At 69.7% G+C, this 53,901-nt stretch carries 63 protein-coding genes (2 of these 63 running past the window's edge); 31 read left to right on the top strand and 32 right to left on the bottom strand.

Translation table 11 applies throughout. From position 1 onward, the window contains the following. Window positions 1-1,473: the 3' portion of a calcineurin-like phosphoesterase C-terminal domain-containing protein gene (locus MMSR116_RS12640; protein WP_010682782.1), read on the top strand. Its footprint begins 183 nt before the window's first position; 1,473 of the gene's 1,656 nt are visible here — the last part of the coding sequence; the start codon falls outside the window, past its left edge; the stop codon is at window positions 1,471-1,473. Window positions 1,474-1,507: 34 nt separating this feature from the next. Here the strand turns inward: MMSR116_RS12640 and MMSR116_RS12635 are convergent, their stop codons facing one another. Next, window positions 1,508-2,086: a type 1 glutamine amidotransferase domain-containing protein gene (locus tag MMSR116_RS12635; RefSeq protein ID WP_010682783.1), complete on the bottom strand. Its 579-nt coding sequence runs from the start codon at window positions 2,084-2,086 to the stop codon at window positions 1,508-1,510. Between the two features lie 156 nt (window positions 2,087-2,242). On the opposite strand from MMSR116_RS12635, the gene MMSR116_RS12630 reads away from it, so the two are divergent. Further along, entirely contained in the window at window positions 2,243-2,446 is a 204-nt protein-coding gene (locus tag MMSR116_RS12630) for a hypothetical protein (RefSeq protein WP_010682784.1), read from the top strand. A gap of 10 nt (window positions 2,447-2,456) precedes the next feature. On the opposite strand, the gene MMSR116_RS12625 is transcribed toward MMSR116_RS12630, so the two are convergent. Then, the gene (locus MMSR116_RS12625) at window positions 2,457-2,846 is read right to left on the bottom strand and encodes a hypothetical protein (RefSeq protein WP_039892377.1); all 390 of its coding nucleotides are present in this window, start codon (window positions 2,844-2,846) and stop codon (window positions 2,457-2,459) included. A 315-nt stretch (window positions 2,847-3,161) separates the two neighbouring features. On the opposite strand from MMSR116_RS12625, the gene MMSR116_RS12620 reads away from it, so the two are divergent. Together MMSR116_RS12620 and MMSR116_RS12615 are read left to right on the top strand one after the other, a co-directional pair. Further along, entirely contained in the window at window positions 3,162-3,371 is a 210-nt protein-coding gene (locus MMSR116_RS12620) for a cold-shock protein (protein ID WP_010682786.1), read from the top strand. Between the two features lie 235 nt (window positions 3,372-3,606). Continuing rightward, window positions 3,607-3,843 carry a hypothetical protein gene (locus MMSR116_RS12615; RefSeq protein WP_010682787.1) on the top strand — a complete coding sequence of 79 codons (237 nt, stop codon included), beginning with the start codon at window positions 3,607-3,609 and terminating at the stop codon, window positions 3,841-3,843. A 27-nt stretch (window positions 3,844-3,870) separates the two neighbouring features. Here MMSR116_RS12615 and MMSR116_RS12610 read toward each other — a convergent pair whose 3' ends face one another. After that, window positions 3,871-4,686, bottom strand: coding sequence for an inositol monophosphatase family protein (locus MMSR116_RS12610; RefSeq protein ID WP_010682788.1), 816 nt, complete (start codon window positions 4,684-4,686; stop codon window positions 3,871-3,873). Between the two features lie 409 nt (window positions 4,687-5,095). Here MMSR116_RS12610 and MMSR116_RS12605 point away from each other — a divergent pair, with 409 nt between their 5' ends. Further along, a complete protein-coding gene (locus MMSR116_RS12605; protein ID WP_010682789.1) occupies window positions 5,096-5,551 on the top strand; it encodes a DUF6101 family protein in 456 nt (151 codons plus the stop codon). Window positions 5,552-5,577: 26 nt separating this feature from the next. On the opposite strand, the gene ubiA is transcribed toward MMSR116_RS12605, so the two are convergent. Together ubiA and MMSR116_RS12595 are read right to left on the bottom strand one after the other, a co-directional pair. Then, entirely contained in the window at window positions 5,578-6,525 is a 948-nt protein-coding gene (ubiA, locus tag MMSR116_RS12600) for a 4-hydroxybenzoate octaprenyltransferase (protein ID WP_010682790.1), read from the bottom strand. A gap of 88 nt (window positions 6,526-6,613) precedes the next feature. Beyond that, a complete protein-coding gene (locus tag MMSR116_RS12595; RefSeq protein WP_010682791.1) occupies window positions 6,614-7,084 on the bottom strand; it encodes a hypothetical protein in 471 nt (156 codons plus the stop codon). 219 nt (window positions 7,085-7,303) lie between these two features. On the opposite strand from MMSR116_RS12595, the gene MMSR116_RS12590 reads away from it, so the two are divergent. From MMSR116_RS12590 to MMSR116_RS12570, 5 genes are all read left to right on the top strand, one after another. Then, entirely contained in the window at window positions 7,304-8,056 is a 753-nt protein-coding gene (locus MMSR116_RS12590; protein WP_010682792.1) for a 16S rRNA (uracil(1498)-N(3))-methyltransferase, read from the top strand. 295 nt (window positions 8,057-8,351) lie between these two features. Continuing rightward, window positions 8,352-9,719 carry a glutamate--cysteine ligase gene (locus MMSR116_RS12585; RefSeq protein ID WP_010682793.1) on the top strand — a complete coding sequence of 456 codons (1,368 nt, stop codon included), beginning with the start codon at window positions 8,352-8,354 and terminating at the stop codon, window positions 9,717-9,719. 97 nt (window positions 9,720-9,816) lie between these two features. Then, a complete protein-coding gene (locus MMSR116_RS12580; protein ID WP_010682794.1) occupies window positions 9,817-10,152 on the top strand; it encodes a hypothetical protein in 336 nt (111 codons plus the stop codon). 66 nt (window positions 10,153-10,218) lie between these two features. Further along, window positions 10,219-10,473, top strand: coding sequence for a sulfurtransferase TusA family protein (locus MMSR116_RS12575; RefSeq protein WP_010682795.1), 255 nt, complete (start codon window positions 10,219-10,221; stop codon window positions 10,471-10,473). A 38-nt stretch (window positions 10,474-10,511) separates the two neighbouring features. Further along, window positions 10,512-11,087: an NUDIX domain-containing protein gene (locus tag MMSR116_RS12570; protein WP_010682796.1), complete on the top strand. Its 576-nt coding sequence runs from the start codon at window positions 10,512-10,514 to the stop codon at window positions 11,085-11,087. A 2-nt stretch (window positions 11,088-11,089) separates the two neighbouring features. Here the strand turns inward: MMSR116_RS12570 and MMSR116_RS12565 are convergent, their stop codons facing one another. From MMSR116_RS12565 to MMSR116_RS12545, 5 genes are all read right to left on the bottom strand, one after another. Beyond that, window positions 11,090-11,878 carry a WecB/TagA/CpsF family glycosyltransferase gene (locus tag MMSR116_RS12565; RefSeq protein WP_085988016.1) on the bottom strand — a complete coding sequence of 263 codons (789 nt, stop codon included), beginning with the start codon at window positions 11,876-11,878 and terminating at the stop codon, window positions 11,090-11,092. A gap of 73 nt (window positions 11,879-11,951) precedes the next feature. After that, complete coding sequence (locus MMSR116_RS12560; protein ID WP_010682798.1) at window positions 11,952-13,427, bottom strand: GumC family protein; 1,476 nt, start codon at window positions 13,425-13,427, stop codon at window positions 11,952-11,954. 281 nt (window positions 13,428-13,708) lie between these two features. Continuing rightward, on the bottom strand, window positions 13,709-14,833 hold the full coding sequence (locus MMSR116_RS12555) for a glycosyltransferase (RefSeq protein WP_010682799.1): 1,125 nt from the start codon (window positions 14,831-14,833) through the stop codon (window positions 13,709-13,711). After that, entirely contained in the window at window positions 14,830-16,782 is a 1,953-nt protein-coding gene (locus MMSR116_RS12550; RefSeq protein ID WP_244625648.1) for a glycosyltransferase, read from the bottom strand. Before MMSR116_RS12550 ends, MMSR116_RS12555 begins: the two co-directional genes overlap by 4 nt. Before the next feature lie 199 nt (window positions 16,783-16,981). After that, on the bottom strand, window positions 16,982-17,701 hold the full coding sequence (locus tag MMSR116_RS12545; protein WP_010682801.1) for a cytochrome c biogenesis CcdA family protein: 720 nt from the start codon (window positions 17,699-17,701) through the stop codon (window positions 16,982-16,984). 161 nt (window positions 17,702-17,862) lie between these two features. On the opposite strand from MMSR116_RS12545, the gene MMSR116_RS12540 reads away from it, so the two are divergent. From MMSR116_RS12540 to MMSR116_RS12530, 3 genes are all read left to right on the top strand, one after another. Next, window positions 17,863-18,372 carry a metallophosphoesterase family protein gene (locus MMSR116_RS12540; protein WP_010682802.1) on the top strand — a complete coding sequence of 170 codons (510 nt, stop codon included), beginning with the start codon at window positions 17,863-17,865 and terminating at the stop codon, window positions 18,370-18,372. A gap of 127 nt (window positions 18,373-18,499) precedes the next feature. After that, a complete protein-coding gene (locus MMSR116_RS12535; protein ID WP_010682803.1) occupies window positions 18,500-18,823 on the top strand; it encodes a hypothetical protein in 324 nt (107 codons plus the stop codon). 4 nt (window positions 18,824-18,827) lie between these two features. Beyond that, window positions 18,828-19,049, top strand: a complete 222-nt coding sequence (locus MMSR116_RS12530; RefSeq protein WP_158168874.1) for a hypothetical protein — start codon at window positions 18,828-18,830, stop codon at window positions 19,047-19,049. On the opposite strand, the gene MMSR116_RS12525 is transcribed toward MMSR116_RS12530, so the two are convergent. Continuing rightward, complete coding sequence (locus MMSR116_RS12525; protein ID WP_432419895.1) at window positions 19,050-19,421, bottom strand: hypothetical protein; 372 nt, start codon at window positions 19,419-19,421, stop codon at window positions 19,050-19,052. Between the two features lie 42 nt (window positions 19,422-19,463). Here MMSR116_RS12525 and flaF point away from each other — a divergent pair, with 42 nt between their 5' ends. Beyond that, complete coding sequence (flaF, locus tag MMSR116_RS12520; RefSeq protein ID WP_039892385.1) at window positions 19,464-19,835, top strand: flagellar biosynthesis regulator FlaF; 372 nt, start codon at window positions 19,464-19,466, stop codon at window positions 19,833-19,835. A 13-nt stretch (window positions 19,836-19,848) separates the two neighbouring features. Here flaF and MMSR116_RS12515 read toward each other — a convergent pair whose 3' ends face one another. Then, window positions 19,849-20,259, bottom strand: a complete 411-nt coding sequence (locus MMSR116_RS12515) for a flagellar biosynthesis repressor FlbT (RefSeq protein WP_010682807.1) — start codon at window positions 20,257-20,259, stop codon at window positions 19,849-19,851. Window positions 20,260-20,412: 153 nt separating this feature from the next. Between MMSR116_RS12515 and MMSR116_RS12510 the strand changes: the two genes are divergently transcribed. Further along, on the top strand, window positions 20,413-21,189 hold the full coding sequence (locus MMSR116_RS12510; RefSeq protein ID WP_010682808.1) for an SDR family NAD(P)-dependent oxidoreductase: 777 nt from the start codon (window positions 20,413-20,415) through the stop codon (window positions 21,187-21,189). A 12-nt stretch (window positions 21,190-21,201) separates the two neighbouring features. Here MMSR116_RS12510 and MMSR116_RS12505 read toward each other — a convergent pair whose 3' ends face one another. The 6 genes from MMSR116_RS12505 to MMSR116_RS12480 form a co-directional block, all read right to left on the bottom strand. Then, a complete protein-coding gene (locus MMSR116_RS12505; protein WP_010682809.1) occupies window positions 21,202-21,900 on the bottom strand; it encodes a ribonuclease activity regulator RraA in 699 nt (232 codons plus the stop codon). Window positions 21,901-21,990: 90 nt separating this feature from the next. Next, the gene (locus MMSR116_RS12500) at window positions 21,991-22,221 is read right to left on the bottom strand and encodes a hypothetical protein (protein ID WP_010682810.1); all 231 of its coding nucleotides are present in this window, start codon (window positions 22,219-22,221) and stop codon (window positions 21,991-21,993) included. A gap of 220 nt (window positions 22,222-22,441) precedes the next feature. After that, complete coding sequence (gene moaD, locus MMSR116_RS12495) at window positions 22,442-22,693, bottom strand: molybdopterin converting factor subunit 1 (protein WP_039892646.1); 252 nt, start codon at window positions 22,691-22,693, stop codon at window positions 22,442-22,444. A gap of 55 nt (window positions 22,694-22,748) precedes the next feature. Then, complete coding sequence (gene pgsA, locus MMSR116_RS12490; protein ID WP_191991953.1) at window positions 22,749-23,348, bottom strand: CDP-diacylglycerol--glycerol-3-phosphate 3-phosphatidyltransferase; 600 nt, start codon at window positions 23,346-23,348, stop codon at window positions 22,749-22,751. Window positions 23,349-23,421: 73 nt separating this feature from the next. After that, window positions 23,422-25,488, bottom strand: a complete 2,067-nt coding sequence (gene uvrC, locus MMSR116_RS12485; RefSeq protein WP_010682813.1) for an excinuclease ABC subunit UvrC — start codon at window positions 25,486-25,488, stop codon at window positions 23,422-23,424. Between the two features lie 80 nt (window positions 25,489-25,568). Then, a complete protein-coding gene (locus tag MMSR116_RS12480) occupies window positions 25,569-26,285 on the bottom strand; it encodes a protein phosphatase CheZ (RefSeq protein ID WP_039892649.1) in 717 nt (238 codons plus the stop codon). Window positions 26,286-26,576: 291 nt separating this feature from the next. Between MMSR116_RS12480 and MMSR116_RS12475 the strand changes: the two genes are divergently transcribed. Further along, window positions 26,577-27,368 carry a L,D-transpeptidase gene (locus MMSR116_RS12475; RefSeq protein WP_010682815.1) on the top strand — a complete coding sequence of 264 codons (792 nt, stop codon included), beginning with the start codon at window positions 26,577-26,579 and terminating at the stop codon, window positions 27,366-27,368. 81 nt (window positions 27,369-27,449) lie between these two features. Here the strand turns inward: MMSR116_RS12475 and MMSR116_RS12470 are convergent, their stop codons facing one another. The 3 genes from MMSR116_RS12470 to pgeF form a co-directional block, all read right to left on the bottom strand. Beyond that, window positions 27,450-28,217 (bottom strand): DUF2076 domain-containing protein, encoded by a 768-nt coding sequence (locus tag MMSR116_RS12470; RefSeq protein WP_010682816.1) that lies wholly within the window; start codon window positions 28,215-28,217, stop codon window positions 27,450-27,452. Window positions 28,218-28,414: 197 nt separating this feature from the next. After that, window positions 28,415-29,254, bottom strand: a complete 840-nt coding sequence (locus tag MMSR116_RS12465; protein ID WP_010682817.1) for an outer membrane protein — start codon at window positions 29,252-29,254, stop codon at window positions 28,415-28,417. Window positions 29,255-29,529: 275 nt separating this feature from the next. Continuing rightward, window positions 29,530-30,300 carry a peptidoglycan editing factor PgeF gene (pgeF, locus tag MMSR116_RS12460; RefSeq protein ID WP_039892386.1) on the bottom strand — a complete coding sequence of 257 codons (771 nt, stop codon included), beginning with the start codon at window positions 30,298-30,300 and terminating at the stop codon, window positions 29,530-29,532. A 159-nt stretch (window positions 30,301-30,459) separates the two neighbouring features. Here pgeF and MMSR116_RS12455 point away from each other — a divergent pair, with 159 nt between their 5' ends. Continuing rightward, window positions 30,460-30,651, top strand: a complete 192-nt coding sequence (locus MMSR116_RS12455) for a hypothetical protein (protein ID WP_010682819.1) — start codon at window positions 30,460-30,462, stop codon at window positions 30,649-30,651. A gap of 23 nt (window positions 30,652-30,674) precedes the next feature. Here MMSR116_RS12455 and MMSR116_RS12450 read toward each other — a convergent pair whose 3' ends face one another. From MMSR116_RS12450 to rpsF, 10 genes are all read right to left on the bottom strand, one after another. Continuing rightward, window positions 30,675-31,745 carry a class I SAM-dependent methyltransferase gene (locus MMSR116_RS12450; RefSeq protein ID WP_010682820.1) on the bottom strand — a complete coding sequence of 357 codons (1,071 nt, stop codon included), beginning with the start codon at window positions 31,743-31,745 and terminating at the stop codon, window positions 30,675-30,677. Then, window positions 31,742-32,644, bottom strand: coding sequence for a prolipoprotein diacylglyceryl transferase (gene lgt, locus MMSR116_RS12445; protein ID WP_010682821.1), 903 nt, complete (start codon window positions 32,642-32,644; stop codon window positions 31,742-31,744). Before lgt ends, MMSR116_RS12450 begins: the two co-directional genes overlap by 4 nt. 83 nt (window positions 32,645-32,727) lie before the next feature. After that, window positions 32,728-33,624 carry a VOC family protein gene (locus MMSR116_RS12440; RefSeq protein WP_010682822.1) on the bottom strand — a complete coding sequence of 299 codons (897 nt, stop codon included), beginning with the start codon at window positions 33,622-33,624 and terminating at the stop codon, window positions 32,728-32,730. Next, window positions 33,621-34,523 carry an SMP-30/gluconolactonase/LRE family protein gene (locus MMSR116_RS12435; protein WP_010682823.1) on the bottom strand — a complete coding sequence of 301 codons (903 nt, stop codon included), beginning with the start codon at window positions 34,521-34,523 and terminating at the stop codon, window positions 33,621-33,623. The genes MMSR116_RS12440 and MMSR116_RS12435 overlap by 4 nt, the downstream gene beginning before the upstream one ends. 10 nt (window positions 34,524-34,533) lie before the next feature. Further along, window positions 34,534-34,983 carry a cupin gene (locus MMSR116_RS12430; RefSeq protein WP_010682824.1) on the bottom strand — a complete coding sequence of 150 codons (450 nt, stop codon included), beginning with the start codon at window positions 34,981-34,983 and terminating at the stop codon, window positions 34,534-34,536. 246 nt (window positions 34,984-35,229) lie between these two features. After that, window positions 35,230-36,717: a replicative DNA helicase gene (locus MMSR116_RS12425; protein WP_010682825.1), complete on the bottom strand. Its 1,488-nt coding sequence runs from the start codon at window positions 36,715-36,717 to the stop codon at window positions 35,230-35,232. A gap of 321 nt (window positions 36,718-37,038) precedes the next feature. Next, window positions 37,039-37,611 carry a 50S ribosomal protein L9 gene (gene rplI / locus MMSR116_RS12420; RefSeq protein WP_010682826.1) on the bottom strand — a complete coding sequence of 191 codons (573 nt, stop codon included), beginning with the start codon at window positions 37,609-37,611 and terminating at the stop codon, window positions 37,039-37,041. Window positions 37,612-37,652: 41 nt separating this feature from the next. Continuing rightward, window positions 37,653-38,687, bottom strand: a complete 1,035-nt coding sequence (locus MMSR116_RS12415) for a DUF2232 domain-containing protein (protein ID WP_010682827.1) — start codon at window positions 38,685-38,687, stop codon at window positions 37,653-37,655. 129 nt (window positions 38,688-38,816) lie between these two features. Further along, on the bottom strand, window positions 38,817-39,068 hold the full coding sequence (gene rpsR, locus MMSR116_RS12410; protein ID WP_007561044.1) for a 30S ribosomal protein S18: 252 nt from the start codon (window positions 39,066-39,068) through the stop codon (window positions 38,817-38,819). 3 nt (window positions 39,069-39,071) lie between these two features. Beyond that, entirely contained in the window at window positions 39,072-39,524 is a 453-nt protein-coding gene (gene rpsF / locus MMSR116_RS12405; RefSeq protein ID WP_010682828.1) for a 30S ribosomal protein S6, read from the bottom strand. Window positions 39,525-40,085: 561 nt separating this feature from the next. Here rpsF and MMSR116_RS12400 point away from each other — a divergent pair. From MMSR116_RS12400 to dxr, 13 genes are all read left to right on the top strand, one after another. Continuing rightward, window positions 40,086-40,835 (top strand): pyridoxine 5'-phosphate synthase, encoded by a 750-nt coding sequence (locus tag MMSR116_RS12400; protein WP_010682830.1) that lies wholly within the window; start codon window positions 40,086-40,088, stop codon window positions 40,833-40,835. Continuing rightward, complete coding sequence (gene acpS, locus MMSR116_RS12395; protein ID WP_010682831.1) at window positions 40,832-41,263, top strand: holo-ACP synthase; 432 nt, start codon at window positions 40,832-40,834, stop codon at window positions 41,261-41,263. The genes MMSR116_RS12400 and acpS overlap by 4 nt, the downstream gene beginning before the upstream one ends. A 169-nt stretch (window positions 41,264-41,432) precedes the next feature. Beyond that, window positions 41,433-42,218 carry a signal peptidase I gene (lepB, locus tag MMSR116_RS12390; protein ID WP_010682832.1) on the top strand — a complete coding sequence of 262 codons (786 nt, stop codon included), beginning with the start codon at window positions 41,433-41,435 and terminating at the stop codon, window positions 42,216-42,218. Next, window positions 42,215-42,994 (top strand): ribonuclease III, encoded by a 780-nt coding sequence (gene rnc, locus MMSR116_RS12385; RefSeq protein WP_010682833.1) that lies wholly within the window; start codon window positions 42,215-42,217, stop codon window positions 42,992-42,994. The genes lepB and rnc overlap by 4 nt, the downstream gene beginning before the upstream one ends. Beyond that, complete coding sequence (era, locus tag MMSR116_RS12380; RefSeq protein ID WP_010682834.1) at window positions 42,991-43,986, top strand: GTPase Era; 996 nt, start codon at window positions 42,991-42,993, stop codon at window positions 43,984-43,986. Before rnc ends, era begins: the two co-directional genes overlap by 4 nt. Before the next feature lie 139 nt (window positions 43,987-44,125). After that, window positions 44,126-45,031 carry a class I SAM-dependent methyltransferase gene (locus MMSR116_RS12375; RefSeq protein ID WP_010682835.1) on the top strand — a complete coding sequence of 302 codons (906 nt, stop codon included), beginning with the start codon at window positions 44,126-44,128 and terminating at the stop codon, window positions 45,029-45,031. After that, window positions 45,028-45,768, top strand: a complete 741-nt coding sequence (locus MMSR116_RS12370; RefSeq protein WP_010682836.1) for a pseudouridine synthase — start codon at window positions 45,028-45,030, stop codon at window positions 45,766-45,768. The genes MMSR116_RS12375 and MMSR116_RS12370 overlap by 4 nt, the downstream gene beginning before the upstream one ends. Before the next feature lie 189 nt (window positions 45,769-45,957). After that, window positions 45,958-47,025 (top strand): 30S ribosomal protein S2, encoded by a 1,068-nt coding sequence (locus MMSR116_RS12365; RefSeq protein ID WP_010682837.1) that lies wholly within the window; start codon window positions 45,958-45,960, stop codon window positions 47,023-47,025. Between the two features lie 118 nt (window positions 47,026-47,143). Beyond that, window positions 47,144-48,070 carry a translation elongation factor Ts gene (gene tsf / locus MMSR116_RS12360; RefSeq protein WP_010682838.1) on the top strand — a complete coding sequence of 309 codons (927 nt, stop codon included), beginning with the start codon at window positions 47,144-47,146 and terminating at the stop codon, window positions 48,068-48,070. Between the two features lie 491 nt (window positions 48,071-48,561). After that, window positions 48,562-49,284: a UMP kinase gene (gene pyrH, locus MMSR116_RS12355; protein WP_010682839.1), complete on the top strand. Its 723-nt coding sequence runs from the start codon at window positions 48,562-48,564 to the stop codon at window positions 49,282-49,284. A 115-nt stretch (window positions 49,285-49,399) separates the two neighbouring features. Continuing rightward, window positions 49,400-49,963, top strand: a complete 564-nt coding sequence (gene frr, locus MMSR116_RS12350) for a ribosome recycling factor (RefSeq protein WP_010682840.1) — start codon at window positions 49,400-49,402, stop codon at window positions 49,961-49,963. A gap of 18 nt (window positions 49,964-49,981) precedes the next feature. Beyond that, on the top strand, window positions 49,982-50,863 hold the full coding sequence (locus MMSR116_RS12345) for a phosphatidate cytidylyltransferase (RefSeq protein WP_158168872.1): 882 nt from the start codon (window positions 49,982-49,984) through the stop codon (window positions 50,861-50,863). Next, on the top strand, window positions 50,860-52,038 hold the full coding sequence (dxr, locus tag MMSR116_RS12340; RefSeq protein WP_010682842.1) for a 1-deoxy-D-xylulose-5-phosphate reductoisomerase: 1,179 nt from the start codon (window positions 50,860-50,862) through the stop codon (window positions 52,036-52,038). The genes MMSR116_RS12345 and dxr overlap by 4 nt, the downstream gene beginning before the upstream one ends. 22 nt (window positions 52,039-52,060) lie before the next feature. Here the strand turns inward: dxr and MMSR116_RS12335 are convergent, their stop codons facing one another. Continuing rightward, the gene (locus MMSR116_RS12335) at window positions 52,061-52,699 is read right to left on the bottom strand and encodes a TetR/AcrR family transcriptional regulator (RefSeq protein ID WP_010682843.1); all 639 of its coding nucleotides are present in this window, start codon (window positions 52,697-52,699) and stop codon (window positions 52,061-52,063) included. Window positions 52,700-52,838: 139 nt separating this feature from the next. On the opposite strand from MMSR116_RS12335, the gene MMSR116_RS12330 reads away from it, so the two are divergent. Beyond that, window positions 52,839-53,901: the 5' portion of an HlyD family secretion protein gene (locus MMSR116_RS12330; RefSeq protein WP_010682844.1), read on the top strand. 170 nt of this gene lie beyond the right edge of the window; only the first 1,063 of its 1,233 coding nucleotides appear in the window; its start codon is at window positions 52,839-52,841; its stop codon lies off the right edge, out of view.

Below are 53,901 nucleotides of genomic sequence, written 5' to 3'. Positions count from 1 at the left end.
TCAAACGGGCGCGAGGTCGCGCGCACCGACGACCAGGGTCGCTACCGCCTGCCGCTTCAGGGCGACGGCGCGATCTTCGTGATCAAGCCGCCCGGCTACGCTCTGCCCCGCGACGCCGAGAACGTTCCGCGCCACTCCTACATCCACCAGCCCGGCGGCACGCCGGCCGAACTCGGCCTTCGCTACGGGGGCGTCGCCCCCACCGGAAAGCTGCCGGCCTCGCTCGACTTCACCCTGACGCGGATCGACGAGCCCGCGGATTACGACGTTCTCCTGTTCACCGATCCGCAGCCCGAGAGCCGCTCCGAACTCGATCACGTGCGCGATACGGCGGTCGCCCGCGCGATGGCGATCCCGGCGGCCTTCGGCCTGACCACCGGCGACGTCCTGTTCGACGACCTGTCGCTCTATGGCCGGTCGAACCGCATCGTCGGTCAGATCGGCCTGCCCTGGTACAGCCTGCCGGGCAACCACGACCTCAACATGCAGGCGCCGGATGCCCGCTACAGCCGCGAGACGTGGAAGCGGGTCTTCGGGTCGCCCACCTACGCGTTCCGGCAGGGGCGGGCATGGTTCGTCCTGCTCGACAACGTCGAGTGGCTGGGTCCACCGGTCCCGCTCGGCGCCAACACCTATCGCGGACGTATCGGCGAGCGCGGCCTCGCCTTCCTCGGCAATCTGCTCGCCGAGATCCCGCGAGACGACCTGATCGTACTCGCCATGCACATCCCGCTCTTTACCGACACGACGCCTGACGACCCGCACGGGACGACGACCGATCGGACCGCGCTCCTCGACCTGCTGGCGGGGCGCAAGGTGTTGAGCCTCGCCGGACACACCCACACCACCGAGCATCACTACCCGGTCGAGGGACACCACCACCACGTCCTCACGGCGGTCTCGGGCTCGTGGTGGAGCGGGCCCGACACGCGCACAGGCATCCCCTCGGCCGACAGTCGCGACGGCACGCCCAACGGCTTCCACGTGCTGTCGATCCGGGGCGCCGACTACACCACGCGCTACGTCCCGGCGCAGGGTCAGGCGGACGGGACGATGCGCATCCTGTTCGAGAGCGAGGCGCGGGCCGGCGCGGTCGAGGTGATCCGTCACACCCGGCCGATGCAGGGCCTCCGGCCGCCCATCGCCCAGGACGCGCTGGCCGACACGACGCTGGTGGTCAACGTGTTCGACGGCGGCCCGCGGACGCAGCTCTCGGCCCGGATCGGCGACCGCGCCCCGCAGCCGCTGGCCCGCACCCGCCGCCTCGATCCCTTTGTCACCGAGCTTTTCCAGCGCTATCCGGAGACGAAGAAGAGTTGGGTCCAGGCGATACCCTCGACCCACATCTGGACGGCGCGGCTGCCGGATGACCTCGCGCCGGGCGTCCACCGCGTCACGGTTGAGGGGACCGACGAGTACGGCCGCCCGATCCGCGGCTGCGCCGTGCTGGAGGTGGCGGGCGCACGCGGCTGACGCACGGGCGCCGAGCGCGCCCGCGCCCTGACGGTCAGGCCGCCAGCTGGCGTGCGCCGTGGCCGCCTTCCTGGATTTCCTCGATAACCTTCGCGCAGAAGGCGTCGAGGTCGCCGGGATTGCGGCTGGTGACGATGCCTTGGTCGGTGACGACCTCCTTGTCGTGCCAGCGTCCGCCCGCGTTAATCACGTCGGTGCGGATCGAACTGAACGACGTCAGGTCGCGGCCCTTGGCCGCGCCGGCCTCGATGAGCAGCCAAGGCGCGTGGCAGATCGCGGCCACCACCTTGCCGGAGGTCAGGAAACTTCTGATGACGGCGAGAGCCTCGGGCTCGAGGCGCAGCTTGTCCGGATTGATCTGACCGCCGGGCAGCACCAGCGCGTCGTAGGCCGACGGATCGACCTGCTCCAAGTCGGTGTCCACCCCGACCTCCTTGCCCCAGTCGGTCTTGTCCCAGCCGCGGATCGTGCCCTTGCTCTGGCGTGATTGCGGGGCCGCCACGGTGACCTTGGCCCCCGCCGCGGACAGCTTGGACTGCGGAACGATGAGTTCGCTCTCCTCGAAGCCGTCGGTGGCGAGGATCAGGATCTTGGCTTGGCGGATGTCGGGCATGGCAGGGCTCCGTGTTGCGGTCTGCCCGGCTAACGGGAGGTGGATCGCGCCGTTCCGCCCGACGCGCGTTGGATGTTGCCGCGCCGCGGTTCAGTCCGCGGAACCCCGAAAGGCGCGGTTTGTTGGTCCGTATCCCCACCCATCAGGAGTCGCGTCATGGCCAATCCCGGCCTTCCCGAGCCTACGCCCGGAGACCTGCCGCCCCCGCCCACGCCGCCCGATGAAGAGCCGGACATCGGCCCGACGGGCCCGCGCACACCCTATCCGGTGAACGATCCCGGCATCGGCGAACCGGGCGGTCCGGGCTCCGAGCCCGACATCTTCCCGGGTACGCCGACCGATCCGGGAACGCGGATGTAATCTTTGTCTGTCAGTGCCCGCCGTGCGAGGTGCGGACGTCGCGCGGCGCGTTGAGGATTTCGGAGAGGCTCGTCACCACGTGACGGGCCTCTTCGTCCGTCAGCCGCAACTGGAACGGTGGCAGGGCGCCGGCCTGCAGGGCGACGACGGCCTGTCCCTCATCGTCTGTCCCGATCTCGATCGCCGAGGACGTCACGTCGAGCATCGCGATCTCCTCGTCGCCCATCTCGTCCGGCATATCGGGCTCGTCGGTGTCGTCGATCGCCGTGAGGAGCTGACCCACGGCGCGCACGAGCGCGCGCGCGGCGCGGGCATCCATCACCACCGCCGTCGCCTGATCGTCCTTCTGGAAGGAGAGCTGGATGTTCGCACCGTCCAGCGAGACCGAAATGCCTGCCATGTATCGTCCAGAGCCACGCGCCGTAACTGTTTGAGCGCATTCCGTATATGCATCGTGAAGGCCGAAAATCACAGGGGGCGCCGCGCTCCGGCCGCGCCGCGCCGCGCGCATGCGACGCCAATGATACGCCGCCGACGCCTTGTTGCCGCCGCAGCCTGCGCCTAAATAGGTCCCGGGGGGCTTCCCCACCGAGGCTGACGCTCTTCAGGTTCAGCGCCTCGCGCCCCGCCACACTGGCCAAATCCAGAAAGACCGTGGTGCATCACGCGGCCCTCGTGCCGCGCGGATGGCCTATGGACGAATGAGGTACACTACGTGAATACCGGCACTGTGAAGTGGTTCAACGAGACCAAGGGCTACGGTTTCATCCAGCCCGACGACGGCGGCAAGGACGTGTTCGTTCACATCTCGGCCGTCGAGCGCGCCGGGATGCGCAACCTGATCGAAGGTCAGCGGATCACTTACGAGATCCTCACCGACAAGCGCAGCGGCAAGGACGCTGCCGGCAACCTGCAGGCGGCGTGACCGACCTTCAGGTCTGAAGGGCCCCACGGGACGCCCGCTGTGCCGCCGTGCATGGAGGGCGTCTTTCGAAGCGGAAGACCCGAACGGGGTCCTGAACCGGCCGCTTGAAGCGGTTCCCCCTTCCGACGCTTCCCCGCGGGCGACATCGTCCGGGGTCGGGTGCGCCGGAGGCAATATCCTAGAAACGACGCCGGACGGCACGAACGTCCGGTTCAGAAAAGAAAAGACTTTACCTATGTTGTTCGAATACACGCGGCGCCGCGGCGTCCGCTCTCCCGTCACCGATGCGCCGACCTTCCGGGTCGGCAAGCTCGCACGGGCCAAGACCGCAGATCAGACCGGTGTCGACCTGAGCCACATGATCGACCGGTCCTACAACTACCACTCTCCGCGGGAACTTCACTGGCATCTCGCCGAGCGGCTCGGACTCGCGCCCGCCGCGGTGAAGCTCCGCGACGCGACGGCGGCCTGAACACCGCCGGGTCGCCCTGAAGCCATCTCAGCGGCCCCAGGCCGTCAGAACCGGATCGCGGAGGGCCGTGGACGCGGCGAGCAACTCGCCGTGAACCGGATCAGGACGATTATAGCGGGTCGCCTCGCCGTCGAACCCGCACACGATCCCGCCCGCTTCGCGCAGGACCAAGTCTGCGGCGGCGAGATCCCAATCCCGGGCATGGCCCGAAATCATTCCGATATCCACGCTTCCCTCCGCCACCCGGGCGAGACGGAGGGCGAGGGACGGGATCCGCGTGATCACCTCGAAATCGGGATCTGATCCAGCACCCCGGGTCAGCCGGTCGAGCATCGGCTTGGGACCGGTGATCCGGGCACCCGCGAGGCTCTGCCGGGCATCGACCCGGATCGTCTCGCCGTTCCGGGTCGCGCCGCGCCCGCGCACGGCCTCGTAATCCGCGTCGCCCACCGGCGCGTGGACGAAGCCGATCAGCGGCTGGCCGCCGGCGAGCAGCGCCACCGCGATCGACCAATCGGGATGCCCCGACAGGAAGGCTCGGGTCCCGTCGATCGGATCGACGATCCAGACGAGATCGTGCCCGATCCGCGCCGGATCGTCGGCGGTTTCCTCGGACAGCCAGGCTGCCTGCGGCACGAGGGCGCTGAGACGAACCTTCAGGAAGGCATCGACCGCGACGTCGGCCTCTGTCACCGGCGAGCCGCCGGCCTTCGACCAGATGCGTGCCGAGGTCTGTCCGCCGAGCCTGAAGAACGGCCGCGCGATGTCGGCGGCCTCGCGCATCACGGCGCGCAGCTCCGGCATCAGGGCAGACACGTCCGAGTCGGTGAGAAGGTCCGGCATCGCGCTCCGCGTGGAATCCGTCAGGCCCGCGCGGGCCTCGTTGCGCCGTCCGTCCGTCAGCTCGGACGACCGGGCCCGCTCGGGCTAGGGAGACCGGGCGGTCGCACGGATCGCGGGCGGTCATCCCGTTGTACGGTGCCGCCCGCAGCGCCACAAGGAGTCTGGGTTGATCGATCGATAATGATCGATCTGAGCAAGGAAGTGTTGAGCATTCAAGGAAGCATTGAGCATTCCGCAAATGACAGCGCCGTCCAGATTCGCTTAACGACGGCTCTTAAGCGGCGCGGAGGAGTTCGGGTGCGATTTTGCAAGGCATAACGGACGGCCCGACAGGGGTCGCCACTTGCTCCAGGGACTCGGACAGATGAACACTTCCCCGATCACGGACGAACCTCGCGCAGGACACTTGATGCTTGGTGCAGAAGGCGCGCTCTGCTTCACCGCCTCCCCGCTGCCCGTGGTCGGCCGGGTCCCCGGCGCCCGCCGGGCCGCCGGCGTCGCACTTGCCTACGCGGCCGAGGATGCGGAGATCACCGGGGCCGACCGGTTCAGTCTGATCATGGTCGATGCCGAGGGCGACGAAGTGCAGCGCCTCGGCAGCTTCGACGAGGACGACGTGGTGGCGGTGTGGCGGGACATCGCGGCCCGCGCCGGCCTCGTGCGGATGATCGTCCGGGAGGACGGGGCCCTCGTTCCAGTCTGCCAGCAGATCGGGCGTCTGGTTCTCGGGCAGGTGCGCATGCGGCGGCGTCATGCCGGCCTCGGGCGCCGTCGCCCTCGCTTCCTCACCCGGCGCAAGACCGGCCGCCTGCCGGCGCGTCCGCAGATCCACCGCGGTGAGAACGAGATCATCGCCCGCAACTGAAATCGCCAGGATAGTCAGGAACGCGGTCAGGAGAGCCCGCGCAAAAGCGCGTCCGTGGCCAGACCCGCGAATAGAATGAGTCCCGCATCCCGGTTCGAGCGGAACAGTGTCAGCGCACCGCGTCCGTCCCGGTCCCGCAGCGACAGGGCCTGCCAGGCGAGATGGGCCGCGAAGGCCGCGACGCCCAGGTAGCCCACGACGCCCGCCCCGGCCCCCCGGGCCGCCAGCAGCACCAGGATCGCCGCGAGGGCGTAGCAGGTGCCGACCGCCAGCTTGACATGCTGGCCGAACAGGCGGGCCGAGGAGCGGATCCCGGCGATCTCGTCGTCTTCGATGTCCTGCACGGCGTAGATCGTGTCGTATCCGATCACCCAGCACAGCGCGCCCGCGTAAAGCAGCAGGGCCGGCGCATCGAGGCGAGCGAACACCGCCGCCCAGCCCATCAGCGCCCCCCAGGCAAAGGCCAGGCCCAGGACCGCCTGCGGCAGCGGCATGATGCGCTTCATGAACGGGTAGATCGCCACCGGTACCAGCGAGCACAGCCCGACCAGGATCGCGTCCCCGTTGAACTGCAGGAGCACCGCGAGCCCCACCAGGGCCTGGACCACGAGGAAGAGGGCGGCGTGGCGCGGCCGCACCTGTCCGGAGGGGAGGGGGCGCTGGCGGGTCCGCTCGACCTGCGCGTCGAGGTCGCGGTCGGCGAGGTCGTTGTAGGTCGAGCCCGCGCCGCGCATCGCCACCGCCCCGATCAGGAACAGGAGGCAGTGCCAGGGATCGGGGAAGGGCTGCTCCGCCCGGATCGCCGCAAGCGCAGACGACCACCAGCAGGGCAGGAGAAGCAGCCACCAGCCGATCGGCCGGTCGATGCGCGCGAGCCTCAGGTATGGCCGCCAGGAGCGCGGAGCGAACCGGTCGACCCAGTGCCCGGATACGGCGTCGGCCGGCCGCCCGTCGTCGATCGCCGTGCCGCTCATCGGTCGGATCTCCGGTCGTCCCGCACGTCTGCCCCGCTCCCCGTCGAAGAGGGGATCCGCGCCGGATCCGCGATCCTCTCAGACGCTTCTACAACGCGCCCTGCGGCAGCTTGAAGCTGCCGGTCAAGCCCGGGCCGCCGAGAAGGCCGCCACCGCCGCCGTTCTGCGCCTGGGCACGGGCCTGCGCCTCCATCTTGGTCGCCTGGGCCGCCACGCTGCAGATCTTGGTGCGGATGCCGCTGACCTTCACGTGGTCGGCCTTGAAGCCCTCCGCGAAGGAATCGGGGATCGAGCACCATTCCTTGTTGGCGGTGATCCACTTGATGCCCTCGGCGCCGTTGGCCTGGAGCTTGCCGAACAGGGCACAAGCCTCCTGCGGGGTCATCTTCTTCTTCGACTGCGAGGCCGTGTTGGCGCGGCCGACCAGCGCCTTGCGCTCGGCCAGGGTCTTCTGGATGGCGCCGCATTCCGGCGCCGCGCCCTGCGCGAAGGCCGCAGACCCGAACAGGACGGTGCCGATCAGCACCGTGGTCCCCAGAGCCACGCTCCCCTTTGCCATTCCACGACTCCCTCGACGCTCTGCCGAATCCGCGGACGGCCGGCTCACTTCCGTTCTCCTGGGTTCGCCATAGGAATGTGGCGTCAATCGAGCGGCAAACCGGCAGGGCGCGGCGACTGTGCGCGTGCGACGGAAAAGCGACGCTCGTAATCTTTTGGCAACACTTTTCGCGGGCGGCCGCGCGTTGACAGGCGGTCCACGCCGCGCGACCACGCCCGCATGCCGGCCTACGACTTCACCGCTCCGCGCCTCTTCGTCGCGGCCGACCTCGCGGCGGGCGTAACTCTGCCCCTCGAACGGGCGCAGGCGAACTACCTGCTCAACGTCCTGCGCAAGGGGCCGGACGACCCCGTGCTGATCTTCAACGGCCGGGACGGCGAGTGGCGAGCGCACCTCGTCCAGACCGGCCGGAAGGGCGCCGACCTCCACGTCGCCGCGCGGACGCGACCACAGACGCCGCGCGCCGATCTACACTACCTGTTCGCGCCCCTGAAGAGCGCGCGCCTGGATTACGTGGCCCAGAAAGCCGTCGAGATGGGCGCGGGAACGATCCGCCCGGTGATCACCCGGTTCACGCAGGGCGATCGGGTCAACCTGGACCGGCTGCGCGCCAACGCGATCGAAGCCGCCGAGCAGTGCGGCATCCTGGCGATTCCCGAATGCCCGGAACCCGAGCGGCTGCCGAGGGTCCTGACGGATCTCGCGCCGGAGCGCCTTCTGGTCTTCTGCGACGAGGATGCACCGGTGCGCGATCCCGTTCGGGCCCTGTCCGCTGCGGCTGATCCGATGGCGCCGCCGCCGCTCGCCGTGCTGGTGGGGCCGGAGGGCGGCTTCTCCGAGGAGGAGCGGGCGCTGATCCGGGCCCGGCCCAACACCGTGGCGCTGTCCCTCGGACCCCGCATCCTGCGGGCCGATACCGCCGCCGTCACGGTGCTGGCGCTGGTCCAAGCCGTCTTGGGCGACGCGCGCTGACGGCTGCGGCCCGTGCATCGATGTGTGCCGGCGCACATCAAGATCTCGGTCGGTGCGATTGTTTCCCCGGATCGGACGTGAAGCGGGCCGCCGTCCACGGGAGGCGCGTTGTGGGTTCCCGGCGCCTCCATTATGTCCTCCACGGACGCCGCCTGCGCCGCGCGCTGATCGGGGTCGGGGGCGGGTGTCCGTCCGGACCCCGTTCGCAGGGAGGGGGTGAACCGGGCGGACCCGCCGGAGCACTCCGGCGCGCTCTCATCCCAGGCTTTGAGACAGACGCACGGGCAGGCAGCGCATGGCGCGCGACAGCAACGACACCACGCCGCTCACCACGCGCGCCGAACTGATCGACTGGTTCGCCGCGGGCGAGAAGCCGCGCGACCGCTTCGCGATCGGTACCGAGCACGAGAAGATCCCGTTCTATCGCGCGGACCGGACGCCCGTGCCGTATGACGGCGCGCACGGCATCCGCGCCCTGCTGGAAGGCCTCGCCCGCGAGACCGGCTGGGAGCCGATCCTCGACCTCGGCAACATCATCGGCCTGTCGGCGGAGGAGGGTGGGGCGATCTCGATCGAGCCCGGCGGCCAGTTCGAGCTCTCCGGCGCGGCGCTCTCCGACGTCCACGCGACCGCTGCCGAACTCGCCACGCATCTGGCGGCAACGAAGCGGGTGGCCGACTCCCTGGGGATCGGATTCCTGACGCTGGGCATGAGCCCGCGATGGCGCCGTGACGAGACGCCGGTGATGCCCAAGAGCCGCTACCGGATCATGGCGGGCTACATGCCGAAGGTCGGATCGCTCGGCCTCGACATGATGCTCCGGACCGCCACCGTGCAGGTGAACCTCGACTTCGCCTCCGAGGCCGACATGGTCCGCAAGATGCGCGCGTCGCTGGCGCTGCAGCCGGTGGCGACCGCGCTCTTCGCCAACTCACCCTTCACCGACGGCCGGCCTAACGGGTTCCTGTCGCGCCGCTCCGAGATCTGGCGCGACACCGACGGCGACCGCACCGGGATGCTGCCCTTCGCGTTCGAGGCCGGGTTCGGCTACGAGGCCTATGTCGACTGGCTGCTCGACATGCCAATGTACTTCGTGAAGCGCGGCGACACCTATCACGACGTCTCGGGCGCCTCATTCCGCGACCTCATGGCCGGCAAGCTACCGCAGCTCCCGGGCGAGTACGCGACCGTGTCTGACTGGGCCAATCACGCCTCCACGGCCTTCCCGGAGGTGCGCCTGAAGCGCTTCCTGGAGATGCGTGGCTCGGATGTCGGCGATCCCGGCATGATCGCCGCTCAGGCTGCCTTCTGGACCGGGCTGCTCTACGACGAATCGGCCCTCGATGCCGCCCTCGACCTGGTGAAGGGCTGGAGCCCGGCGAACCGCGAGGCCGCGCGGGCGACCGCCCCGCGGCTCGGGCTCGCGACTCCGGTGGCGAACACGACCCTCGGCGCCGTCGCCGCCGAGGCCCTGGCCATCGCGCGGTCGGGCCTGCGGGCGCGCGGGCGCCGCGATGCCGAGGGGCGCGACGAGACGGTCTACCTCCAGTCCCTCGAAGCGATCGTCGCCGCCGGACGGACGCGGGCCGAGGATCTGCTCGCCGACTACGAGGGCCGCTGGGGCTCCTGCGTCCGCGCCGCCTTCTCGGAATGCGTGTTCTGACCGACGCCTGATCGGTTTGCCGTCCCGGCAGCGAATCTCCTACGCCGCATGCTATTGGAACGTTCCGAATCGCTTGCACGTCCGGAAGACACGACCCATGGCCCGCATCCCCGCCGCCATCCTGGCCGGCCTGACAGGCCTCGTCCTGAACACTGAGACCCCTTTGGCCGCCGATCCGCCGTACTACGGTCCTTCGGCGCGCGGGTCCGTCGGCGCACCGCTGCATCAGGGGCGGGGTGCGGTCGGGTTCGTCCCGGGACGGCCGCGTTACAGCTATTATGGCGAGTACCAGTACCCGGTGCCGTTCGGGTACGGATACGCCTATGCGCCGGTCGTGCGACCGGGCTTCGAGTACGGCTATAATGGCCCGCGCTACATCTGGTCGGCACCCGATTGGTATTATGGCCCGGCCTTCGGCTATTCCGTGTGGTGAGCTGGCCACCGCCGAGCCCGCGTCGAAGGCGGCCGGGGCTCTCGGACCGGCGCGCGAGAGGTTCTGGTGGCCGACGATCCTGACAGCGTCGATCTCGACCTCAGCGGCCTCAAATGTCCTCTCCCCGTCCTGCGCGCCCGCAAGGCCCTGCGGCGCCTTCCGGCCGGCCGGACCCTCGTGGTCACCTGCACGGATCCGATGGCGATGATCGACATCCCGAACCTCGTGCGCGAGGAGGGCGCCCGGCTCGACGGGGCGGAGCGGTCCGGCGATCGCCTGCGCTTCCGCATCACCGCCTCCGCGAAGCCGCCGCATTCCTGAACGATCCCGGAGGCTCGCGAAGGTGAGGTGGGAACGGCATGGCACCACGGATCGGGGGCGTGCGCCTCGTGCACGAAGGCTGGGCGCGCTATCTCGTGGCCGAGGTGATGCAGAATGACGGCACCCGCATGTCGCGGGAGATCGAGGATCATGGCCGTGCGGTGGCGGTGCTCCCCTACGATCCGGACCGGCGCGTTGCCACCCTCGTCTCGCAGTTCCGCGCGCCGGTCCTCTATGCGGGCGGGCCGCCGAGCCATGTCGAGGTCCCGGCAGGGCTTCTGGATGAGGGCGCGCCCGAGGACGAGGCGCGGCGCGAGGCGATGGAAGAGACGGGCCTGCGCCTGACCCGGCTCGAATTCGTCGTCAGCGCCTGGTCGATGCCGGGCATCTCCACCGAGCGGATGGACCTGTTCCTTGCCGCGTACGGCGCGGCCGACCGCACTGGTATGGGCGGCGGCTTGGCGGCGGAGGGCGAGGCCGTCGCCGTGCACGAGATCCCGCTGCCGGAACTCGCCGCCATGAGCCGACGGGGCGCGCTCACCGACATGAAGTCGCTGACCTTGCTGTTCGCGCTGCAGTTGCGGCGGCCCGACCTATTCGCCGACAGGGGCTGAGGCTACCCGCCCCAGCGCGCCACGCGATCACGGGCCACGATGCCGACGAACCGCCAGGACTTGATGAAGTAGCGGCGGAACAGCCGGCGCGGCGCCTGCAGGAAGCGGAAGACCCATTCGAGCCCGAGCCGCTGCAGCACGCCCGGTGCGCGGGACATGCATCCCGCTGCCACGTTCAGTGCGTCGCCGACGCAGAACACCACCGGATCGCCGAGGTGGGCCCGATGCCGGTCGACCCAGATCTCGGACTTGGGAGCGCCGACCGCCATGACCAGCAGCGTTGTGTTGTGCGCGCGGATCCGCTCGATCAAGGCGTGGCTGTAATCCGGATCGGCCTCGAACCCGAAGGGCGGCACCACGCTGGTCACCGACCCGGCCGGCAGCCCGCCGGCCTGGAGGCGGACGCTCAAGGCGTCCGCCGCATCCTGCCGGGAGGCGACGAAGAAGATCCGTCCCGCGAAGTCGGGCGGGTCGGCGAGGATGCAGGCCAGGAGATCGTGGCCGGTCACCCGATGGACCGGCCGGTGGGACGCCCGGCGGGCCAACCAGACCAGGGGCATCCCGTCGAGGGTGCGCGCTGCCGCACGGGCATAGGCGCCGCGGAAATCGGCGTTCTCGCCGAGCTGGACGATGTGATCGACGTTGGCCGTCACGATCATGCGGGGTCCGTCGCCGGACCCGGCCGCCACCGCGGCTACCACCGTGGCGGCGTCTGCGGTCTGGAACCGCAGGCCGAACAGCTCGACGGTCGCGCTCGCCTCCGCGGAGCCGGAGGCGAGGGGGAGTGGCATGGGCAATCGCACGGTACACACCTCCCGACCGAGCGTTTCCCCCGCATCCAGGCCGAAGCCGAAGTTCCCGAGATCACGCATCGGCGGCCCAGAAGCTGGCGGCCGGTCGCGTGGCGGCGCGCCGCGTGCGGCGGCGGTCCCGGTCGGCACCCAGCACCAGGGCGATGGCGCCACCCAGCAGCAGGCCCAGCACGAGTGCCAGCGGCAGGACGATCTTCGGCGACGGCGGGAAGGTCCGCTGGCGCGCGGGCGTCGCCACCGAGATGACCCGGACGTTGGTGGTGTTCAGCCGTTCCTGCTCGCTCGCCTCACGGGCGCGCTTCAGATAGGCCTCGTAGACGCCGCGGCGCGAGTCGAGCGTCCGCTCCAGCTCGCGCAGGCCGACATAGGCCCGGTCGCTGGTCGTCGTCTCGGTCTTCACCCGGTCGAGGTTCGCCCGGATCGCCGCCTCGCTGGCGGCGGCGCGGTCGTAATCCTTCTGCGTGGTCTCGATGATCCGCTCCTTCTCGCGCTGGATCAGGCGCTGGAGGTCGCGCTGCTGGGCGTATTGCTCGGCCATGGCCGGATGACGCTCGCCCAGCCGGGTCGCGAGTTCGGCGGTGTTCCGCGACAGCGTGGCGTATTGCTGGCGCAGGGCCTGCATCTCGAGGGATTGCAGCATCTCGGGCAGGGCCGTGCTGGGATCCGACGAGCGCATCCTCCGGGCTTGATCGAGGCGGGACTTCGCCTCCGCGGTCTTGATGGAGGCGGTGACGAGCTGCTGGTTCAGGTCGCCGAGCTGCTGGTCGGTGAGCAGCCGACCGCTGGAGGCCACGAGCTTGTGGTCTTCCCGATAGCGCACGACCGCGCTCTCGGCCTCCTCGACGTCGCGCTTCAGGCTGGCGAGGCGGCCGGCCAGGGCGTCCGAGGCGCGGCGGGCGGTGTCGGTCCGGGCGGCGGCCTCCTCGGCGAAGTAGGCGTCACCGATGGCGTTGGCGATCTGCGCGGCCTTCTCGGGATCCCGGGACTGCACCGCCACGTCGATCACGAAGGTCCGCTCGGCCCGGCGGACGCTGAGCCGGTTCTGGAGCGTGTCGAGGGCGATGTTGACCGGGTCCCGGCTGGCGGCCGGCGGCAGCATGCCGAGCGCGCCCTTCACGGCGTTGACGACCGGGTTATTCCCGTCCGGCTGCACGAACTCGTCATCCTGATCGAGGTGCAGCTTCGCGATGACCCGGCGCAGGACGTTGTCCGACTGGATCACCCGCACTTGGCTCTCGGCGATGGAGACGCCGCTGTCGGCCTGCGGCTGACGGGCGTTCACGTCGTTCTCGACGACCCGCAGGTCGCTCGGGTCCACCAGGATCTGGATGCTGGAGGTGTAACGCGGGGGCAGAAGGCCCAGCAGCGCCACAGCGGCGGCCACCATGAACAGCCCGCCGAGGACGATGAAACCGCTGCCGCGCCACAGCCGCCGCAGGATCACGCGCGGTTCCGTCCGCGGCGACGTCTGCGGCAGGACCATGCGGACGGGCTGCTCACCGCTCATTCGTGTCGAGAAGTCGAACATACGCCTCGCTCCCTGACCTGTCGGGGCGGATCGGACCGCCCACCGCCGCCATCCGGAGCTGTTCCGCTTCTGACCGGCTTCGTGCCGATCCGGGACAGCTTTCGGGTCGCAGCGATGTCTTCTCCAACAGTCCAGCAATCGGCATACCGGACAAGAACTCTCGGCTTGATGCGGTGCCCGGTAGCAGGAAACCCACAGTTAACGCTAACTGACTTCGCCCCAATTGTCGCGGCTTTAAGGCAAAATTAACCGTGTTCTCACCGCGAACTACGTACCAGGTCTCACGCGATCCCGTTTGCTGCCACGATCGACCCGACAGCCGCGTAGGCCGCTCCGTCGCCGGATAGAAACCGCTGGAAGCGCTGCCCATCGTCGGCCGCCATCGCGTTCCAGCGCGCCACGTTGCTCCGGCTCCGCTCGGCCGCGCCGATCAGGCCCCCTCCGGCGATCCAGGCCGCGAGGGCATCGGCGGCGGTCTCCGGATCCTCAGGACGGACCAGCAGACCGGAGGTGCCCAGCACCTCCCGGAACACGGGATCGTCCGGCGCGGCGACCGGCAGGCCGCCGTGCTGCACCTCCAGCATCGGGAGGCCGAGGCCCTCAGCCTTCGAGGTCGAGACCAGGAGGTGGCACGAGGCGACGAGGCTTCGCAGTTCGGCATCGGACAGGTAGCCGTGCCGGTGCAGGAAGTCCGGCGGAGCCTGCAGGAAGTCGTGCCGCCCCCATCCGACCCGGCCCACGAGGTGCAGCTCCGCCGGGATGCCGGCCCGGTTCAGGGCCGCCGTCAAGGCGAGGGCGGCCGGATAGTTCTTGCGCGGCTCGATCGTCCCGATGGCGAGCAGCCGGAGCGCTTGGCCGTGGCCGTAAGGCGCCGGTCCGGGCAGGTCGCCGAGGCCGAATGCGTCGCGCACGGTCGGCCGCAGCAGGGCGACGCGGGCGCGCCGCGCGCAGACCGCCCGCACCGCCTCGCCGGTGGTGCGGCTGTTGACGAACAGGTTCGGACACCAGCGCAGGGCGAATGCGAAGCTCGGGCTCATGTAGACCCGGCTGCGCAGGCTCAGATCCGCCTTCCGGTCGAGCAGAAACGTGTCGTGCACGTAGAGGAGGCAGCGCGCGGCCGCGAGCGCGCAGAGCGGTCCCGGCGGGAAGCCGGGGAACAGGAGGAGTGCGTCCCGATCCCGGAGCGCCCGCAGGGGCAGCGTGAGATGCTGCGCGATGGTCATGCCCAGCAGCGATCGGCTGGTCACCGGCCGGATCTGGTGAGGGCCGAGTTTGTCGGGGGCGAACAGATCGAGGGTGACCCGCTCGATTCCGGTGACGTGGCCGCGCAGGTGGGTCTGGTCGAGATAGATCCTGCGCGTCACGCCGGCCTGAGACGCGGCTGGCCCGTTGGGGTCGCGCCTCATGGGGCGCTCCGCCGGAGACGCCCGGCGAGGTAGAGGCAGCGGCGCACGAAGAGCGGCATCCGGCGGCCGAGCACCATCTGCTTGGCCCGCCGCAGCCGGCGGACGAGTCGCGGCGAGGCCGCCGGGACAGTGCCGGCCGCGCCCCGCCGCTGCTCGGCCGCGAAGGGAAAGTGACCGAGCATCGCCGGCGCGAAGGTGAGGGGCGCCGCCGCATCCAGAAGCCCGCGCCTTCGGAGTATCGCGTCGAGCGACAGGGCGGCGGCGGCCGGACTGTAGCGGCTCTCCAGGGTGATGCGCGCGAAGGCGCCGAGGCGCACCCGCGCATCCGCATCCGCGACCAGATCCGCCAGGGCTTCGGCAAGGGCTCCGGGCCGCACCGGCACGAGCCGGCCGGACACGCCGTCGATCACCGCGGAGGTCAGGCCCGACGTGCGATAGGCCAGGGTCGGCACGCCGCAGAGGCCGGCCTCGATAGGCGTCTGGCCCAGGGTCTCGTGGCGGCTCGCCGTGACGTGGAGATCGCAGGCGCCGTACCAGGCGGCCAAGGTCTCCTCGTCGCCGATAAGGCCGGGCGCGAACAGGTCCGGGACGCCGAGCCGGGACGGATCATCGAGCCGGCCGATCGCCACCACGGCGACGCCCGGCCGCGCCACGGCCCGGAGCGCGTCGCGCAGATCCGAGAAGCCTTTGTCGGGACCATCGACGATCACTGCCGAGATCAGGATCAGCACGCCGTCTCCCGGCAGGCCGAGCTGGCGGCGCAGGGCGGTGCGGTCGCCCGGCCGAAACACGGCGGTCGGGAAGGCGAGCTGGACCCGCTCCGCGCCTGCGCCGGTCGGCGCGAGGTCCCGGGCGCGCGCCAGAGTCCAGTCGGAATTGGCGAGCAGCCACGGTGCCCCGGATCCGGCCAGGGTCGCACGCTTGCGGACATGCATGCCGGCGATCCGCTTCGGGGCGAGCTGCGGGTACTCGTCCGGTCCGGGACAGGCGGCATCGCAGCCGGTCCGGGCGCGGCCGCAATCCCGGGGGTGCGCGCATCGTCCGGTGAGCGGGAACAGGTCGTGCAGGACGAGTGCGACCGGACCACGACGGGCGAGGCGGTCGACCACATCGAGGCTGCGGGTCGCCCCGTGCAGATTGCCGGCCAGGACGAGGTCGGGCGCGGCGGCCGCGATCGCCGCTTCGGCCTGGGGGAAGCGGTCGGTCCACTCGGCGGCCTCGGGACGCCGGCTCAGGGCGATCTCGGTGACGCGGTGGCCGGTCAGCATCAGCGCCTCGGCGAGCCGCCTCTGGGCGACGCCAGCGCCCCCCTGCGTGCCGGTTCCTGTGAGCGACACGATCGACAATCCCGATGGCAGGGGAGCTGCTTCCGCCGTCAGCCTGTGGAGCAGCACCGGGCGCCCGATATGCGACCGCATGATCTCCGGGATCGCCGACCAGGCGACGGCCGCATGCAGCATCCCCTCGGGGTCGAGCTGCGCGCGCAGGTGCTCCCGGGCCCAGAGCACCGCGCCGCCGGGGAAGGTCCCCGTTCCCGGGCCGTCGAGGGCGCGGACTGCGGCATCGAACAGGATGCGCAGGCCGGCGACCGCGGAGGCGCCGGTCAGGGCGGCCTCCAGCGCCAAGGCGGTGAGCGCGCCGGGGGCGAGGAGGTCGCCCGCGCGGAGCCAGAGCAGGTGATCGATGTCGGGATCCGCCAGCGTCCGCTCCACGGCCGCGCGGCCGGTCGCGGGAGCCAGGATGTCGTGGCGGAGTTCCGGATAGTCCTGGCGCAGGACCGACGCGACAGTCCCGGCGAGGTCCGCCCCGTCTCCGGCCACGGTGATCACGCGGATTCGCGGCCACGGGCGGCCGTCGGGAAGGGATGCGGGCCGGGCGGGCGTGGCGGCTCGCGGCCCGAATGGCCAGTCGGCGATGCCGTGCGCGGGTGGCGACAGGCGTGCGGTCACGGCGATATCGGTGGCGGATCGAACGTCATGCACGGCGCGAGCCTGGCCGCGAAAGTTGAAGATTGCCTCTCCGGCCGCCGAAGCCTCATGCTGCTTCGCCCTCCCTTTGCCCGGGTACGCCCTCCTCGCGAGCTCCGGGGAAGGGCATCGGCCATCGCGGGTCTCTGACCCGTCCGGTACGGGAAGGTCACGCCGATCGTCAGTAGCGCGTCGTGGCGGCGGTGAGCCAGTCCGGCGAGGCCGCGACCAGGGCGGCTTCCGCGCGCTTGTCCAGTCCCGTCAGGACCAGCACGCCGAGCACCACCATGACCATGCCGAGGCCGGCCTTCACGGTCCGGCCCGCCGCCGCGAGGCCGCCGCGCCAGCGCATCAGCGCCTCGCGAGAGGCGAAGCCGAGCAGCACCAGCGGCAGGGCCGCCCCGATCCCGAAGGCCAGCATCGTGACGGCGACGCTCCCGAGCTGCTCGCCCCGCGCCGCCATCAGCGAGGCGGCCCCGAGGGTCGGGCCGACGCAGGGACTCCAGGCCGCGCCGAGCAGCAGCCCGACGGCGAACTGGCCCGACAGGCCCACGGAACCGACGCCGCCGAAACGCGCCTCGGCCCAGGCGCCCACGGGTCCGGCCGCGGTTGCGACCTGAGCTTGGAGCCGCGGCAGCATCAGCACGAGGCCCAGGATCATCAGGAGGACTGCGCCGACCCGGCGGAAGACGTCGCCGTCGAGTCCGATGGCGAAGCCGATCGTCGCCACGAACAGCCCGATCGCGGTGAATGCGATCGCCAGGCCGGCCGCCAGCGCCACCGGTCCGAGCCGATGCTCAGAGGCCGCCGTGCCGAGCACGATCGGCACCAGAGGCAGGACGCAGGGGGAGAGCAACGACAGGAGGCCGGCCAGGAACGCGAAGCCCATCGTCCCCAGCATGGTCGGTTCCCCGCCGTTCCGCCCGTTCCCGCGCAGGCTTCGCGCCTACGGCGCGGCCCGTCAACGCGGCCCCCGATCACGGCTCCGAGGGAACCCGGGCGGGTGTGGCGGGCTTCGGCGGCTGTCCGCGCGATGTCGGCGGGCGCTCGCGGAGCCGACAAGTGACCATCTTCTTCACGGCCGACACGCATTTCGGCGACCAGCGGGCGCTGCGGTTCGATCACCGGCCCTATCCCGATCTCGCGGCCCACGACGCCGGCCTGATCGCGGCCTGGAACGCCAATGTCTCGCCCGGCGACACGGTCTGGCACCTCGGCGACTTTGCCCTCGGCCCGAGCGGCGCGCGGATCCGCGAGATCCTCGACGGGCTGAACGGCGAGAAGCACTTGATCGTCGGCAACAACGACGGATCCGAGACGCTGACGGCGCCGGGCTGGGCCTCGATCCGCCACTACGCGGAACTGGAGGTGGAGGGTCGGATGGTGGTGCTCTGCCATTACGCGTTCCGGACCTGGAACGGCATGAGCCGCGGCGCTCTCAACCTGCACGGTCACAGCCACGGCAAGCTCAAGCCGATGCCGAAGCAGTACGATGTCGGCGTCGACCCGATGGGGCCCGTCCCTGTCACCGTATCGGCAATCCTCGCCTCCCGGCGACGCCGGAAGAGCTGAACCGGATCGGAACCTTCACGTCAGCTTCACCGTTTCAGCGGACAGAGACGGGATGGACGCGAGCCAGCCCGGAAAACGCGGCAGTCCCTCCCGGGCCTGCCTCCACAACGCGTAAGAGAGTGTACCCGTGAGTGCCAGTTCGGCCACTCTGATCCGATGCCTCGCCGCCGTTGCGGCCGGCATCATCTCGACCTCGTCGGCGCTGGCCCTTCCGGCCTGCCTGGAAGCCCAGCGCAAGATTGACGAGGCCAACGCCCTCCGGTTTCAGGCCCGCCAGGAGGCGCGGCTCGGCGACCATGACCGTGTCTGCGACACGCTCGACGAGGTGGGCGACCGTTACGACGATGCCCGGGACGCCTTCGAGCGTTGCGGTGAAGGTGTCGTCGCGATCGATCTCCGCAGCGAACTGCGGGGCCTCCGGATCGCCAAGAAAATCAACCGCTGCGACTGACCGGGTGCGCGCCCGCACCTCGGGCGGCCCGATCGAGCCTCATCATCCCGACATGCGCGACTCAGGTCGCCGAGAAGGTTTTGCGCCGATGTCTCCTGCTACCCATTCGAACGAGCTTCCGCCCGCCGCCGACCGCACCGGCCCGTCCTTCGCGGCCGCCCTCTGCGGCTTTGTCAGCACCACCGTCGCGACGACGATGCTGATCGTGCTCATCGGCGCTCTGTGATTACGGCGCGACCGACCAGAACCGCTGGCGGTTGAACAGCATGTCCTGCGCGCCGACCCGCGGAGTGTTCTCCGTGCGCCGGCCGCAATCCGGCTCCGGCGGCTTGGTTACGGCCGCCAGGGCCAGCGGCATCGGGGCCTGTTTCAGGCCGAGCCGCGCCTGAATCTCGGGATGGCGCGCCGCCGCGATGGTCAGCACACAGGCGATTAGGCCTCCGGCAACTGTTCCGAGAAAAAAATTCAGCATCGGCGACGCGTTCCGGCGGACGTTTCCTTGAGACCGGAACAAGTCGTCGTCGTCCAACCCGGCGGGATCATGGCGGATCTGCCGCTCACGCGGTTTTAACTCCTGCTCTGCGACAGCTACGCGCAAGCCTGCATTGCGGGCGAGCCAGATGCCGGGGGTGGAGCACCGATGAACAACGCCGCCAACGCCTATGCCAAGACCGCACACAGCGCGCTGACGCCGCGCGAGGCCGAATCCGCTCTCCTGCTCAAGGCCGCGCAGCGCCTGATCGGCGCCAGCCAGGGGCTCGCCGCAGGTGAGACCGGGCATCTTAACGAGGCCCTGTCATACAACCAGCGCGTCTGGACACTGCTCAGCTCCGAGGCGACGGCCGACGAAAATCCGCTGCCCGTCGACGTCAAGCAGGGTGTGGGTCGCCTGGGCGTGTACGTGCTGCGAACCTGCGTCGACGCGATGATCGCACCGACCCCGGAGAAGATCGCGACGCTCGTGTCGATCAACAACCACATCGCGGCCGGTCTGCAGGGCAATCCGGGCTGAGCCCGGGTTGCCGTCACGAATCGGCCGGCGGCGGACTGTCGTCCGGTGGGTTCGCGCCGGAATTCTCCCATTCCACGAGTTTGCGGCTGAGCTTGAGCGCCCGGTAGAACTCGCCGGCCTCGACGGCCTCCGCGATGGCTGCGACCTGCGGAGCGGCCGCGGGCGCCTGCCGGATCAGGTCCGTGGCCTGGCGGAAGAACAGGTCGATTCCCGGCGCCGGATCATCGGCGAGGTAGATCACCGTCAAGGTCAGGTGGAGCTGCTTGCAGCCCGTATCGGCTTCCGTCTCCGTGATGATCTCGCTCTCGCGGAGGAACTTGCATTGGGTTTCGATCAGGAAGCTCGACCGGCGGTCGCCATTGCGCAGTAGCGCGCCGTTGATGATCAGCCGTTCGAAGGGCTTGAGTTCCAGTCGGAGGGGCATGGCGTTTTCCATTCTAGAAGACGCCGCGATTTCATTCGCCAAACGTTAACGATTTGCCAACTTGCGGAACGCTGCGCCGCATTGCCCGGGGCCATAGCGGCTGTTAAAACTCAGACAAATCATCGTCCTTCGAGGCGCGGTCAAAACAAGCCGATGACATCGACGCAGGTGAACCGCGCGCATTATCCGAGCCTCCGGGGGAAGCGCGTCCTCATCACGGGCGGCGCGTCGGGCATCGGTGCCGGCCTGGTTGAAGCCTTCGTGGCACAGGGCGCACATGTCGCGTTCTGCGACATCGCCGTGGACGCCGCCGAGGCGCTCGTCGCCCGCCATTTGCCCGAAGCGGGGACTCCGCCGCTCTTCCGGCGCTGCGACCTCACCGACGTCGAGGCCGTGCGCGCGCTGGTAGACGAGGCCGAGGCGGCGCTCGGCGGTCTGGACATTCTGGTCAACAACGCCGGCAACGACGATCGTCACCGGCTGGCGGAGGTGACGCCGGCCTATTGGGACGACCGGATCGCCGTGAACCTGCGCCACCTGTTCTTCGCCGCGCAGGCCGCGGTGCCGGCGATGCGCCGGGCAGGCGGTGGTGTGATCCTGAACTTCGGATCGATCAGCTGGCATCTCGGCCTGAAGGATCTGGCCATCTACCAGACCGCCAAGGCGGGGATCGAGGGCATGAGCCGCGCCTTGGCCCGCGATCTCGGCCGCGACGGGATCCGGGTGGTCTCGATCCTGCCGGGCAATGTTCAGACGCCGCGGCAGGAGAAATGGTACACGCCCGAGGGCGAGGCGGAGATCGTCGCGTCGCAGTGCCTGGACGGGCGCATACAGCCGGCCGACGTCGCCGCCCTGGCCCTGTTCCTGGCCTCGGACGACGCGCGGATGTGCACAGGGCACGGCTACTACGTGGATGCCGGCTGGCGCTGAGCGGAGCCGATTCTAGTTCTTGCCGGCCTCGTAGCGAGCCCTGGTCCCGGCATCCGGAGGATAAGGGCCGGGCAGTGCCGTGCCTCTGCCGACCTCGTCCATGACCCAGCCCTCGAAGCGCTCCTGCTCGGGTGCGAGGTCCAGAACCGTCTCCACCAGCGCAGCCGGGATCAGGACGGCGCCGTCCGCATCGACCACGATGATGTCGTCGGGGAAGACGGCGACGCCGCCGCAGGCGATGGGCTGCTGCCACGCCACGAAGGTCAGGCCGGCGACGGATGGCGGCGCCGCCGCGCCCTGGCACCAGACCGGCAGGCCGGTGCCGATCACCCCGGCGACGTCGCGCACCACACCGTCAGTTATCAGAGCGGCCACCCCCCGCTTGGCCATGCGGGCGCAGAGGATGTCGCCGAAAATGCCGGCATCGGTCACACCCATCGCGTCGACCACCGCGACGCAGCCGGCGGGCATGGCCTCGATCGCCGCGCGGGTCGAGGTCGGGGAAGACCAGGATTCGGGGGTCGCGAGATCCTCGCGCGCCGGCACGAAGCGCAGCGTGAATGCACGGCCGACGAGCCGGGGCTGCCCGTCCTTCAGTGGCCGGGTCCCACGCAGCCAGACGTTGCGGAGACCCTTCTTCAGGAGGATCGTGGTGATCGTGGCTGTGGTGACCTGCGAGAGGGTCGCGACGATCTCAGAGTCGCTAGGCATCATCGTCTCCGCGAAGGCTCGTCGGAAGCTCGTCGGCGGTTCTTCGAGCTTGGCGCCGGGGAGGGATCCGCCCCTGCGCGGGATCGTGCGTCAGTCGCACGTCTCCTTCTTCACGGTCTTGGAGTCGCCCATGTCGTTCTCCTTGCGCACCGTCTTGGTGACGCAGCCGTCGCCGTGTTCGTGCACGGTCACGGACTTCGACTCGGAGGCCGGGCGATCGACGACGACGGCGGGGCGATCCCGCTCGATGACGGTGGTCTGCGCCTGCGCCGCGGCGCAGAGGCTCAGGAGGGCAGCAGTAGCGAGCAACGACTTGCGCATAGTGGGCTCCAGTATCGGTATCGGTACCGAGTAACGTGGTCCCAGCTTGAGCGTTCCGCTGATCTGAAAGTCATGGAGGCGGCCCGAACCCGTAAAGGAACTTGGCTCGGTCCGCGCGCCGTTCGGCATGAGGTTCAGCCGGAGCGACCGCGCCAGAAACGCCGGAATCCGGAGTGTTTCAAGCCGGGCCGACTACGTGCGCAGACGTCCGCGACACTCATTACCCGCCGGTCATGGGTGGGAAGAACGCGATCTCGCGGGCGCCCGCGATCGACGTCTCGGGCTTGGCATGGGCGCGATCGATGGCGGCCCGCACCACGCCCGGATCCTCGAACGCGTAGGCGTATTCCTCGCCGCGCCCGCGCAGCCAGCCCACAAGGTCCGCGACGGTGGCGATATCCGGCGGCAGGGCCAACTCCTCCTCGGGACGACCGATCCGTTCCCGGACCCAGGCGAAATAGACCAGCTTCATCGCATCACCGTAGCGCACTTTTGGGGGCGGGCCGCGCATCCCGTGGCCCGGCGCATCAGCGCGGGTCGTCGATGACGTGCTTGATGCCGGCCCGCATGTAGTCCCACCCGGTCCACAGCGTGAGGGCCGCGGCGAGCCACAGCAGTGTCAGGCCGATCGGCACCGTCCCGGGGAGGACCGTCTCGCCCGCGGGGCCGGCCACCAGGAATCCGAGGGCGACGAGCTGCACGGTGGTCTTCCACTTGGCGATCTTGCTGACCGGCACGCCGACCTTCAGCTCGGCCAGGTATTCGCGCAGACCGGAGACCAGCACTTCGCGGCACAGGATCACGATGGCGGCCCAGATGTTCGTGCCGACGATCGTGTGGTCCGCCGTCAGCATCAGCAGGCAGGCCGAGACCAGAAGCTTGTCGGCGATCGGGTCGAGCATCCGGCCGAGTGCCGAGCTCTGGTGATATGTGCGGGCGACGTACCCGTCCAGGTAGTCGGTGATCGCGGCGGCCACGAACACGCCCAGCGCCGACCACCGGGCAGTGTGGGATTCGGGCCAGAACAGCAGCGCGACCATCACCGGTACCGCGACGAGGCGCCCGTAGGTCAGGCAGTTCGCAAGCGTCCAGGCCGGCGACCGTCGTCGAGGGAGGACGGCGTTCATCGCCGGGGTGAAATCAGAGCGCGGCGCGGGCGTCAACGCCTCCGGGCCGGGCTCGGCCATCGCGGCGGGGTTTTCAGGCGCCGGCATGGAAGAAGTCGTACACGGCCCGGGCGGTGGCGGCATTGACGCCCGGCGTCTTGGCCAGGTCCTCGAAAGCCGCGCGCTGGATGGCCTTCACGGTCCCGAAATGGTGCAGCAGCGCGCGCTTGCGGCTGGGCCCGATGCCGGCAATCTCGTCCAGGGGATTCTTGACCATTTCACGCTTGCGCTTGGCCCGGTGGCTGCCGATGGCGAAGCGGTGCGCCTCGTCTCGGAGTCGCTGCACGAAGTAGAGCGTCGGGTCGCGCGGCGGAAGCTTGAAGGGCGCACGGCCGGGCACGAAAAACGTCTCGCGTCCGGCGTCGCGGTCGCGCCCCTTGGCGACGCCGACCAGGGGTACGCCCGAGACGCCAACTTCATCGAGGGCGGTCCGGGCGGCGTCGAGCTGCCCCTTGCCGCCGTCGATCAGCACGAGGTCCGGCCACGCCGGGAACGCCTCGCCGTCCTCCGCGGGCGGCGGCACCGGCGCCTGCGCGCCACCGTCCGCGGCGGCGACCGCCGCCTCCCGCTCGGTACGGGGCGCCTCCTTCACCAAGCGCTTGAACCGGCGCTGCAAAACCTCGCGCATCATGCCGTAATCGTCCCCGGGGGTAAGCTCCTCCGACTTGATGTTGAACGTGCGGTAATGCGTCTTCATGAACCCCGTCGGCCCTGCGACGATCATCCCTCCGACGGCGTTCGTGCCCATGATGTGCGAGTTGTCGTAGACCTCGATCCGGCGCGGCGCGCGGTCGAGGCCGAAGGCCTGCCCCAGGGCCGCGAGCAGCTTCCCCTGGGACGCCGTGTCGGCGAGGCGCCGGGCGAGCGCCTCCTTGGCGTTGCGCTGGGCGTAATCGACGAGGTTCTTGCGCTCGCCGCGGCTCGGCCGATGGATCTCGACGCGGTGATCGACGCGGCTCGACAGGGCGGCGGCCACCAGTTCCGCATCCTCGATCTGGTGGCTGGTCAGGATCGTCCGGGGCGCCGGCTTGTCGTCGTAGAACTGGCCGATGAACGAGCCCAGCACCTCGTCGGGCGTCATGGTCCGGTCGGCCTTCGGGAAATAGGCGCGGTTGCCCCAGTTCTGGAAGTTCCGGAAGAAGAACACCTCGATGCAGAACTGGCCGGCCTGCTCGTCCAGGGCGAACACGTCCGCTTCCTCGACGCCCTGGGTGTTGACTCCCTGGACGCCCTGGATGGCCGAGAGCGCGGCGATCCTGTCCCGGAAGCGGGCCGCACGCTCGAACTCCATGGCCTCGGAGGCCTCCTGCATCTCGGCGCGCATCCGATCCTTCACGGCGTTCGACTTGCCCGCCAGGAAGGCGCGGGCCGAGTCCGCCATGGTGGCGTAGTCTTCCTGGGCAATCTCGCCCGTGCAGGGGCCGGAGCAGCGCTTGATCTGGTAGAGCAGGCAGGGCCGGGTCCGGTTCTCGTAGTAGCTGTCCGTGCAGGTGCGCAGCAGGAAGGCGCGCTGCAGGGCGTTCACTGTCCGATTCACCGCCCAGACGCTCGCGAAGGGACCGTAATAGCTGCCCTTCCGCCGCCTTGCGCCGCGATGCTTGACGATCTGCGGTGCGGGGCCGTCATCCGTGACCAGGATGTAGGGGAACGACTTGTCGTCCCGCATCAGCACGTTGAAGCGGGGCTTCAACTGCTTGATCAGGTTGGCTTCCAGGAGCAGCGCCTCGGTCTCTGTGGCGGTGGTGACGAATTCCATCGCCGCCGTCTGCGAGATCATCCGGGCGATGCGATTCGAGTGCGCCTGACCCCGGGCATAGGAGCCGACCCGGTTCTTCAGGTTCTTCGCCTTGCCGACGTAGAGGACGTCGCCCCGGTGATCGAACATCCGGTAGACGCCCGGCGAGGACGGCAGCGTCGACCAGAAGCGGCGGATCACCTCCGTGCCGGCCTGCACGGCGCCGGGCTCAAAATCGAAATCGATCTCCGGCGACTCGTCGGTGGGAAGACCGGCCTCGGGCTCGTCTGCGCCCTCGTCCCGCTCGGCATCGCGGCCGTCGTCGAAGGTATCGGGGGGCAGGTCTGAGAGGGCTCTGCGGCTCATACCGCAGATCTAAGCGTTCCGGCCGCCGAGGGGGACGGGGCCGCCGACAAAAAATGCGCGTCGGCGGCCGATCGAAGCGATCAATCGAACAGCGAGTCGATGTCGCTCTGGTCCACGTGGCCGATATCGTGGTCGAGCTTCGGCCCGTTGAGCAAGCTGCTCTCGTCGTCCAGGGCGGTGGAGACCGGCATGACGGCGATGAGTTCCTTGAAGCTGTCCAGCTCCGACCACGTGGCGATCAGCCGGTCAAGATGTTCCTCGATGAACTTCATCACACCGACGATCTTGCTGATCCGCTGGCCCGTCAGGTCCTGGAAGTTGCAGGCCTCGTAGGCCGTGATCACCCGCTCCAGGATGACGTCGACGTGCGGCTTCATGCCGGGCGGCAGCGTCGTGGCGTTGAGCATGCCGGCATGGCTCTCGATCTCCTCGATCGCGCCGAGGAGCTGCGTCGTCGCGCGCTCCGTCGAGTCCACGACGGCGTCGAGTTCGTCCGCGGCCCGGCGCATGCCCTTGCCGGTGTATTCGGTCCGGTGGAGGGTCGCCAGCTCCGCCTTCGTGCGGGTGATCGCCTCCTTCATCACGTCCAGCTCGGTCCGCATGGCCAGGGCCTCGTGCAACTCGCGCCGGCACGATTCGACCGTCTCGCTGGCGCTCATCTGCGTGATGCGGCGCAGGTCCTGGATGGCGTTGTAGATCTCGTCGAGGCGCTCGCCCGAGGCGGGAACGCCCGCCGGCGGTGGCGGGGCTCCGGGAAGCCCGAGAACGTCTTCAATGCGGTAGCGCTTCTGGGTCATCATCCGGGCGTAGGCGTTCGGGTTCCGTCGGCCCAACTCTCTAACACATCAGTTAGCGGACTGTGACTGCCAAGCTTGCCAACGCATGCGTGGCACTGCGACGAAGAAGCGGCCAAGAATTCGGTGCCCCCGGCGAAGCACCGGCATTGACGTTTGATTCACGCTGAGGCCGTCCGGGCGGGGAGGGCAACGCGGTTCAGCCGGATTCACCACGTTCGTTCACCTGATTCGCCAAGATCCGGCGGGATCCTCCCGCCGCAGCGGGCGTGTGCCCCGGTGCGGGAGGTTGCGATGCGGGGATCGGTCCGTGTGGGTCTGTGGGCGGCCTTGGCCGCGGCTGCCGCCTGCGTGCCCGCGCAGGCGCAACAGGCGCGCTACGCCGAGGGTGGTTACGGGGGCGGCCTGATCGAGTATCTCGTCACAGGTGGGGCCGGGGCCGGGCGGCAGACCTGGCCGCAGCGTTACGCGCAGCCGCAGCGGGGCGAGGCGCCTATGCGGGTCGCGGCCTATTCGGGCGAGCTTCTGCCCGCCGAGCCCGGGCCAGCCCAGGTCTACGCACAGCCACAACCCTATGGGGTGCCGCCGACCGGCGGCTACGGCGCGCCTCAGGCCGATCCGAGCCGCATCGCCCGCGCGGTCGCACCCGAATATCAGCGCCAGGAGGTCGCGTTCCCCGGCTCGCAGAGGCCCGGAACAATCGTGATCGACACTGCGGGCAAGCACCTCTACCTCGTGCAGGCCGGCCAGCGGGCTCTCCGCTACGGCATCGGTGTCGGCCGGCCCGGCTTCGCCTGGAGCGGGCTCAAGACCGTCAGCCGCAAGGCGGAATGGCCGGACTGGACGCCGCCGGCCGAGATGCTCGCCCGCCGCCCCGACCTGCCGCGCCACATGGCCGGCGGCCCGGAGAACCCGCTGGGCGCACGGGCCCTCTATCTCGGCTCGTCACTCTACCGGATCCACGGGACGAACGAGCCCAATACGATCGGGCAATCGGTCTCGTCGGGGTGCATCCGGATGATGAACGACGACGTCATCGATCTCTACGAGCGCGTGCCCGTGGGAACGCGGGTCGAGGTTCTCTGAACGCCTCACGCTTCCCCCAGATACGAGGAAGGCCCGGCCGCGCCTGACGCGACCGAGCCTTCCATTCGGTGTGCCGGACAATCAGGTCCAGTCGCTGTCGTCGCCGCCGCCGAGGTCGCCGCCGAAATCACCGCCCGGATCGCTGTAGCCGGCGTCCTGGAAGCCGCCCATGTCGCCGCCGCTGTTGTCCAGGGCCGAGCCGAGATCCTGGTTGCCACCGCCGTCGCCGTAGTAGTTGTTAACGATGGTCTCGCCGCTTCCGCCGCCGAGGCCCGCTGCCGCGGCGCTGCCGAGGCTGGAATGGCCGCCCGCGAAGGCGTTCGACAGGGCGCTGCCGAGGAGCATGCCGCCCGCCGCGCCGGCCGCCATGGGCAGCGCCGTCGCCATGAAGCCGCCGCCGCGCGCCGGGGCCTGGGGCTGGCCGCCCCACGGGCCGCCCTGCTGCTGCGGGTAGCCGCCCTGTTGCGGGTAGCCGCCCTGCTGGGGGTAACCCTGCTGCGGGCCGCCCTGATTGCCCCAGGGCTGGCCGCCCGGACGCGGCTGCCCGTAGCCGGGCTGGGGCTCCTGGCGCTGCTGGCCGCCGCCGCCGAAGATGCTCGACAGGAAGCCGCCGCCCCCAGACGACTGGGCCGGGGCCGCCTGACTGCGGGCCTGCTCCAGCTGCTGGTTCAGGCTCTTGATCGCCTCTTCCTGCACGTAGATCAGCTGCGCCATCGCGTAGGGCGCGTAGGGCTGCGCACGGAGCTTGTCGGCGATGAAGCGCTCCGCCTCCGCGTCGCGGGGCTGGGTCTGTGCCTGCTCCAGCCGCTGGAAGATACCCGAAATGACGTCGCGTTCTTCGCTGTTCATGGAGTCGTCCTCCTCGAATCTCACCCGCGGGCCCGAACGCGCCGCATGGCAGCTAGGACATGGGTGCGCGGCGACGCTTTGTCAGGGGGATTGCGAAAACTTCATTGGCGGGTCACGAAACGCGAGAAGCCCGGCCTGTGGGCCGGGCTTCCTGCACTCCGACCGTGGGACGCGGCCGCAGCCGCGCCGCCCCGATCCTAGAAGGTGCCGAACTTGTAGTTCAGGCCGGCGCGGACGACGGCGAACTCGTCGGCGCGTCGTCCGATCGGGCTGTAGACGGCCGGGACGTTGTTGGCGGCGTTGATGACGAACGCGCCCTGGTTGCGGGTGTTGCGGTCGAGGTTGACGTACAGGCCTTCGACCTTGAGCGTGACGGCCGAGGAGCGGAAGAAGTTCAGGAAGGAGTCGGTGGGCAGGGCGTACTCGATGCCGCCGCCGACGGCCCATCCGGTGCGGAAGCTGTCGTTGCCGGCAAAGCCGCCGAAGGAGCGGTCGGCGCTGCCCGAGCCGTAGGCGAAGCCGCCGGTGCCGTAGACGAGGGTGCGGTCGAAGGCGTAGCCGAGGCGGCCGCGCACGGTGCCGAAGAAGTCGAGGCTGGAGAGGCCGCGCGGGTCGGTGACGTAGTAGCCGGGGGCCAGGGCGCCGGAGAGGAAGGCGTTGTTCCGGTTGCGGCCGAAGTCGAGGTACTGGGCGTCGGCCTCGACGCCGATGACCACGCCCGAGCCCGGGGTGAACTGGTAGTTGTAGCCGACCTGGCCACCGCCGGAGAAGCCGTCCTGGCTGCGGTTGCGGAAGGTGGCCACCGTGCCGGGGGCGGCGTAGGGGAAGGGCACGCCGAAGGTGTTGCCGGTGTTGCGGTCGCTGGCGTCGAAGGCGTAGCCGGCGTTGATACCGAAGTAGGCGCCGGTCCAGGTGAACACCGGCACGGGGGTGAACACCGGCGGCGGCGCGGCACGGCGCGGAAGGTCGGCCGCCGAGGCGGAACCGGCGACGGCGACGCCGGCGAGGGCCGTGGCGGCACGGAGCAGGGATTTCATGGTCTGGTCCTCACTGGTGGTTCCGCGCCGCCCGTCTCGCGGGTCGTCCGCGGAACACGGATCTGGTTGCGTTCCAGCGGTTCCAGGGCTGCTTTGCGCTCCGCGGTGTCGCCGACCGCTCATCGCGGCCCCTTGTGGCAACCCGCCGTTTTCCCCGGCACCTTGACCCCTAAACGCGCTCGAACGGCCAAGGTTCGGTTGCGGCCACGCTTTTTCTGCCAAGCTGCGTTGACAAAGTGTCGCACCCCGACCGGCCTGTGCTTGGGGGGCTGCCGCTACGGCGTGAGGGCGATCGCCGAGATCAGTCGGCCGTAATCCGCTTCGCCCCGATGCGTCGTGCGCCGGTAGCTGTAGAACCGTTCGGGATCCGCGTAGGTGCAGAGGTTCAGCGACGTGGCCTCGCCGACATCCGCCTCGGCCAAGCGGGCCAGGATGAAGCTCGGCAGATCGAACTGCGCATGATCGGCGCGCGTGCCCGGACCCAGGAACCGCTCCATCCCGGGTGCTTCCCCGCGAAAGCGGGCGACGAAGTCCGGACCGACCTCGTAGGAGGACTGCGCGATCGTCGGACCCAGAACGGCCACGATCCGACTGCGGCGCGCCCCCAGCCTCTCCATGGCGGCGACCGTCGCGCCGATCACGCCCGTCAGCGCACCTTTCCAGCCCGCATGAGCCGCCCCGACGACCCCGTTCTCGGGATCCGCGAACAGGATCGGCCCGCAATCGGCGGTCGCGATACCCAGGGCCAGGCCGGGCGTCCGCGTCACCATGGCATCCGCCTTCGGGCGGTCCGACCCGGGAAACGGCGCCTCCACGACGACGACCTCGGCCGAATGGACCTGATACAGGCTGACCAGCCGGTCGGGCGCGAGGCCGAGTTGCGCGCACATGCGCGCCCGGTTCTCGGCGACCCGCTCAGGCGCATCCTGGGATCCGAGTCCGCCGTTGAGCGAGGCGTAGATCCCGTCAGACACGCCGCCTACGCGGGTGAAGAAGGCGTGGCGCAGCCCGGCGTGAGAGGAGAGTTCCGGCGCCTCGATCATCATGCCTGCGGTCACAGTCGGCTCCCTCGCGGTTCCCTGTCGCGGTCCGATACCGCATGGCCGTCCCCTTGACGATGACGCTCGAGGCGGCAGATTCGTGTTGCACCGCAAAAGGAGGCTGATGCTGGCTTTCCTTCGCGAGGGTTTGCGAGAGGGATTGCGATGTCACGAGGGATCGAGACCGACACCCTGACCGAGATCACCCAGACCGAGGAGCCTCGCGCACCGAGCGCACCCGCGCATCCGGTCACGGGCGAACCCGCTGCCTTCGACCCGAACGATCCGAACCCGCCCGCTCCGCCGACCCCGCGACCCGCCAGCCAGACGGATTCCGGCTTCGGATCCTTCGGCTGATAGGGCTGGAGTTCCGCTTCGTTTCAGGTGTTCGGAAAGCCGGGGAGCGGCCCGAGGCCCGGGCCACTGACTGCGAGAACCTTGAACAGACTGCCCATGCCGCGCACGCCCGGTTCGGTGAGCCGGGCGGTCGCCCGTCCGATCTCGGGCGCCTGAGCCTCGGTGGCGCGGCTCTGCAGGCGCTCGGCGCGGGCAAGCAGGCCGAGGGCAAACAGGAAATCGCGCTGCTCCACGGGCCCGTGAACGTCTGCGCCCTCGACGCGCGCGGCCTGCGCGAGGGCTGCGAAGTCGACATGATGCGTGAGATCTGCTTGGCCGGGCGCCGCGAGCGGATCGGCGTAGCTGTGTCCCGACAGCGCCTGAAGGGTGTCGCCGAAGCCTGGGCGGACGTGGCCGTAATCAATCGCCAGCAGCGCACCACCCGCTGCGCACAGGCGCTGCGACAGCCCGCGAATCAGAGCGAGGCCGGCCGTCGGCACGCTCATCAGCGCGCCGACGGGCCCTGCCGCCTCAAGGCCGGGGGTCGGTTCCGGCGACAATCCGAAGGCAAGCCCGCCTGCCGGACCCAACCCGACCTGTCGCTCATGCCAGCCGGTCGGGCGTCGCTCGAACTGGCGCACGGGCAGGCAGTCGAAGAACTCGTTGGCCACCACCACCGACGGGCCCGGGGGCAGGGTCTCTACCTCCGCGTGCCAGATCGCGCCGGTCCCGGCGAGGGCGCGCTCCTGCGCGGCCCGCAGGACAGGGCTGGTCTCGACGAGGTGGGGCGCTACGCGCACGCCCGGCGCAGCAGCCCGCAGCGCCCGGAGGGCATCCGCCATCAGCGTGCCGCGGCCCGGTCCGAGTTCCACCAGGACCAGCGGATCAGGCCGACCCATCAGCCCGTGCACATAGCCCGACCAGGCGCCGATCAACTCGCCGAACATCTGGCTGATCTCGGGCGCCGTGGTGAAGTCGCCCCGGACGCCCAGAGGATCGCGGGTGCGGTAATAGCCGTGGACCGGATGGCCGAGGCACAGCGCCATGTAGCGATCGACGCCGATCGGCCCGGTCTGGCGGATCAGAGCGGCGATCTCGGCGCCGAGCGGCGTCACGCCTCCACGGGCGCCTTGCGCGCCTCCCCGGCGGCTGGCGCCGGCAGCGGATGGCGTGGACGCGTCCGGCCGGTTCCCGCGAGGACGATGTAGGTGAGGCCGACGATCATCATCGGCACACAGAGCAGCATGCCCATGGTCACGCCGCCGCCCATGGGGCCGAGATGGTCGCCGAACAGGAAGCCGAGCTGTCGGTCCGGCTCGCGGAAGAATTCACAGAAGGTCCGGGCGAGCGCGTAGCCGAGGACGAAGATGCCGCCCAGCAGCCCCGGCTTGCGGAAGCCGAACCGGCGGACGCTGATCGCCATGACGATGAACAGCAACAGGCCTTCGGTGGCCGCCTCGTAGAGCTGGCTCGGGTGGCGCGGCAGCGGTCCGCCGCTCGGGAACACGATGGCGTAGGGAAAGTCCGGCGCGACGCGGCCCCAGAGCTCACCGTTCACGAAATTGGCGATGCGCCCGAAGAACAGCCCGATCGGCACGACCACGGCGCCGATGTCGAGGAGCGTGTAGCCGTTGAGCCCCTTGGAGCGGGCGAACAGCAGGAAGGCCAGGATCGCCCCGAGGAAACCGCCGTGGAACGACATGCCGCCGTTGCGGATCGCCAGGATCTCCATCGGATCGGCGATGTACAGGGGCAGATTGTAGAACAGCACGTAGCCGATCCGGCCGCCCAGCACGACGCCGAGCGCCACCCAGACGATAAGGTCGTCGATGTCGACGACCTGCGGGCGCTTCACAACGCCCCAGAGGCTGTCGGCCATGACAAGGCGGCGCGCGTAATACCAGCCGCCGATGAGGCCGGCGATGTAGGCGAGCGCGTACCATTTGATCGTGATCGGCCCGATCGCGAGGGCCACCGGATCGATGGCCGGAAAGGGCAGGGCGAGGAGCGGCATCGGTCTCACCTCCGGGGCGGCCGGATTGGACGCCGGAGGGGCGGCGCGTCAAGCCCGAGTCACATCTCGCCGACGCGAGGCTCTCATGCGCGCTCGAACAAGAAGCCGTGTCCGTCCGGACCCGTGCAATAGACCGCCGCACCGTCCGCAGAATCGTGCGGCATCTGTCCGATCGTGCGCAGGCTTCGCGACAGGCCCTGCGGATCGACCACGGAGAAGACGTAAAAGGTCGTGGCACGGTCGGCTGGGCTGTAGAGGCTTCGCCGCCCGCGAGCCGGCGCGCGGTAGTGCAACAGCTCCACGTGCGGTGCAGGCTCCGGAGGCTCCAGCGCGATCACGTCGACCTGCGGATCCTCCATTCCGTCGAGCCGTGCCTGCTCGATGCCCCGGTTCAGGCCCTGCTCGACGACGGCAAGGCCGAGCGGCCCGGTGAGGAAGGCGAGGGCTGCGTCGAGATCCGTGACGGTGATGGCCGAGTGATCGATGCCCAGGAACAGGCCCGGCGCGGCGCGCCAGCGCTCGGCCGCAGCACCGTCGGGGAAGAAGATCAGCTCCAGCGGGTGCCCGTCCGGGTCGCGGAACTTGTAGGCCGTGACGCCGCCCGAGGACGCCGGCAGGAGCTGCGGGCCGCCGCGGGTGATCGACGTCGCGCCGACCGCCGCGAGCTGCGCCATCGCGGCTCCCATGTCCCGCACCGGGATGGCGAGGTGCTGGAAGAACGGGTCCGTCGCCGCGGGATCGGCCGGGTAGGGGGCGCCGGGCGGATCCACCGTCAGGAAGGTCACGGCCTGCGCGCCAAGCCGCATCCGCAGCTGCGTGGCGCGCCGATCCGTGAGCCCCAGCGCCTCCGCCTGCACGACCGGCACCGGCTCCGGCGGGGCGAGCCGCACGAAGCCGAGGGCGTCGCGATAGAACGCCTCGGCGGCGCCGAGGTCCGCGACCGTGCGGCCGAACCCGACGATCGCCCGCACCGCGCTCACAGCAGAGGGGCTCCGCGCACGTTGACGTAGATCGCGTAGAGCGCGTGCGAGGCGCAGAGGAACAGGCGGCTGTTGTTGCGGCCGCCGAAGGTCAGATTGGCCACGGTCGATGGCACCAGGATCTTGCCGACCAACTCGCCGCCCGGATCGATGCAGTGGACCCCGTCCCCGGCGCTCGACCAGAGATTGCCGTGCTCGTCGCAGCGGATCCCGTCGGCATTGCCCGGGCTGATCGTGCAGAACACGTCGCCGCCGGACAGGGACCCGTCGTCGGCGACGTCGAACACCCGTACGTGCTGGAGCGGATCTATGTCGAACTGCAGGCCGGTCTCCACGATGTAGAGCCTGCGCTCGTCGGGGGAGAAGCACAGCCCGTTCGGGCCCTGGAAATCGTCCGCCACCACGCGCAACGAGCCGTCGCGCGGGTCGAAGCGGTAGACCGCGGCGGGCAGCTCGGATTCCTGCTTGCCGCCCTCGTAATCGGTCTGGATGCCGTAGGGCGGGTCGGAGAACCAGATGGTGCCGTCGGTTTTGCAGACGATGTCGTTGGGCGAGTTCAGCCGCCGTCCCCGGTAATGCTCCACGAGGCTGGTGATGCGCCCGTCGAGCTCGGTCCGGTGGATGCGCCGGCCGCGGTGCGAGCAGGACAGCATCCGACCCTCCCGGTCGCGCGCGTGACCGTTCTCGAAATCGCTTGCCTCCCGGTAGACGCTTAAGCCCGCGAATTCCGCCCAGCGCATCACCCGGTTGTTGGGGAGGTCGGAGAACAGCAGCTCGTCGCGGTCGCCGAACCAGACCGGGCCCTCCGTCCAGCGGAAGCCCTCGGCGAGCTTCTGCAAGGGGGCGTTCGGCAGGACATAGCCCTTGAAGCGCGGCTGGATCAGCTCGAAACCGTCCACGAGCCGACTCCTACTTGAAGCGACCGGGCTGGTTCACGGTCGGCTCGACCTGAAGTCCGGTCACGATCATCGTGCAGGGTTCGTCACCGACCGTGCCGGAGAGATGGCCCTTCCTGCCGTCGCGTTCCTTCGTGTTCTGGTCCTCGCCCATCATCAACTCGCCGGGACCCATCTCCACCCGGTGACCGTCCATGGTCTCGACGAACCAGCGCCCCGAGAGGATCGCGATCCATTGCGGGCGGGGATTCTCATGCCACGCGCCAACCCAACCCACCGGCAGGACCGTGAAGGTCACCACCGCCTGTGCGGAGTCCATCTTGTCGTTCCATTGCGGCGCGGTCTCGGGGTTGATCCCCTCGAACGTGAACCGCTCGATGTGGAACCGCTCCTGCCGGCTCACGCCCTCCGCGTCGGTGTAGACGTGCCAGTAGGGCATCTTCGGCGGGGTCGGCTCGCTCATCGTCGCTCCTGCGGCGGCGGGACACTCGTCCTCGCTCAACGGCCGGGTTCGGCGATGGTTCGCGGATCAGGCCGGCGGAGACCGGCGTGGCGTACACGCCGCTTCTGGATCGGACAGCTGACAGGTCTAACCGTCGTCGCGAGCGCAGCGGTGCAGTCCAGCGGCGCCACGCGTCGATGCGTTACGCGGCTCTGGGTCGCTTCGTTGCGCTCGCGATGACTGAGCGTTCCGGTCCGGTTGCCCCGCTCACATCTGCTCGGGGATCCGGTCCGTCTGCGCGAGGTTCGAGAACCGGGTGATGTTCGCGTCGAACTGCAGCTCCACGGTGCCGGTCGGGCCGTGACGCTGCTTGCCGAGGATCACCTCGGCCTTGCCGTGGACGCGCTGCATCTCGGCTTCCCAAGCGAAGAACTCCTCCGTGCCCTCGCGCGGCTTCTTGTTGCCGACGTAGTACTCCTCGCGGAACACGAACATGACCACGTCGGCGTCCTGCTCGATCGAGCCCGATTCACGCAGGTCCGCCAGCTGCGGGCGCTTGTCGTCGCGGTTCTCGACCTGACGGGACAGCTGCGACAGCGCGATGATCGGGCAGGCCAGCTCCTTGGCGAGCGCCTTCATGCCGGTGGTGATCTCGGTCATCTCCTGCACGCGGTTGTCGCTGCGCTTGCCCGAGCCCGAGAGGAGCTGGAGATAGTCAACGATCAGCAGGTCGAGGCCCTTCTGGCGCTTCAGGCGCCGGGCGCGGGCGGCGAGCTGCGCGATCGAGATGCCGCCGGTCTGATCGATGTAGAACGGGATCGTCTGCATGTCCCGAGCGGCGTCGGTGATCTTGTAGAAATCCTCCGGGCGGATATCGCCGCGGCGGATCTTGTAGGAGGGCACGCCCGATTGCTCGGCGATGATGCGGGTGGCGAGCTGCTCGGCCGACATCTCCAGCGAGAAGAAGCCCACGATACCGCCGTTGACGGTCTTGGTGACGCCGTCCGGCCCCTTCTCGCCGCGATAGGCCTTGGCGATGTTGAAGGCGATGTTGGTCACCAGCGAGGTTTTGCCCATGGCCGGGCGGCCCGCGAGGATGATCAGGTCGGAGGGCTGCAGGCCGCCCATCTTCGCGTCGAGGTCGGACAGGCCCGTGGCGATGCCCGAGAGCTTGCCGTCGCGTTGGTAGGCCTTGGCGGCCATGTCGACCGCCGCGGTGAGCGCGTCCGAGAACTTCTGGAAGCCGCCATCGTAGCGCCCCGCCTCGGCCAGCTCGTAGAGCCGGCGCTCGGTGTGCTCGATCTGGTCCCGAGGCGAGTCCTCAACGGGGGCCTCGTAGGCGCCGTTCACCAAATCCTCGCCGATGGTGATCAGCCGGCGGCGGATCGCGAGGTCGTAGATCGTGCGGCCGTACTCGCCGGCATTGATCACCGTGGTGGCGTCGGCGGCGAGCCGGGCAAGGTACTGCATCACCGTCTGGCCGCCGAAATCGGCGTCGCCCAGATAGGTCTTCATCGTGATCGGCGTGGCCAGCTTGCCGGCCTTGATCAGGGACGCAGCCACCGTGAAGATCTGCTGGTGGGCATCCTCCATGAAGTGCTCGGGCAGCAGGAAGTCCGATACCCGGTAGTAGGCGTCGTTGTTCACCAGGATCGCGCCCAGCAGCGCCTGCTCCGCGTCGATGTTGTGCGGGGCGACGCGGTACTCGGCCTGGACCGCTTCGAGCTTGGCCGTGAGCGCATTGGGCAAGGCCATCGGCGGACGACTCCGTATCAGGCGCCGCGGTGGGCGCGCCAGGATCACACCGCACGACCTTGGCCCCGGTATGGTTACCGAAGCCTAGTCGACGGCCGGTTCTGCCGGGCCGGAGCGCGGAAAAGCGGACGCCCGCCGACTCTCGCGAGCGACGGGCGTCCATGCTGGAACAAAACTGGAACGTGTCAAGTCTCGGGGCGGATCATCCCCAATGTTCACCGGTATACCGAACTCAAGTCGCCTCGCGGCGGAGCCGCTTCGTAGCGGTTCCCCAGCCCCAGCCCGACCGGCGAACAAGCCGGTCGGGCGGTCGAACAAGGCTCAGCCGCGGTCGTCGGCACCCTCGCCGGCATCGGCGAGCGCCTGACCGACCTCGAGGCCCAGGTCGTCGAGGTTGAACGCCTCGCGCTCGGTGACCGACTCGCCGCGGGCCTGACGCTCGGCCTCCTCGGGGCTACGGGCGACGTTGACGGTGATCTCGACCTCGACCTCGGGGTGCAGCACCACCGGCACCGTGTGCAGGCCGAGCGTCTTGATCGGCTGGTTCAGGATGAACTGGCCGCGCTCGACCGAGAAGCCCTCCTTCGAGACGACCTCGGCGAGGTCGCGAGTCGAGACGGAGCCGTAGAGCACGCCGGTCTCGCCCGACTGGCGGATCAGGATGAAGCTCTGGCCGTTCAGCTTCTCGGCGACCGCCTCGGCGTCCTTCTTCCGCTCCAGGTTGCGGGCCTCGAGCTGGGCGCGCTGGCCCTCGAAGTGCTTCTTGTTGGCTTCCGTCGCGCGCAGGGCCTTGCCGCGGGCGAGCAGGAAGTTGCGCGCGAAGCCCGGACGGACATTCACGGTCTCGCCCATCTGGCCGAGCTTGGCCACGCGCTCGAGCAGGATCACTTCCATGGTCTTTCTCCTTCAGGGTTTCGGCCGCGGAGGCCGGGGTCTCACGGCGCCGGATTGTCCTTCGGACGGCGGCGGTCGAGGGCGGTGTCGGCGAGGCCGAACACGGTGAGTGCCACCAGGGCGATGCCCTGGGTCACGAACAGGATCAGGTACATGCCGAACAGCATCAGGCCGCGCCCCGGCCGGCCGCGGGAGCGGTCGTGGAAGGCGGCGAGCCCCTGGAGCGCGAAGGCCGCGCTGAGCGCGCCGACCAGCGCGATGCCGAACACGCCGACATAGCCGGGCGCAAAGCACATCAGGATAGCGGCCGCCAGCGTGGCGAGGGTCGTCCGCGGCATGGCGGTGGAGGGGATGTCGGGCCAGGGCCGGGGCAGACGGCCGGAGATCTTCACGATCCGCGCCGAGGCCCAGAGATAGAAGGTCAGGAGCAGCGCCAGCCCGTTGGCCGCGAAGGCCGGCACGACGCGCGCGAGGGCGTCAGCCATCTCTGCACGGGTCACGTCGGACGGGTCGGATTCGGCCTTCGGCGCGGAGTCCGGTCCGGCAGCCGTGTCCGGATCGCCGCCCTCCTTCTCGGCCGGCGCCGCATCGGTGCGCCGGGCCTCCGCCGTCGTCCGCGGCGCGGGCATGCGGGTCTGCACCAGCGTCTGCGCGAGCCCGCGCAGTTGCGCGTCGAAGGCGGCGTGGTTCGGCGAGGACAGGACCGCGATGGCGATGAACGCGAGGGCTGCCGTCGCCGCGGTCCAGCCGAGCAGGCGGCCGGTCGGATACCATTCGAGGCCGTTCGGCGTCTCGCGGCCGAGGAGCGTGAGGTAGGCGAGCCACCACGCGGGCAGCGCGATATAGGCGCCGAAGGCGAGGCCCATGAACGGCGCGACCACCAGGACGAGGGCGAGGCTGCCGGTGGCCGCGGCCGCGAGGGCGGCCCTGTGGCTCCAGCCAAGCCCCACGATCAGAATCGGCAGCGGTGCCACGAGGTAGAGCAGGATCGCGAGCGGCGTCGCCTTCAGCAGCACCCCGAACAGGAGTGCCGAGACGAGACCCGCGCCGATACCGATGCCGATGTGCTGTGCCATGAAATCCGCTGTCCCGCTGCCGCTGCGGCAGGGTTAGAGGCGGCTTGCGCGCCCCAACGATCGGACGACCTCGGGCCGCCCTCTGCGAGGACCGGCCCGGGCTGATGCCGGGCCGGCGGGTTTCGAGTCCTACTTGATCACGTAGGGCAGCAGGCCGAGGAAGCGGGCGCGCTTGATCGCCTGGGCGAGCTCGCGCTGCTTCTTGGCCGAGACCGCGGTGATCCGCGACGGCACGATCTTGCCGCGCTCGGACACGTAGCGGGACAGGAGCTTGACGTCCTTGTAGTCAATCTTCGGCGCGTTCGCGCCGGAGAACGGGCAGGTCTTGCGACGACGGAAGAAGGGACGGCGTCCGCCGCCCGCACCAGCACCGAATGCCATGGGTTAGCCCTCCCCGCCGAAGCTGCGCTCGCCGCGATCGCCGCGATCACCCCGGTCGCCGCCGAAGCCGCCGCCGCCGAAGCCTTCGTCGTCCCGACGACGGCCGCGCTCGCGATCCTTGCGGTCGTCGCGGTCGCGCTTCTGCATCATGGCGGACGGCTCGGAATCGAGCTCCTCGACCCGGATGGTCATGAAGCGCAGCACGTCCTCGGAGATCTGCATCTGGCGCTCCATCTCGGCGATGGCGGCCGGCGGGGCGTCGATGTTGAGGAGCGCGAAATGCGCCTTGCGGTTCTTCTTGATCCGGTAGGCGAGGGACTTCACGCCCCACATCTCGATCTTCTCGAGACGGCCACCGTTCTGCTCGATCACACCCTTGTAGGTGTCGATCATCGACTCGACCTGCTGGGACGTCACGTCCTGGCGGGCCAAGAGCACATGCTCGTAGAGAGGCATCGTCGGGCCTTTCAGCGTCATAAGGAGCCCGACCGCCGAGAGGCGGCTGTTTCGGGCCGGTTCATCTCGCGGATCGCTCGGCGCCAAGCCCTTCGAGCCGATTTTCAGGCCCGAGCGGTTGATCGAAGGCGGAGACACCGGACGACGGATTCTTGACGAGCCCTATGCCGTAAGCGGCACCGTCCGTTCAGCCCCCGGCCGGAGCGAACGCGAGGGGCGGCGCATAGTCGGTTTTGTCGGGGATGGCAAGTCGAACGAGACGGTCGCGGCGCGGTCGGGTTTCGGTTGGAGCCGCTGCGCGGCGATTCCTGTGCTGAGGCCCGGTTTGCTGGGTCCCGGGCCGCATTCCGCTATGCTGCATGCGCCTGGGAAAGGGTCCGGTGGGAATCCGCGCACTTTCCCGGACAGGCGGAGAGAAGAAGAACCTGATCCGGGATCCGGCACACGACTCGCCGCGAACGCGGCGCACATCCTCTGCCCCGCCTTGCCGGAGCGCCAGGACGCCAGCATATCGCTGCCTGGAGCTGGGCGCATCGCGCCGATCTTGGGACGAACGAGCGGATGACCTCCGAAAAGCTGCGCCTCGGCGTCAACATCGATCACGTCGCGACGGTCCGTAACGCCCGCGGTGGCGACTACCCGGACCCGGTGCGGGCCGCGCTGCTCGCGGTCGAGGCGGGCGCCGACGGAATCACCGCGCACCTGCGCGAAGACCGGCGCCACATCCGCGACACCGACATCACGGCGCTCAAGCGCGGTCTCTCCGTGCCGCTCAACTTCGAGATGGCGGCCACCGACGAGATGGTGGGGATCGCCCTCGCCACCCGGCCCCACGCCGCCTGCCTCGTCCCGGAGAAGCGCGAGGAGCGTACCACCGAAGGCGGCCTCGACATCGTCGGCGGCCGCGATCACCTCGCGCCGCGGATCCGCGCGCTGGCTGAAGCGGGTATCCGGGTCTCGCTGTTCGTAGAGCCCGAGCCCGCCGTGATGGACGCCGCCTGCGCCCTGGGGGCGCCCGTGGTTGAACTGCATACCGGCAGCTATTGCGAGGCCGCCCTCGGGGACGACGCGGCGAAGACCGCCCATGAACTGGGCCGGATCCGGCGCGCCGCCGAGCACGGCGCTGGCCTCGGCCTGGAGATCCATGCGGGTCACGGACTGACACTGGGCAGTGTCGGACCGGTGGCGGCGCTGCCGCAGATCCGGGAGCTCAACATCGGCCATTCGCTGATCGCCGACGCCATCTTCGTCGGGCTCGATCAGGCGGTGCGCGACATGCGTGCCGCCATGGACCGGGCGCGGCGCGCATGATCATCGGGATCGGATCGGATCTCTGCGACATCCGCCGGATTGCCCGGACGCTGGAACGGCACGGTGAGCGCTTCACACATCGGGTGTTCACCGAGGGCGAGCGGGCCCGCTGCGACCGCCGGGCCGCCCGTGCGGAAGGCTACGCGAGGCGCTTCGCCGCCAAGGAGGCCTGCGCGAAGGCGTTAGGCACCGGCCTCAGCGGCGGCGTGTTCTGGCGCGACATGGAGGTGGTGAACCTCCCCTCCGGGCAGCCGACCCTGCGGCTCGCCGGGGGCGCCGCCGAGCGGCTCGCGGAACTCATGCCGGAGGGTCACACGGCGCGCCTGCACGTGAGCCTCACGGACGATCCGCCCATGGCCCAGGCCTTCGTGGTCATCGAGGCCTTGCCGGATCAGAAAGTCCGGCCGGGGACGGAGGCGGCGGATTAGCTGACCCTGGTCGTGCGTTGCGGGGGGTCGCGCATGGTCTAGACCGCCGCACACAGCGGACACGATTGCGGCGCATTCCTCGGGACAACCGCATATCAGGCCGCCCGCGGCGGGGCAGCGCCCCGCCGGCGGCAGGCGACGGACTCTCAAGCGAAGACGGAACGCGCGCGTGGATTACGACGGCAAGCCGCTCAGGAAACCCGCCGAGACCGGCACCTGGGCCAGCATCCGTGAGACGCTGAAGGTCGGCATCCAGGCGCTGCTCATCGCCCTGGTGGTTCGCACGCTTCTGTTCCAGCCGTTCAACATCCCCTCGGGCTCGCTGGTGCCGACGCTGCTCATCGGCGACTACCTGTTCGTCTCGAAATATTCCTACGGATACTCCAAATACTCGCTTCCGCTTTCGGAATATATTCCGATTCAGGCGGAGGGCCGGATCTGGGGCGCCGAGCCGAAGCGCGGCGACATCGCGGTGTTCAAGCTGCCGAAGGACAACGCGACCGACTACATCAAGCGCGTGATCGGCCTGCCGGGCGACAAGATCCAGATGATCGACGGCGTGCTCAACATCAACGGCAAGGCGGTCAAGCGCGAGCGGATCGCCGATTACGAGACGACCGATCCCTACGGGCAGGCTACCAAGGTGCCCCAGTACCTCGAGACCTTGCCCAACGGCGTGGTCCACCGGGTGATCGAGCGCGACGGCGACAACGGGTTCTGGGACAAGACCGAGCTGTACACCGTCCCGCCCGGTCACTTCTTCATGATGGGCGACAACCGCGACAACTCGACGGATTCGCGCGACCTCGCGAGCGTCGGCTACGTGCCGTTCGCCAATCTGGTCGGGCGCGCCGAGATGATCTTCTTCTCCATCGACGAGGGCACCCCGGCGTGGCAGGTCTGGAACTGGCCGGCCCACGTGCGCTGGACGCGCCTGTTCTCGACGATCCATTGACCGGTCCGGACTTGGACGACGCCGCGCAGCCCCGAAACTCCGCGCGGGCACGCCGTGCCCACAAGCCCCGTCCGCCGCTCGGGGCGCTTGAGGAGCGGATCGGCCATCGCTTCGCCGACCAGAACTTGCTGACCCGCGCCCTGACCCACACCAGCAAGGCCAGCGGCCGGGGCGGCAGCTACCAGCGCCTCGAATTCCTCGGTGACCGCGTGCTCGGCCTCGCGGTGGCGGACCGCCTCTACGGCGCGTTCCCTGAGGCCGACGAGGGCGACCTCTCCCGGCAGCTGGCGGCTCTGGTCCGGCGCGAGACCTGCGCGGTCGTCGCCGCCGCCTGGGAAGTCGGGCCGCACCTGATCCTCGGCCAGGGCGAGGTGATGGGCGGGGGGCGACGCAACCAGACGATCCTGGCGGATGTCTGCGAGGCGATCCTGGGCGCGATCTACCTCGACGCCGGATTTGACGCCGCCCGGGCGGTGGTCGAGGCGCATTTCCGGCCCGCCGAGCCCAACGCTGCGCCGCGGGGCCGCGACGCAAAATCCGCCCTTCAGGAATGGGCCATGGGCCGCAGCCTGCCGATCCCCACCTATGAGGTGGTGGAGCGCACCGGCCCCGACCACGCGCCCCGGTTCCGCATCGCCGTACAGGTCGAGGGCCTCGAGCCCGGTCTCGGCGACGGCACGTCGAAGCGGATCGCCGAGCAGGCGGCCGCCCAGGCGCTTCTGGAGCGGGAGGGGATCGGAGCCTCGCCGGAGGTGGGGCCGACGGAGACAGCATGACCGCACACGACGAAGACGAGCACGACCGGGACGGCCCCGACGGTCCAGGCGGGGCGGAGCCCCCGCGCGATCCGTCTGCGCTGCCGGGCACGCCCGCCGATGCCCGAGCCGGCTTCGTGGCGCTGATCGGCGTGCCCAACGCCGGCAAGTCGACCCTGTTGAACAGCCTCGTCGGCACTAAGGTTTCGATCGTCTCCCGAAAGGTGCAGACGACCCGCGCGCTGGTGCGGGGGATCCTCATCGAGGGCTCGGCCCAGGTGGTCCTCGTCGACACGCCCGGCATTTTCGCGCCCAAGCGCCGCCTCGACCGGGCGATGGTTCACTCGGCCTGGAGCGGCGCGGCGGACGCCGACGCGGTGTGCCTGCTGGTCGACGCGCGCAAGGGGATCGACGCGGAGGTGGAGGCCGTGCTCGGCCGGCTCGGCGAGGTGAGGCGGGAGAAGCTGCTGATCCTCAACAAGATCGACCTGATCCCGCGGGAGCGTCTGCTCGACCTCGCGGCCAAGCTCAACGCCGCCGCTCCCTTCGCCGAGACCTTCATGATCTCGGCGCTGAACGGCGACGGCGTTGACGACCTGCGCCGCGCCCTGGCGGCCCGGATGCCGGCGGGACCCTGGCTCTATCCGGAGGATCAGGTCTCGGACGCGCCGCTACGCATGCTCGCCGCCGAAATCACCCGGGAGAAGATCTACGACCGGCTGCATGAGGAGCTGCCCTACCGCTCCACCGTGGAGACCGACCAGTGGCAGATCCGGTCCGACGGGTCCGTGCGGATCGAGCAGACGATCTTCGTCGAGCGGGAGAGCCAGCGCTCGATCGTGCTCGGCAAGGGCGGGCAGACCATCAAGGCGATCGGACAGGCGGCGCGCGTCGAGATCGCCGAGGCGGCCGACGCCAAGGTTCACCTGTTCCTGCACGTGAAGGTCCGTGAGAACTGGGCCGACGATCCCGCCCGCTACCGCGAGATGGGCCTGGAATTTCCGCGGGGCTGACCCGTCAGGTGCTGGGCTTCCGGCTCGATTGCGGTATAAATCGCGGCGTTTCCCCGGATAAACCGAGTCGGGCGCGGGCCCGACCCGCTCCGCCGCGGATTTGCGTTCCGGAGCCGGCTCTCCAGATCCCGAATCCTTCATGCGCCATGCCGTCTACGGCCTGCCGCCGGTCGACCTCGCCGAGGTCCCCGGTGACGCCGTCCAGCTTTCCCCGTTGATCCCCGGCGCCGAACGACTGGAGGATCTGTCCGAGAACAGTCTCGATTCGGCCACGGTGCTGGCGCCCCCCGGAACGGTCGAGCGGCGCTACGTGCTCGCGCAGATGCTGCGTGCGCTGGGGCCGGGCGGCCGCATGGTGGCGCTGGCGCCGAAGGATCGCGGCGGCACCCGCTTGGCCAAGGAACTTACGACGTTCGGTTGCGCCGCTGCCGACCAGCCGCGCCGGCATCACCGGATCTGCACGGCCGAGCGGCCGCCTTCGCTGGCCGGTCTCGCCGAGGCGATCGACGAGGGGGCTCCCCGCCACGTCGACAACCTCGCCCTGTGCACGCAACCGGGCATCTTCTCCTGGGACCGGCTCGATCCCGGCACGGCGCTGCTCCTGGCGAACCTGCCGACGCTCAAGGGCCGCGGCGCCGATTTCGGCTGCGGTCTCGGCATCCTCTCCCGCGCGGTCCTCAGGTCCGACGCCGTGGCGACCCTCACGCTGGTGGAGATCGATCGCCGGGCCGTCGAGATGGCGCGCCTCAACGTCGCCGACCCGCGGGCGACGATCCATTGGGCGGATGTCCGGACCCCCGGCGTGGTGCCCGACCATCTCGATTTCGTCGTGACCAACCCGCCCTTCCATGAGGGCGGGAGCGAGGATCCGTCCCTTGGCCGCGCCTTCATCGCCCGGGCCGCCGAGGTGCTTCGTCCCGGCGGCACGCTGTGGCTCGTCGCCAACGCGCATCTGCCTTACGAGGCGAGCCTGCGCGAGGCGTTCCGGCACGTCGCGGTGGCCGTGCAGGCAGGCGGCTTCCGGGTCTACGAGGCGCGCCGGTGAGCGCTGCGAAGTCCGTCCGGCTCGACAAGCTCCTCGCCAACCTCGGTTACGGCTCCCGGCGTGAGGTCCAGGGGCTCGCCCGCGCCGGCGCCATTCGCCTTGACGGTGCGGAACTGGAGGATGCCGGGGATCGGATCCCCCTCGATCAGGATCTGCCCGACCGCCTGACAATCGACGGCGAGCCCCTCGACCCGCTGCCCGGACTCTGCCTGATGCTGCACAAGCCGCTCGGCGTCACCTGCTCGCACAAGGAGGCCGGTCCGCTGGTCTACGGATTGCTGCCGGAGCGCTGGCGCCGGCGGGAGCCGCCGCTCTCGACGGTCGGCCGCCTCGACAAGGAGACCTCGGGCCTGCTCCTGCTCACCGACGACGGCGTGCTGCTGCACCGGATCATCAGTCCGAAGGCCAGCGTGGCGAAGCGCTACCGTGTCACCCTCGACTGGCCGCTGGCGGGGAACGAGGCGACGGTCTTGGCCTCCGGGACGCTGATGCTGGAGGGCGAGGAGCGCCCCTTGTTGCCGGTGCGGCTCGACGTGGAGGATGACACGCACTGTGCCGTGACGCTGACCGAGGGTCGATACCATCAGGTTCGGCGTATGTTCGCCGCATTGGGCAACCACGTGACGGCGCTGCACCGGGACCGGGTCGGCGGACTTGCTCTGCCGGCCGACCTGCCGGCGGGAGATTACCGGGTCATGGCGGCGGACGACGTGGCAGCGGTGTTCGCGACGGAGTGAGCTCGCACGGCGCGGCCTGCGCCGGATCGTTGCTCCGCGCCTTGCCTTCAACCCGCCCCTCTGCTAAGCGCCCGCCCATCCCACACGCGGAGCCGGCCTCATGCCTGAATGAGGCGTTTCCGGTGGTCGTCCGAGATCTCGGCCGGCCGCATCCCTCCGCGGCGGATATAACCGGAGAGCACAAGAGCCATGGCCGTCGATTTCTCTATGCGTCAGCTCCTGGAGGCGGGCGCCCATTTCGGTCACCAGTCCCACCGCTGGAACCCGAAGATGCAGCCGTACATCTTCGGCACCCGCAACAACATCCACATCATCGACCTCGCCCAGACCGTGCCGGCGCTGCACCAGGCGCTGCAGGCGGTGAGCGACACCGTCGCCAAGGGTGGCCGCGTGCTGTTCGTCGGCACCAAGCGCCAGGCGGCCGACACGATCGCCGAGGCGGCGAAGCGCTCGGCCCAGTACTACGTCAACTCCCGCTGGCTGGGCGGCATGCTCACCAACTGGAAGACGATCTCGGGCTCGATCTCGCGCCTGCGGAAGGTCACCGAGACGCTGGAGACCGGTGGCCCGGGCCTGACCAAGAAGGAGCGCCTGATGCTCTCCCGTGAGAAGGAGAAGCTCGAGAAGGCGCTCGGCGGTATCAAGGACATGGGCGGCGTCCCCGACCTGCTGTTCGTGATCGACACCAACAAGGAGCAGCTGGCGATCAAGGAGGCGAACCGCCTCGGCATCCCGGTGGCCGCCATCGTCGACACCAACTGCAACCCCGACGGCATCACCCACATCGTCCCAGCCAACGACGACGCCGGCCGCGCCATCGCGCTCTACTGCGACCTGATCGCCAAGGCCGCCATCGACGGCATCTCGCGTGCCCAGGGCTCGTCGGGCATGGATCTCGGCGCCTCCGAGGAGCCGATGGCCGAGGAGCTGCCGGCGAACGACGACGCGGCCGTCACGGTCGAGTCCGACGCCCTCGACCCGGCCGACGTGGCGATGCTCGCCGAGTCGACCGAGCATTTCGAGCTGCTCGCCGCCCCGCGCGGCGCGCCGGACGATCTGACCAAGCTCAACGGCGCCGGCCCGCAGATCGTGCAGAAGCTCAACGACGCCGGCATCTACCACTACTGGCAGCTGGCCGCGATGACCCCCGAGGACGTCGCTAAGGTCGATGCCGACCTGAAGCTCAACGGCCGCATCGACCGCGACTCGTGGGTCTCGCAGGCCCGCGGCTTCGTCGAGGCCGCCGCGGCGGCCTGATCCATCGGGACTCCGCGACGGCACCGTCATCGGGCCGTCGCGGTTCCAGGCATACCGGGCCCGGCCGCTCACCCGCGCGCCGGGCCTCTCGCATCCAGACCACACGAAAGGGATCGCCATGGCCAACATCACCGCCGCGATGGTGAAGGAGCTCCGGGAGAAGACCGGTGCCGGCATGATGGACTGCAAGGGCGCGCTCAACGAGACGCAGGGCGATATCGAGGCCGCCGTCGACTGGCTGCGCAAGAAGGGTCTCGCCAAGGCCGCCAAGAAGGCCGGCCGCGTCGCCGCCGAGGGCCTCGTCGCCGTCGAGTCCGCCGGCCACCACGCCGCCGTGGTCGAGGTGAACTCCGAGACCGACTTCGTCGCCCGCAACGACGCCTTCCAGGCCTTCGCCCGCGAGGCCGCCAAGATCGCGCTCAACACCGACGGCACGCTCGAGGGTCTCCAGGCCGCCCACTTCCCGGGTGCCGCCGAGACCGTCTCGGAGAAGCTGCAGGCCCTGATCGCCACGATCGGCGAGAACATGAACCTGCGCCGAGTCACCAAGCTTGAGGTCAAGAAGGGCGTCATCGCCTCCTACGTGCACAACCAGATCTCCGAAGGCCTCGGCAAGATCGGCGTGCTCGTGGCGCTGGAATCCGAGGGCGACGTCGACGCGCTGTCGACGCTGGGCCGCCAGATCGCCATGCACGTTGCGGCGACCAACCCGGTCGCGCTGGACGCCTCGGGCGTCGACGCGGCCACGGTGGAGCGCGAGTCGAACATTCTGCGCGAGAAGAACGCCGGCAAGCCGGATCACGTCCTCGCCAAGATCGTCGAGAGCGGCCTGAAGAGCTACTACAAGGAGGTTACCCTCCTGGATCAGCCCTTCGTGCACGACGGCTCGAAGACAGTGAGCCAGGTTCTGAAGGAAGCTGCCTCCAAGGTGGGCGGTCCGGTCACGCTGACGGGCTTCGTCCGCTACGCCTTGGGCGAGGGCATCGAGAAGGAGGAGGGGCCGGACTTCGCCACCGAGGTGGCGCAGCAGGCCGGTCGCGCCTGAACTTTCGGGCTCTTCGAATCGGTGATTTCCATGCCCCGTCCGGCGCACGCCGGGCGGGGTTTCTTTGTCAGGCTCGAAACTTGAGCCGGGGCCGCGATCCCGAGAGGGGTCCATCGGCCGCCGTTCGCGCTATCATCCGTCATCCGCCGTGTTGCAGCGCACACCGCATCTCGCAGTCGCGCACTACCTTGGCGTTATGGCTCTGAAACCCTTCTCCTACCTGATGATCGGCGTGTTCGCGTCCGGTCTCGTCATGACCATCCTGGGCGCCGTCGGCGTTCTGGCCGGCAGCTGACATCGGCAGCCGGCATGCCATCGACGATGCCGGCGCCTCACCCCGCTAAGAATGACGCATCCAGGGTTGATCCCCACTCCGGTTGTGCCTCCACCGGTCGATCTCGCCGGATCAGCCTCAACCCCTCGACGCGGCTCCCACGCCTGACGTAGAAGCCTCCCGGCTTGCGCGATGCGGGATGGAGCCGGGGACACCGATGCCGGATACGACGCCGTTTCGCCGGATCTTGCTGAAGCTGTCGGGTGAGGCTCTGGCCGCGCCGGACGGCTACTGGCTGCATCCCCCGACCCTCGCGGGGCTCGCGGAGGACATCGCTCGCACCATCGAGGCGGGCGCCGAGATCGCCATCGTGGTCGGCGGCGGCAACATGATCCGCGGGGCGCGGATCTCGGCGGCCGGCTGGATCGACCGGGCCACGGGCGATTCCCTCGGCATGATGGCTACCGTCATGAACTCGCTGGCCATCGAGACCGCGCTGAACGCGGCCGGGGTCCAGGCGCGGACGATGTCGGCGGTGTCGATGCCGACCATCTGCGAGACCTATGCCCGTCAGCCGGCCCTGCACCACCTCGACAAGGGCCAGGTGGTCGTCCTGGCCGGCGGCACCGGCAATCCGTTCTTCACCACGGACACGGCGGCCGTCCTGCGCGCTGCGGAACTCCGCTGCGACGCCGTGCTCAAGGCGACCCAAGTCGACGGCGTCTACTCGGCCGATCCGAAGAAGGACCCTGGCGCCACGCGCTACGACCGCATCACCCACGACGAGGCGATCGCCCGCGACCTCAAGGTGATGGACACCGCCGCCTTCGCGCTGGCCCGGGAAAGCCGGCTGTCGATCCTCGTCGGCTCGCTGCACCCGCCGAGCTCGATCGCCGCAATCCTGTCTGGCGAGGCGCCCTCGACCCTCGTGGCGCCCTGACGCGGCGGCGGGAATGCCGCCGCGACCGTTTGCGGCCCTGAAAAAATTCGTCCATTGAGGCCGCGACCGCCCGCGCCGGGCTCAAGACCACGTCAGACGTCTCGGGACGACCCTCATGGCCACACCGGAATTCGACCTCAACGACATCAAGCGCCGCATGCAGGGCGCCGTCGCCTCGCTCTCGAAGGATCTCGGCTCGCTGCGCACCGGGCGTGCCACGCCCTCGCTCCTCGACCCAATCCAGGTCGACGCCTACGGCTCGATGATGCCGATGGCCCAGGTGGCCACCGTGAGCGTGCCGGAGCCCCGGCTCCTGTCGATCTCGGTCTGGGACCGCAGCATGGTCACGGCCGTCGAAAAGGCGATCCGCGAGTCCGACCTCGGCCTCAACCCGCAAACCGAAGGCCAGACCATCCGGCTCCGCATCCCCGAGATGAACGAGCAGCGCCGCAAGGAGATGGTCAAGGTCGCCCACAAGTACACCGAGGAGGCCCGCGTCGCCGTGCGCCACGTCCGCCGGGACGGCCTCGACCACCTCAAGAAGCTCCTGAAGGACAGCGCCATCTCGGAGGACGACGAGAAGCGCCAGGCCGCCGACGTGCAGAAGGCGACCGATCAGTACATCGGCGAGATCGACGGCGTGCTGGCCTCCAAGGAGAAGGAGATCATGCAGGTCTGAGGCGAAGGGACCGGACGCGTGACCGCCGCCGCCGCACCGGCCGCGCGCCCCTCGGGGCGGCGCGAGCTGTGGCTGCGCGTCGCCTCGGGCGTCGTGCTCGGGGCTGGCGTGCTGGCCGCGCTGATCTATGGCGGCTGGCCTTTCGCCGGAATCTGGCTCGCTGCCGGCATCATCGGTTTCGCCGAATGGATGGTGATGAGCCGCACCGAGCCCCGCGAGGTGCTGATCGCCCTCGGCGCGGCGACCCTCGGTGCCCTGCTGCTCTGCCAGCGCGGCGGTGCTCCGGCGTCGGCCTGCGTGGCGGTCCTGCTGCTCGGCGCCGCGGCCAGCGCCACGGTGGCGCGGACGGGACGCGGGCGGCTGCGCGCCTTTGTCGGCGTGCTCGGCGCGGCGGCGATCGCGGCGGTGCCGGTGGCCCTGCGCGACGATCCCACCATCGGCCTCGTCGGGCCGGCCTGGATGTTCGCGGTGGTCTGGTCCACCGACATCGCGGCCTATTTCGCCGGCCGGAAAATCGGCGGTCCGAAACTGATGCCCCGGGTCTCGCCCAACAAGACGTGGTCTGGAGCGCTCGGCGGCCTCGTCGGTGCGGTCGCGGCCGGGACCCTGGTGCCGGTGGTGGCCGATCTCGCCGGGATGACGCTTCCGAGCGCCGCCTCCCTGCCGGTGGTGGCGGGCGCGAGCGCGCTCGCCTCGGTCCTGAGCCAGGCGGGCGACCTGATCGAATCCGGTCTCAAGCGCCATTACGGCGTCAAGGATTCCGGGAAGATCATTCCCGGCCACGGCGGCGTCATGGACCGGCTCGACGGATTCTTCGCGGTGGCCGTGTTGGCGGCCGTCTATCTCGCCCTGCGCGGGGGCGGGTCTGATCGCGTGACGATGAGGGAGTTGAACCCGTGACCCAGATCGTCACTGTCTTCGGCGCCACCGGCTCGATCGGCCGCTCCACCGCCGATCTTCTCGCCCAGCACGCCGATCGGTTCCGCGTCGGTGCCCTGGTGGGCGGCAAGGATCCCATTGCCCTGGCGAAGGTCGCGCGGGAGCTGAACGCCTCCTTCGCGGCGCTCGCCGACGAAGCCGCCGGGCCGGCCCTGGCCGAGGCCCTGTCGGGCTCCGGCATCCTCAGCGGCGCGGGGGAGGGGGCCGTCATGGAGGCGGCCGCCCGGGACGCCGACATCGTGGTCGCGGCGGTGAGCGGTGCGGCGGGATTGAAATCGACCCATGCCGCACTGCGCCTCGGTCGCAAGGTCGCGCTCGCCAACAAGGAGAGCCTTGTTTGCGCCGGCGACGCCTTCATGCGTGATGCCGCGCGCTACGGCGCCACGATCCTGCCGATGGATTCCGAGCACGATGCCTTGAGCCAAGCGTTGGCCGGCCGGCCCCTTGCCGATGTCCGCACCATGATGATCACGGCGTCCGGCGGCCCGTTCCGGACCTGGACGCGCGAGCGCATCGCTGCTGCCTCTGCGGCCGAGGCCGCCGCCCATCCGACATGGTCGATGGGGATGAAGATCAACATCGACTCGGCCAGCTTGATGAACAAGGGCCTCGAGCTGATCGAGGCGCACCACCTGTTCGGCATCGAGCCCGAGCGCCTGGACGTGGTGGTGCATCCGCAATCGGTGATCCACGGCATGGTCTACTGGCTGGACGGCGCCGTCACCGCCGAACTGGCGCTTCCCGACATGCGGGTTCCCATCTCGCACTGCCTCGGGCTCGGGGACCGGCTGACCATCGAGCGGGGCCGGCCCCTGGACCTCGTGAAGCTCGGCTCGCTCACCTTCGAGGACGCCGACGAAGCGCGCTTCCCGTGCCTGCGGATCGCCCGGGCGGCCCTGGCCGCCGGTGGCGCGGCGCCGACCGTGATGAACGCCGCCAACGAGATCGCCGTGGCGGCATTCATCGCCGGCCGAATCGGCTTCTACGGGATCAGCGACCTGGTGGAGCGCGCCTGCACGCACTTCGCCGATCAGTATCGGACCGCGCCGGCCGATGTGGACGAGGCCCTCGCTATCGACGCCCATGTCCGGGTCTGGAGCGCCGAGGCATTGCCGGAGTTGCGCGCCGCCGGCTGACGATCACTGTCAGAGCCGGATCTCAGCAATCCGGTCCGTAACCCGCGAGGAACACTCGCACCGCCTCGGCAACCTGAAACTGCTTCCGCGCTTCGTCCGCCATGCCCCCGGCGGCAAACAGCATGCGTGTCAGGAGCCCGGCCAGGCAGAGATGCAGGAAGTGCTGCGCCGCTAGGGTCCTATCGGCGATGCGCAGCCGGCCGCCCTTCACCTGGACGTCGAGATAGGCCGACAGCCGGGCCACGCCGCAAGCGGGGCCGGCCTCGTAGTAGACCTGCCCGAAATGCGGGAACTTCTCGCAGACGCCGATCACCATGCGATGAACCGAGATGTGCTCCGGACGGGACATCTCGTTCAGGAAGCTCATGCCGAGGCGGGTCAGGACGGCCGGAACATCCGTGTCCTCCGGATCGAAGGTGAACAGGGTCTCGGCGAGGCTGGCCTTCTCCTGTAGGATCAACGCTTCGAACAGCGCCTCCTTGCTGTCGAAATAGACGTAGAGCGTTCCCTTCGAGACCGCGGCGGCCCGGGCGATCTCGCCCATGCTCGCGCCGTCGTAACCGGCCGAGAGGAACACGGTCCGGGCCCCGTCCAGGATCTGTCGGCGCTTATCGCCCTCGTGAGCGGTTGCGCCACGCTCCAGCACTGCACCCTGTGCCATCTTCCCGTCCAGCGCGCTTGGCGCCGCTCCGCTTGACCGAACCGTTCGGTCAACATAATCTGCGGCACCTTCGGACCCGCGTCAAGGCGCGTCCGAATGATTGACCGAACGGTTCGGTCATTGGACGTGAGGCTTTCAGATGTCCCTGCGCGAGGACGCCGACCGCCCGTTTCCCGCCATCGAGGCTGGCGACGACGAGCGGGCCGAGAACCCGGTGCGACCTGCGCCTGCCGCGATCCCATCGGCCGCACCGGTGGCCGAGCCGGCGCGCGCTGCCCGCAAGCGCCCGCTCAGGCGCACCATCCTACTCTGCGTTCTGCTGGCTGCACTTGGCTTCGGCGCGTATCAGGGCTGGCACTGGTGGACTGTCGGACGGTTCTTCGTCTCGACGGACGACGCCTATGTCCAAGCCGACATCTCGGTGCTGGCCGCGAAAGTGTCGGGCTATCTCGAATCGGTCCCGGTGGTGAACGGCCTGTCGGTGAAGAAGGGCGACGTGATCGCCAAGCTCGACGACGGCGACTACCGCCTCGCCCTCCAGGCGGCGCAGGACAAGCTGGCCACGCAGGAGAGCACCATCGCGCGGATCGCCCGGCAGACCGAGGCCGCGCAGGCGCAGGTCGCCCAGGCCGCCGCGCAGCTCGACGCGACCCGCGCGGACGCCGTGCGCGCCCAGGCGGATTTCACCCGCGCGACGCAGATGCAGGCGGATTACGTCGCCAAGTCGCGCATCGACCAGGCCCGCGCCGACCGTGACCGGACCGAGGCCTCGGTCAAGGCGATGGAGGCCGGTCTGGTCGCGGCCCGCGCCAATGTCGACGTTCTCCAGGCCCAAAAGCGCGAGGCCGAGAGCCTCGCGGCGGAGCTGCGCACCGCGGTTGACCGGGCGCGCCGCGACCTCGACTTCTCAGTGATCCGCGCGCCCTTCGACGGCGTCGTCGGCAACAAGGCCGTCGAGGCCGGCGCCTACGTATCGCCCGGCACCCGGATCGCCGCACTGGTGCCGCTTCAGAGCGTGCGCATCGACGCGAACTTCAAGGAGACCCAGGTCCAGCGCATGCGGCCGGGACAGCCGGTGACCGTGACGATCGACGCCTATCCGGATCGCGAGATCGAGGGCGTGGTGGAATCGTTCTCGCCGGCCTCCGGCTCCGTGTTCAGCCTGCTGCCGCCGGACAACGCCACCGGCAACTTCACCAAGA

The sequence above is a fragment of the Methylobacterium mesophilicum SR1.6/6 genome (genome assembly GCF_000364445.2).
Classification (GTDB): domain Bacteria; phylum Pseudomonadota; class Alphaproteobacteria; order Rhizobiales; family Beijerinckiaceae; genus Methylobacterium; species Methylobacterium mesophilicum_A.
The sequence above is the reverse complement of the archived record's forward strand: the minus strand, read 5'-3'. Positions and strand labels throughout refer to the sequence as shown.

Excerpts from the sequence above, each read along its gene's own strand:
- MMSR116_RS12375 (WP_010682835.1), top strand. The coding sequence starts at position 44,126 with ATGCGCCATGCCGTCTACGGCCTGCCGCCGGTCGACCTCGCCGAGGTC.
- rpsF (WP_010682828.1), bottom strand. The coding sequence starts at position 39,524 with ATGCCTCTCTACGAGCATGTGCTCTTGGCCCGCCAGGACGTGACGTCC.
- MMSR116_RS12510 (WP_010682808.1), top strand. The coding sequence starts at position 20,413 with ATGACATCGACGCAGGTGAACCGCGCGCATTATCCGAGCCTCCGGGGG.
- moaD (WP_039892646.1), bottom strand. The coding sequence starts at position 22,693 with ATGAAGCTGGTCTATTTCGCCTGGGTCCGGGAACGGATCGGTCGTCCC.
- flaF (WP_039892385.1), top strand. The coding sequence starts at position 19,464 with ATGAACAACGCCGCCAACGCCTATGCCAAGACCGCACACAGCGCGCTG.
- MMSR116_RS12610 (WP_010682788.1), bottom strand. The coding sequence starts at position 4,686 with ATGCCGGACCTTCTCACCGACTCGGACGTGTCTGCCCTGATGCCGGAG.
- MMSR116_RS12595 (WP_010682791.1), bottom strand. The coding sequence starts at position 7,084 with ATGGCAAAGGGGAGCGTGGCTCTGGGGACCACGGTGCTGATCGGCACC.
- MMSR116_RS12475 (WP_010682815.1), top strand. The coding sequence starts at position 26,577 with ATGCGGGGATCGGTCCGTGTGGGTCTGTGGGCGGCCTTGGCCGCGGCT.
- MMSR116_RS12515 (WP_010682807.1), bottom strand. The coding sequence starts at position 20,259 with ATGCCCCTCCGACTGGAACTCAAGCCCTTCGAACGGCTGATCATCAAC.
- acpS (WP_010682831.1), top strand. The coding sequence starts at position 40,832 with ATGATCATCGGGATCGGATCGGATCTCTGCGACATCCGCCGGATTGCC.
- MMSR116_RS12400 (WP_010682830.1), top strand. The coding sequence starts at position 40,086 with ATGACCTCCGAAAAGCTGCGCCTCGGCGTCAACATCGATCACGTCGCG.
- MMSR116_RS12565 (WP_085988016.1), bottom strand. The coding sequence starts at position 11,878 with ATGCCACTCCCCCTCGCCTCCGGCTCCGCGGAGGCGAGCGCGACCGTC.
- MMSR116_RS12545 (WP_010682801.1), bottom strand. The coding sequence starts at position 17,701 with ATGCTGGGGACGATGGGCTTCGCGTTCCTGGCCGGCCTCCTGTCGTTG.
- MMSR116_RS12605 (WP_010682789.1), top strand. The coding sequence starts at position 5,096 with ATGCTTGGTGCAGAAGGCGCGCTCTGCTTCACCGCCTCCCCGCTGCCC.
- MMSR116_RS12635 (WP_010682783.1), bottom strand. The coding sequence starts at position 2,086 with ATGCCCGACATCCGCCAAGCCAAGATCCTGATCCTCGCCACCGACGGC.
- MMSR116_RS12455 (WP_010682819.1), top strand. The coding sequence starts at position 30,460 with ATGTCACGAGGGATCGAGACCGACACCCTGACCGAGATCACCCAGACC.
- MMSR116_RS12615 (WP_010682787.1), top strand. The coding sequence starts at position 3,607 with ATGTTGTTCGAATACACGCGGCGCCGCGGCGTCCGCTCTCCCGTCACC.
- lgt (WP_010682821.1), bottom strand. The coding sequence starts at position 32,644 with ATGCCGCTCCTCGCCCTGCCCTTTCCGGCCATCGATCCGGTGGCCCTC.
- ubiA (WP_010682790.1), bottom strand. The coding sequence starts at position 6,525 with ATGAGCGGCACGGCGATCGACGACGGGCGGCCGGCCGACGCCGTATCC.
- MMSR116_RS12365 (WP_010682837.1), top strand. The coding sequence starts at position 45,958 with ATGGCCGTCGATTTCTCTATGCGTCAGCTCCTGGAGGCGGGCGCCCAT.
- MMSR116_RS12630 (WP_010682784.1), top strand. The coding sequence starts at position 2,243 with ATGGCCAATCCCGGCCTTCCCGAGCCTACGCCCGGAGACCTGCCGCCC.
- MMSR116_RS12465 (WP_010682817.1), bottom strand. The coding sequence starts at position 29,254 with ATGAAATCCCTGCTCCGTGCCGCCACGGCCCTCGCCGGCGTCGCCGTC.
- tsf (WP_010682838.1), top strand. The coding sequence starts at position 47,144 with ATGGCCAACATCACCGCCGCGATGGTGAAGGAGCTCCGGGAGAAGACC.
- MMSR116_RS12480 (WP_039892649.1), bottom strand. The coding sequence starts at position 26,285 with ATGACCCAGAAGCGCTACCGCATTGAAGACGTTCTCGGGCTTCCCGGA.
- era (WP_010682834.1), top strand. The coding sequence starts at position 42,991 with ATGACCGCACACGACGAAGACGAGCACGACCGGGACGGCCCCGACGGT.
- MMSR116_RS12585 (WP_010682793.1), top strand. The coding sequence starts at position 8,352 with ATGGCGCGCGACAGCAACGACACCACGCCGCTCACCACGCGCGCCGAA.
- MMSR116_RS12570 (WP_010682796.1), top strand. The coding sequence starts at position 10,512 with ATGGCACCACGGATCGGGGGCGTGCGCCTCGTGCACGAAGGCTGGGCG.
- MMSR116_RS12415 (WP_010682827.1), bottom strand. The coding sequence starts at position 38,687 with ATGGCACAGCACATCGGCATCGGTATCGGCGCGGGTCTCGTCTCGGCA.
- MMSR116_RS12470 (WP_010682816.1), bottom strand. The coding sequence starts at position 28,217 with ATGAACAGCGAAGAACGCGACGTCATTTCGGGTATCTTCCAGCGGCTG.
- MMSR116_RS12555 (WP_010682799.1), bottom strand. The coding sequence starts at position 14,833 with ATGAGGCGCGACCCCAACGGGCCAGCCGCGTCTCAGGCCGGCGTGACG.
- rpsR (WP_007561044.1), bottom strand. The coding sequence starts at position 39,068 with ATGGCATTCGGTGCTGGTGCGGGCGGCGGACGCCGTCCCTTCTTCCGT.
- MMSR116_RS12335 (WP_010682843.1), bottom strand. The coding sequence starts at position 52,699 with ATGGCACAGGGTGCAGTGCTGGAGCGTGGCGCAACCGCTCACGAGGGC.
- rplI (WP_010682826.1), bottom strand. The coding sequence starts at position 37,611 with ATGGAAGTGATCCTGCTCGAGCGCGTGGCCAAGCTCGGCCAGATGGGC.
- MMSR116_RS12500 (WP_010682810.1), bottom strand. The coding sequence starts at position 22,221 with ATGCGCAAGTCGTTGCTCGCTACTGCTGCCCTCCTGAGCCTCTGCGCC.
- MMSR116_RS12580 (WP_010682794.1), top strand. The coding sequence starts at position 9,817 with ATGGCCCGCATCCCCGCCGCCATCCTGGCCGGCCTGACAGGCCTCGTC.
- MMSR116_RS12425 (WP_010682825.1), bottom strand. The coding sequence starts at position 36,717 with ATGGCCTTGCCCAATGCGCTCACGGCCAAGCTCGAAGCGGTCCAGGCC.
- pgsA (WP_191991953.1), bottom strand. The coding sequence starts at position 23,348 with ATGAACGCCGTCCTCCCTCGACGACGGTCGCCGGCCTGGACGCTTGCG.
- pyrH (WP_010682839.1), top strand. The coding sequence starts at position 48,562 with ATGCCGGATACGACGCCGTTTCGCCGGATCTTGCTGAAGCTGTCGGGT.
- MMSR116_RS12625 (WP_039892377.1), bottom strand. The coding sequence starts at position 2,846 with ATGGCAGGCATTTCGGTCTCGCTGGACGGTGCGAACATCCAGCTCTCC.
- MMSR116_RS12560 (WP_010682798.1), bottom strand. The coding sequence starts at position 13,427 with ATGTTCGACTTCTCGACACGAATGAGCGGTGAGCAGCCCGTCCGCATG.
- MMSR116_RS12430 (WP_010682824.1), bottom strand. The coding sequence starts at position 34,983 with ATGAGCGAGCCGACCCCGCCGAAGATGCCCTACTGGCACGTCTACACC.
- frr (WP_010682840.1), top strand. The coding sequence starts at position 49,400 with ATGGCCACACCGGAATTCGACCTCAACGACATCAAGCGCCGCATGCAG.
- uvrC (WP_010682813.1), bottom strand. The coding sequence starts at position 25,488 with ATGAGCCGCAGAGCCCTCTCAGACCTGCCCCCCGATACCTTCGACGAC.
- pgeF (WP_039892386.1), bottom strand. The coding sequence starts at position 30,300 with ATGATGATCGAGGCGCCGGAACTCTCCTCTCACGCCGGGCTGCGCCAC.
- MMSR116_RS12505 (WP_010682809.1), bottom strand. The coding sequence starts at position 21,900 with ATGCCTAGCGACTCTGAGATCGTCGCGACCCTCTCGCAGGTCACCACA.
- MMSR116_RS12590 (WP_010682792.1), top strand. The coding sequence starts at position 7,304 with ATGCCGGCCTACGACTTCACCGCTCCGCGCCTCTTCGTCGCGGCCGAC.